The following is a 57,671-nucleotide window of genomic DNA, read 5'->3' as shown; positions in this document are numbered from 1 at the left end:
CGCTGAGGCTACGGGCGAAGCGGAGCCCGAGACGGTGACCTTCGTCGCTCAAGACCTCCATCCCACGCAGCCTACCCCTGCCTTCGTCCTCCCCGAAGCTCTACACTATGAGGAGAGCACCCAGCTACACTATGCCGTGAGCCCCCGCGCCTACCTCTTCGAGCCTCACGCTGCCCTGATGAAGACAGGGCTCTACCGCAGTATCGGCGCCGTCTACGGCCTCGAAGCCCTGCACCCCAATAGCCACCTCTACACGGCAGACACGCTGCCCGAAGCGCCCTTCCCTGGCCGCGCCTTCGCAGTCGAGGCGGTCTATCCCTTCGCCTCGTCCCAGCTCAAGGCACTCGGACGGGAAATCGGTGCAGCGCAGATCACCTGCCGCAACTTCCCCCTGCGCCCCGAAGCCCTGCGCGCTAAGCTCCGCATCAAGGACAGCGCCGAGCAGACGCTCTTCGGCACGACAGCCTCCGACGGCTCGCACGTACTCATCCGCTGCCGCCGCGTCTAAGGCGCCACGACAGCACGCAAAACGGCCTCACGCCCCACGACTACTCCGAGGAGAGTCGTGGGGCGTGAGGCCTTTTGCTTAGGGGGAGCGAGAGCCTTAGAGGCGCTCGATATCCTTGAAGTAGTTGTACGTACCGACCTTGAGCTCGATGCAGGCAGCTTCGTCACAGACGATGATGCCCTTGGGGTGGAGCTGCAGAGCAGTGATCGTCCACATCTGGTTCACACAGCCTTCGACAGCCTGCTGCAGGGCACGAGCCTTACCATGGCCGTTGACGAGGATCAGCACCTCACGGGCAGCCATGACGGTACCGACACCGACGGTGAGGGCCGTCTTAGGTACCTTGTTCACGTCGCCATCGAAGAAGCGGCTGTTGGCGATGATGGTATCGGTGGTGAGGGTCTTCATACGGGTGCGTGAGGTCAGCGAAGAGCCTGGCTCATTGAAGGCGATGTGCCCGTCGGGACCGATACCGCCGAGGAAGAGGTCGATACCACCAGCGGCGAGGATCGCTTCCTCGTAGGCAGCGCACTCGGCCTCGAGGTCGGTGGCATTACCGTTGAGGATGTGTACGTTCTCCTTCTTGATGTCGATGTGACTGAAGAAGTTCTTCCACATGAAGGTGTGGTAGCTCTCAGGATGATCCTGGGGGATACCTACGTACTCATCCATATTGAAGGTGACGACGTGCTCGAAGGATACGCGCCCGGCCTGATGAGCTGCCACCAGGGCACGATACATGCCGAGGGGTGAGGAGCCTGTGGGCAGACCAAGTACGAAGGGCTTAGCAGCCGTAGGAGCGGCAGCATTGATCTTCTGGACTACATAGTCCGCTGCCCACTGGGAGATGCCCACATAGTCGGGCTGGATGATTAGACGCATGCGATCTGTGTTTAGAAATTGATGGATTGATATGCAAATTGGAATTAGGGGGGGGACTAAGCCTTGAGGCGCTCGGCCATCTGCGTGCCGAGGTCCCAAGCTGCGCCGATGACGGAGGGAAGGTCCGCCATCTTCAGCTCAAAGCCCTCACCGACAGCCTCCCACTTCATCTCTTCAGCGAAGGGGCGGAGGCGCTTGAGGGCTGCGGGAGCCCACGCATAGGAGCCAAAGGCCGCGTAGATGCGGTCCTTGACGTCGCGGATGCGGATGAGGTTCATAAGGTTCTCTATGGGAGAGAAGAGCTCACCGCAGTAGGTGGGGCTACCGATGATGAGGCCACGGTAGCGGAAGACATCACGCAGGATGACCGAGGGGTCGCTCTTGGTGACGTTGTGACAGACGATGGACTTCACGCCTGAGGCAGCGAGGCTCTGTGCGAGGATGTCGGCCAGCTGCTCGGTATTGCCGTACATCGAGCCGTAGAGGATGACGACCCCCTCCTCGGTCTCGTTACTCGAGAGGCGGTCGTAGAGACGGCGTGCATCGGCGAAGCCCTCACGCGTCCAGACGACACCGTGCGAGGGGCATACATACTCGATGTCGAGGCCCTGCTTGTCGATATTGGCCAGCGCCTTCTTGACGAAGGGGCCGTACTTACCGACGACGCAGGCGTAGTAGCGCACCATCTCATCGAGGTAGGACTGGCGGTCGGTGAGGTGGCTATCGAAGATATGACCACTCAGCGCACCGAAGGAGCCGAAGGCATCAGCAGAGAAGAGGAGGCGGTTGGACTGCTCATAGGTGAACATCACCTCGGGCCAGTGTACCATAGGAGCCATCAGGAAGGAGAACTCATGGCTACCGATACGCAGCGCATCGCCACTCTTGACCTCGTGGAGGCCCGTCGTGATGCCATGGAAGCCACTGAGCATATCGAAGGTCTTCTTGTTCCCCACGATCTGCATGTCGGGGTAGCGCTGACGCAGGAGACCGATCGAGCCACCATGGTCAGGCTCCATGTGGTTGATGATCAGATAATCCACGGGGCGGCCCTGCAGGATGAGGTCGAGCTTGTGGAAGAAGATATCCGAGTAGCAGACGTCGACCGTATCGATGAGGGTCGTCTTTTCGTCTACGATGAGGTAGGCGTTGTAAGCCACGCCCGAGGGGATCGACCAGACGTTCTCGAAGCGCTCTTTCATGCGGTCGTTCACGCCGACGTAGTAGACGGAGTCAGTGATCTGAGGTACTTGGTACATAGTCCGTAGTGTAGTGATAGGGTGTAGTAGTATGGATAAGACAAGGAAGGGGCGCTCCCCCGCAGTCGTCAGGACTCGGGGAGCGCCTCTATGTTGTTAGCTTTTCTTTTTGTCAAGGGGCTCAGGGCTGAGCGGATGGCGGTAGGCGTAGACGATGAGTGCGATGCCTGCCACGACGAAGGGGATGCTAAGCAGTTGCCCCATATTGATACCGTAGCTGGCGACCATATTGATCTCCCAAGCCTCCTGCACGTTCTTGATGCTCTCGACGAAGAAGCGGAAGCCGAAGACGCCCGTCAGGAAGTAGCCGAGGATGAGGCCCGAGTAGCGGCGAGCAGCGTCACGCACCCAGTAGAGGTACATACACAGGGCGAAGACGAGGAGGTAAGCCAGCGCTTCGTAGATCTGTGTCGGGTGGCAGGCGGGGATCGCCATACCGCGCTCAGCGTAGCCAGCGAACTCCGAGGCGCGAGGGAAGATGAAGCCCCAAGGCACATCGGTCGGGCGGCCGAAGATCTCGCTATTCATCAGGTTCCCCATACGGATGAGTGCCGCAGCCAGCCCCGTGGGGACAGCCAGACGGTCGAGTGTCCAGAGGATGGACTTCTTCGTCACACGGCGCGAGTAGATCCATACGGCGAGGATGATCCCGATGGTCCCCCCGTGGCTCGCTAAGCCACCTTCCCATACCTTGAGGATATCCCCAGGGTGGGCGAGGTAGTAGGAGGGATTATAGAAGAGGACGTGCCCCAGTCGCGCCCCGATGACGGTGCCGAGGACGACATAGATATAGAGGGAGTTCATCCACTCCTCCGGCAGGCGCTCACGCTTCCAGATACGCTCCTCGATCATCGGGCCGAGGATCAGGAGCCCGAGGGCGAAGAGGAGGCCGTACCAGCGGATACCGCGGCCGAAGATATCTATGATGACGGGATCGACGTCCCAAGTGATGGCACTAAGCATAGGCTAAAGGGCTTACAGAGAGAGGGGAAATGAAGGATTAGCAGAGCTTGCCGATCCAGTGCTCGCGCTCACCAGGGAGCAGGTCGATGACAGGGATCTCCTGCATCGTGTAGCAGCCAGGAGCCAGACGGCGCGTAGCACGTGCTACGGCGACGAGGATCTGAGCGGTGAGAGCGGGGTTATTGATCTTCATGTTGAACTCGAGGAGCTGATTCTGCGTGGTACCCGAGACGCCCTTGCGAGTCATGTGTACGCCGTGGCCCATGTCGATGAGCTGATCAACGTCATCGACGACGGTGACGTGCGTCTCGTCATGGACGAAGTACGCATCCGACTTGATCGCCTGGATGACCTCCTCGGCCTTGTAGCCAGGCTCCAGCTCGATGTAGACCATACGGCGGTGGATACCCGTGCCCGTGGGGATCGTCATCGAGAGGGCCTTGCGGACACCTGCGATGGCCTTCACGGCGACGGTGTGGCCCATGCTCATCCCTGGGCCGAAGTTGGTATAGGTGATCCCCTTAGGGACGATAGCCTCCATCAGCGTGCGGACGACCGAGTCACTCCCGGGGTCCCAGCCCGAGGCGATGACGGAGACGGCGCCGTGGGCACGGGCGGTCTCGCCGAGGTTCTTACGCAGCTGCAGGATATCGGTGTGGATATCGAAGCTGTCGACCGTGTGGATGCCGAGTGGGAGGATCTGCTGAGCGGTGGCCTCTACCAGACGCGTAGGGGTACAGAGGATAGCTACATCGACGTCCTCCAGCTCCTCGATGCGACTGACGACGCGGTAGGGGCGGAGTTCGTAGGGGACATTCGAGGGGTCGCGACGCACGACACCTGCGATCTCAAAGTCGGGTGCTGCCTCGAGAGCCTCGATGGTGTAGCGACCGATATTCCCGTAGCCGACGACGGCGGCACGTAGCTTCTTCATCTCTGACATATTTCTGTTGTTTTTGAGGTGAGTAAAATGATTAGTACATCTATTATAATTACAAAGATACGAAAACCACCCTATGCCACTGGCCCCGCACTCCACGACGACAGACCGCCCTCCCGTAGGGGTGCGACGACAAGGCCATACAGCCCCCTTCCGAAGAGCTATACAAGGGTGCCCTCCAAGGGAGCAGAGGAAAAGGCGCAAAGCAGCACTGCACGTCTCTCGTGCACCGCGAGAAGTTCCCCCGAAGCACTACGTCTATTCCGCTGTCTACGTACGTGGATTTTAGAGCCAGGCACGTAAATCCTATCATCTCGGTACGTAGTCTTTAAGTCCTCGCACGTAGACGAAAGAATAGGCGTAGTGCGTCGTAACTTTCTTTCTACTCCTCCACAACTTTTTCTCGCTCGTTTTGAGCCCATTGCAGCACCACTTCGCTCCTCATAGCCGTATCAAAGGGAGGACTTTCTCCGCCACGCCGTAGACCCACCGAAGGGCGAGAGTCCGCACCTCCACCCTATCCCCATCGTTTGCGTGAGAAAAATTCCTATCTCCGCTCTCAGACGATACACTACTTCCCTGCCCTGAAGGCGCCATGAGGTCACCCACCAGCAGGACCGTGAGAAGCAAGCACCGCCTGCCGTTAACAAGTCATACGAACACCCCATCCCTACGGCACACACCGATGGGACTATGCACCCCTCAGGTGACCTCATCACCGACCCTAATCACACTTATATCCTATGAGAAAGCTCGTACTCCCTATGGCTAACGTCAAGAGATTAGCTGGAGTGCTCCTCGCTACGTCTGTAGTAGCTACCTCCGCAGCAGCTCAAGAGTCGCAGAAGCCTACCCTGACAACCGAGATCGGTCTCTCCACCGTGTGGAACACAGGGATGAATATCTCTCCCTTCGGCTTAAAGTATCAGTCCGAATACTTTGGCTTACGCCCCGCCCTACATGCACAGCTCCTCCTACAGTACAAGCCAGGGGAGGCCATCGGCTTAGAAGCACAGGGCTTGCAGTGGCGCAGGTCGCTCGCTGACTTATCCGCAGAGACGCGTATCCAGCAGAGCTATGTGGGGCTGGCTTGGGCGAAGGTAAGCCCCCTGCATCGACAGAGCTTCCTCCTGCGGAATAGCCTCAGCGTGGGCGTCACCTACACCCACGGCTTAGCACAAGCATGGGGGAGCCGTGCTGAGACCAAGGCGAATGCCTGGGGGATAGGGCTCACCTACCGCCTGACACTGGGCTACCGCCTATCGCCCTACCATGCTATCGGCCTGCAGGTCGGGCTGAGCACCTATAGCTCCTTCGGCTGGCGGGGAACATTTAGCCCCGATGCCTACACAGGGAGCATCCTCGGGAAGAATACGAATGTCGGGGTCTATCCCAGCGTAGGCCTTGTCTTCACCAACCCATTAGGGCGATAGGCGTACACCACACCGATCCGTCCTCCACGCGATCCCATGAGGGGGTATGCTCGGCCCGTCGGCTATAGTATACCCCCTCGCGGGCGGTTTGACCTCTGGTGAGACCCAGAGCGCTACCCGCCGCCACTCCCTTGGTTTTAGTATCTTTGTGAACTCATAAACATAGAGATAGATAACGACACATAATCATAATGGCAAAAGAACTCAAGGAACTGACTCCCCGCCGCGTGGATTACTCCCAGTGGTATCAGGATCTCGTCATCAAGGCAGACTTAGCTGAGAGCGCCGCCGTGCGCGGCTGTATGGTCATCAAGCCCTACGGCTACGCTATCTGGGAGCGCATGCAGCGCCAGCTCGATGACATGTTTAAGGAAACGGGTCACTACAACGCATACTTCCCCCTCTTCATCCCGAAGAGCTTCCTCAGCAAGGAGGCCGACCACGTCGAGGGCTTCGCTAAGGAGTGTGCCGTCGTCACCCACTACCGCCTGAAGACCAGCCCCGACGGGGGCGTCGTCGTCGACCCTGAGGCCAAGCTCGAGGAAGAGCTCATCGTGCGCCCTACCTCCGAGACCATTATCTGGAATACGTACAAGGGCTGGATCCAGTCCTACCGTGACCTCCCGATCCTCTGCAACCAGTGGGCGAACGTCGTGCGCTGGGAGATGCGCACCCGCCTCTTCCTGCGCACCGCTGAGTTCCTCTGGCAGGAAGGTCACACCGCCCACGCTACCCGTGAGGAGGCCGAAGAAGAAGCAGTACGTATGGTCAATGTCTACGCCGACTTCGCCCGCGACTTCCTCGCTATCCCCGTGCATGTCGGTGTGAAGAGCGCCAACGAGCGCTTCGCCGGTGCCGTAGAGACCTACACCATCGAGGCACTGATGCAGGATGGCAAGGCCCTGCAGAGCGGTACGTCGCACTTCCTTGGGCAGAACTTTGCCAAGGCCTTCGACGTCACCTTCACCAACAAGGACGGCCAGCAGGAGCTCGTATGGGCTACCTCATGGGGCGTATCGACCCGTCTGATGGGCGCACTCATCATGAGCCACTCCGATGACAACGGTCTTGTCCTCCCCCCAACGCTCGCCCCTCATCAGGTCGTCATCGTCCCCATCTACAAGACACTCGAGCAGCGTGACGAGATCGGCCGCCACGTCGAGCCCCTCATCGCCGAGCTGAAGAAGCGCGGCATCCGTGTGCGCTACGACGACGCAGACAACAAGAAGCCCGGGTGGAAGTTCTCCGAATACGAGCTCAAGGGTGTACCCGTACGCCTCGCTCTCGGTGGTCGTGACCTCGATAACGGCACTGTAGAGGTAGCTCGCCGTGACACGCTCACCAAGGAGACCTGTGCCTTCGACGGCATCGCCGACCACATCGCTCAGCTCCTCGACGAGATCCAGCAGAACATCTACCAGAAGGCGCTCGACTACCGCGAGAGCCACACCATCACGGTCGACACCTATGAGGAATTCAAGGAGAAGATCGAGGAAGGTGGCTTCATCCTCGCCCACTGGGACGGGACTCCCGAGACCGAAGAGAAGATCAAGGCCGAGACGAAGGCCACGATCCGCTGTATCCCCCTCGAGGGCGACAAGACTCCAGGCAAGTGCATGGTCACCGGCAAGCCTTCAGCTCAGCGTGTCCTCTTCGCCCGCGCCTACTAATTCATCACCACAGACTACCCTATGGCCAGCATACGTGACGGAGAGAACGAACTCTCCCTCCTCGGATCGAAGACCACCCAGTACAGCCAGGACTACGCTCCTGAGGTACTGGAGGCCTTCACCAACAAGCATCAGGGCAACGACTACTGGGTGCGCTTCCACTGCCCCGAGTTCACCAGCCTCTGCCCCATCACGGCACAGCCCGACTATGCGACCATCTACATCAACTACATCCCCGATGTGCGCATGGTAGAGAGCAAGAGCCTCAAGCTCTACCTCTTCAGCTTCCGCAATCACGGGGCCTTCCATGAGGACTGCGTGAACATCATCATGAAGGACCTCATCGAGCTTATGGATCCACGATACATCGAGGTCGTCGGGGACTTCACCCCACGCGGTGGTATCAGCATCCTGCCCTTCGCCAACTACGGGCGCCCCGGCACGAAGTACGAGGAGCTCGCCTTCCAGCGCTTAGCTAATCACCCCGTACGATGAAGAAAGTCCTTGCCATCATCAACCCCATCTCAGGCACGGGGTCGAAGAAGAATATCCCCGATCTCTTAGGCCAAGCCTACAACGCATCGGAGTACGAGCTCTTCCTCACCTACACCAAGGCCGCTGGGCACGCCGAAGAGCTTGCCCGACGTGCCGCCAGCGAAGGCTACGACCACGTCATAGCCGTCGGAGGTGATGGCACGGTCAATGAGGTCGCACGCGGCCTTGTCGGGAGCCAGACGGCTCTCGGCATCGTACCGAAGGGCTCGGGCAATGGTCTGGCGCGCACGCTCGGCCTCTCGATGAAGAGCGATCAGGTCATCCAGCAGCTCGTCAGCGGTCGACGTATCGCCATCGACAGCTGCGAGCTCAACGGACGTCCCTTCTTCTGCACCTGCGGGATGGGCTTCGACGCTGCCGTCAGTAGGACCTTCGCCGAGGCCTCCACACGTGGCCCCGTGACCTACCTGCGCACCATGATCGAGGAGTACCGCTCCTTCAAGCCCGAGACCTATCGCCTCGACATCAACGACGGTGAGCGCACGCTCGAGACGGAGGCCTTCGTCCTCGTCGTGGCGAACGCCACGCAGTACGGGAACAATGCCTACATCGCTCCCGAGGCAGACCTGTCGGACGGCCTGCTGGATCTGGCGATCATACGCCCCTTCCCCATCCTCGAGGCAGCTATGGTCTTAGGTGACCTCATGCTCGGCAAGCTCGCGGGCAACAAGCACTACGAGACCGAGCGCATCAAGTCGCTCCGCATCGAGCGCCCCACAGCAGGCGCTGTACATATCGACGGTGAGCCCCTCGAGCTGGGTACCACCATCGACATCCAGCTGCGCCCCCACTCGCTGCACGTCATCATCCCCCAATAGTCCGCCTCCCCTCAGCACGCCATGGCTAAGAAAAGGGTCGCAAGCCCACGCCCCCGCCTCCGACGTACGCACCGCCTCACGCTCACCCTCAACGAGCGGGAGTACAAGGCGATCATCGACCACTGTGAGAGCCGACGTATCGCGAGTCGCACGGGCTGGATGCGCGAGGTCATTATGGCCGAGGTCATCACGGAGCATGAGCGCAATGCGCCCTTCCTCTTCGACGAAGCTGAGATGCAGTGATGAGCACCGTCCTCCCCTACTCTGACGAATACTTCATGCGCCAGGCCCTCGCTGAGGCAGCCTTGGCCTACGAGGCGGGCGAAGTACCCATCGGTGCTGTCGTCGTCTGCCGTGGGCAGATCATCGCCCGAGCACACAACGAGGTCGAGCGCCTCAGTGATCCCACAGCCCATGCCGAGGTACTGGCGGTGACAGCCGCCACGGAGTATATGGGTAGTAAGTTCCTCCCCGACTGCCAGCTCTATGTGACCGTGGAGCCCTGCGTGATGTGCGCTGGAGCGCTCTTCTGGGCTCGCTTAGGGGAGATTATCTATGGTGCAGGAGAGGAGAAGTTCGGCTACCGACACTATGCGCCCGACCTCTTCCCCCGTCGTGCCAAGATACGTGGAGGGCTGCTTGCCGACGAGGCGCGCGAGCTGATGCAGCGCTTCTTCGCAGCGCGCCGATAGCCTTTGTTTATCACATCTCATACCATATTCTTGCGCCTTAGTATGAGTATTGAGGCACTTTATGTACATTTGGAGCGTTTTATGAGTGGCGGGAAAGCGCCTTACTCTGAACTCGGGGGAGGAACGCCCTCCCACTATACTGTACTGACGTAACCTGATCAATAGACCCCAATACGTGATGACGACCAAGACACCACGCGCGACTCGACTCGCGAAAAGCCTCCTGATAGCAGCTGCCTTGGGAGGGCTTTCTTACACCCAACTATCCGCACAAGTATCGACCCTCCGCACAGGCCGTCTCCCCAACGGGCTGACGTACTACATCAGCCGTGATGCGGGTGCCTCCGAGGGTACGGCACACTTCTTCCTCCTACAGAATGTCGGAGCTATCCTCGAGGACGACAAGCAGAATGGGCTTGCCCACTACCTCGAGCACATGGCCTTCGAAGCCACCGAGCACTTCCCAGGTGGCGTGATGAACTACCTGCGTACGCGTGGCCTCTACAGCTTCGACGCACGCACCGGTACGGACGACACGCGCTACAGCATCATGGATGTCCCCACGACAGAGAAGGGCCTCACCGACTCCGTGCTCCTCATCCTTAAGGACTGGTGCAGTGGCATCTCCATCACCGAGAAGGATACGGAGAAGCAGCGCGGCATCATCATCGAAGAATGGCGCCAGCGTGGCGGCATCGACAAGCGTCTCAGCGATAGCATCGCCGGCGTCATCTACAATGGCTCGCAGTACTCCAAGCGCAATGTCATCGGTAGCCTCGACGTCCTGAAGACCTTCAAGTATCCCGATATCCAGGCCTTCTACAAGACGTGGTACCGCCCCGACCTGCAGTGCGTGATGATCGTCGGGGATATCGACCCCGCCGTCTATGAGCAGAAGGTGCAGAAGCTCTTCGCTTCGCTCCCCGCACCTCGCAATGCTAAGGCACGCCCTCCCTATGCGATTGACGACAATACGCAGCCCCTCTACTATCGCTTCACGGATAAGGAGAACCGCTCACACTCCTACGGGCTCTATCAGCGTGTAGCCACCCCCACGAACCGCCCCACGGCAGAGGCTACGAAGGACTACCTCCTCGGGCAGCTCTTCAACACCCTTGCTCCACAATACTTCGCTCGCCTGCGCAACCGCGGTGAGGAAGCCTATATCGCTGCCTCAGTGAGCTACTCACCGCTGGTACGTGGCTACGGCCAGTTCGCTTGGGACTTCGTACCCTACTCGGGTCAGGACAAGACTGCTCTCCAGCAGATCCTCGCCGCTCGAGCTCAGATGCCCTATGGCTTCTTCAGCGATGACGCCTTCGAGGCTGAGAAGCAGAAGCTCTATGATGGTATGAAGGAAGTGCTGAGCGACGACAAGGGTCTCGGCACGCCACAGAACTTCATTGACATCTACCGCAACAACTACCTCTACGGTACGCCGATGCGCGAATTCCGCCAGCAGCTCGAGGACAACCTCGAGGCACTCGTCGAGCTGGAGGCTGACGACCTGCGTACTTGGCTCAAGCAGCGTGCTATGGGTGACCGCAACCTCGCCTTCGTCGCCTACACCAATAGTCCCTCCGCACAAGCGATCTCCGAGCAGGAGTTCCTCAAGGAGCTCTCAGCTTACAACACTCCCGCACAGGCCACCGAGAGCAGCGAGCCCGCACCTATCACGAAGCTCATCGACTTCAAGCTCCCCGCAGGGAAGATCACTCGTGAGAAGAAGATCCCTTCCCTCGGCGCTACCGAGTGGACGCTCTCCAATGGCATGAAGGTCATCTATAAGAATCTGGCCAAGGAGCTCAAGGGCGAAGTCCTCTTCCTCGCTTCGGCTAAGGGTGGCCAGTCCATCGTCAAGCCTGCCGACCTTCCCTCCTTCTCGGCTATGCAGAGCCTCATCATGGCCTCAGGTCTCTATAAGTACGACCGCAACCAGCTCGCCCAGTGGCTGCGCAACCGCCCCATGGAGGTCAACCTCTCCATCACCGAGTATATCGACGGGATGCAGGCACGTAGTAAGACGGACGGCGTAGACGACCTCTTCTCCTACCTCTACCTCGTACTGAATAAGCAGCGCTTCGATCAGCATATCTTCGACAAGTGGCTCCAGCGTAAGCGCTACATCTACGACTCGAAGCCCCAGCAGGGCCGCGAAGCCGTCGACCGCGAGATCAGCGAACTGCTGAACCCCATCACCGAGGCCAACCCTCGTGAGGACAATGCCTTCTACGATAAGATGAAGCTGAGCGACCTGCCCCGCCTCTATGCTGAGCACTTCGGCGATGCTTCACAGCTGGCGGGCTGTCTCGTCGGTGACATCAGCGAGGCCGAAGCTAAGCGCATCGTCACGACCTATCTGGCTGCCCTGCCTGGCAACCCCAAGGCACCACGTCGCTCCTACACGATCCGTGACCACAGCTCCCGTGAGCGTGTCATCGAGCGTACCTTCGAGGTCGACACCGAGGGGGATCTGGGCGAAGTCGAGCTCTCCTTCCTCGGAGATAAGAAGCTCACCGACCGCGAGCGCATCGCCCTCGGTCTGCTGGAGCCCCTCCTGCAGAACCGCCTCTTCGACGAGCTTCGTGAGAAGGAGCAGGGTACCTACAGCATCGCCGTCAAGACGAACTACACCGACGACCCTGTAGCCAGCACAAGCCTCTCGATCCACTTCATCACCTCACGTGCTAAGGCCGACCACCTCAAGGCCCGCACCTATGAGATCCTCCGCTCCATCGCAGCAGGTCAGATCGACCGCGACGAGTATAAGAAGGTCCACATCCCTCAGGTCCTCGACGAAGAGGCTGAGGCCAAGGAAGCCGGTGACGGCATGAGCCTCGGCGTATGGATCGCCCTCCTGAATGCCTACGCTGAGACAGGCAAGGCCCCCGACCTCTCCAAGAAGACCGCTACCGGTCAGGAGGTCAAGGTCTCTGAAGTCACAGCTCAGGACGTCTCCTCCCTGCTGAAGAAGCTCCTCGACGAAGGCAAGCGCCGTGACATCGTCGTCAAGAGCCTCGCCCCCGAAGCAAAGACCTGGGAGCACTAAGCCCCCTCGCTATACATATCAATATGCGCAAGCACAGCTGACTCCGACAGTAGACTCTCAGGGCCCTCTCTCACGGGCTCTGAGAGTCGCTGCGTCAGCACCACACACACCGCAGCGCCTCTGATATATCCCTACACCTCGATAGATAAGTCATACCTATACCTATCCTCCATGCGACAACCATTAAGAATACGCCGGCGTCTGGCCCTCGGGCTTTGCCTGTGTGCGCTGGGACTCTCCACCCCCACTGAGGGCTGGTGCCAGACCCCTGCGACGCCGACCGTCTCGGTCTCCTTCAAAGACAAGGACATCGCCTCTATCCTCGACTTCATCGCCCAGAACTCAGGCTACAAGATTGAGTATGAGCCTGAGCTTCGTACCGCAGGCTACAAAGCCACCGTCTCCTTCGACGAGGTAACTCCCGAGAAGGCGGTCGAAGGCCTGCTCAAGGGCACTCCATTTATCTTCGCTGTTGACGGCAAGACCATCCGTATCTTCCGCCCACAGCAGCAGGCTACCGCTAAGGGCCAAGTCACTGGGGTCGTCAAGGACTCTCGTGGCGAAGGTATCATCGGAGCCAGCGTCCGCATCAAGGGCACGAAGCTCGGCGCCCAGACGGGCATCGATGGCGCTTTCACCATCAATACCGACAAGGCCTCGGGCGAGCTCCAGATAAGCTACGTCGGCTACTACGACAATAGCGCCACCTTCACCGCAGGACAGCCCGTGACGGTTGTCCTGAAGGAGAACGTCAAGTCACTCGACGGTGTCACCGTCATCGCTTACGGCCGACGCAATACGCAGGAGCTCGTCGGGGCTGTCAGCTCGATCAAAGCAGACCAGCTCAAGGACGCTCCCGCACCCAGCCTCCAGTCCCTACTACAGGGGCAGATGTCGGGGCTGTCGGTGACGAACCAGTCGGGCTCGCCTGGTGGTGGCGGTACGCGCATCAACATCCGCGGTATCAGTTCGCTCAACGACCAGGGTATCAACGACGGCTCGCCTCTCTTCGTCGTCGACGGAGTGCCTCTCTCGAAGGTCTCTGCTGAGTCTACCGGTGGTATCAACGCCTTAGCTGGTCTTGACCCCTCGACCATCGAGTCGGTCGAAGTGCTGAAGGACGCTGCCTCCGCTTCGCTCTACGGCTCACGCTCGGGTAACGGTGTCGTGCTCATCACGACGAAGAAGGGTAAGTCGGGCAAGGCAGAGTTCGGCCTGAACTTCTCACAGTCCATCTCCTTCCTCCCCTCCACGCCTCTGCAGATGCGTGGTCACGGAGAGCGTCGTGTGCACAACATCCTCGCACAGCACCAGCGTATCGGTCACAACGACTATACGACCAACCGCTACATCCTCCCCCGCCGCTATGGGGAATCCTACGGCTGGGAGCCTACCCTTGACGGGGCTTACGACTACTTCTGGGGTAACGGGAATGTACTGACGAAGGACAACCAGCCCCCCGCCTCCGCACAGGACTCGCTGAATACCTTCTATAACAATGACACGAACTGGTGGAAGTACATCTTCCAGGTAGGCCGCGTGACCTCGGGTGACTTCTACGCCTCTGGGGGGAACGACAACGTGCGCTACCTCGTCAGCACGGGGCTCTATGACGAGCGCGGTATCCAGATCAACTCAGGCTTCAAGCGCCTCAGCTTCCTCTCGAACCTTGACCTGCGCCTCACGCCTAAGGTCAACGCCTTCACGCGCCTCAACCTCGCGTACAACAAGCAGCAAGCTATCAGCGGCACCAACATCCAGGGGCTCGACGTCGACCCTAAGGAAACGCCCACGGTCTACCCAGGCCGTGGCTCTATCGCTGAGCAGCTCACCCTGCAGAAGATCCGTGATGTACGTGCCCGCAACGGGATGTTCAACGCCCGTCTCTCCGTCGGTATCGACTACACCCCCATCGCTGGGCTGAAGTTCGCTACCTCCGCTTCGGGTGACGCGTACTTCTCTAACAACCACGTCTTCCGCCCCTCCTACCTCAACAGCAACAACCTCTCCTCCGTCGAAGCCTCTCGCTCGATGGTCGCCATGATCCAGTGGGAAAACATCCTCTCCTACCGCTTCAACCTGCGTGACCGTCACAACTTCGACCTCATGGCAGGGATGACCACGACCTACGACCTGATGGAGAACATCAAGGGTAAGGCTGCTGGTGGTCCTACCAACAAGATCTATGAGATCGGTGATGGCTGGCCACAAGCTCGCAACGTAGAGGGTCGTGACGAATACCTCCAGCGCGTGACGACCGACCGTCAGGAGCAGATCATGCTCAGCTACCTCGGTCGTGTCGCCTACAACTTCGACAAGCGCTACATGCTCGAGGCTTCACTCCGCTACGACGGCTCGTCGGTCTTCGGCCGTGACGTCCGCTGGGCAGCCTTCCCCTCTCTCGGTGCCGCATGGGCCTTCTCCAAGGAGCAGTTCATGAAGGACTTCTGGTTCCTCAGCTTCGGTAAGATCCGTGCCTCATGGGGTAAGAGCGGTCAGAAGTTCCAGGAAGCCTACCTCGCCCACGGTCTGATGGAAGAGTCGAACTCCTTCCTCGGTCAGCCCGGTCTCCAGCCCAGCGCTATGGCCAATAGCCACCTGACGTGGGAGAAGAGCGACCAGTATGACCTCGGTCTCGACCTCGACCTCTTCAACTACCGCTTCAAGGTCAAGGTAGACTACTACTACAAGCACTCCTATGACCTGCTGATGCAGGTGCCCACCCCAGGTAACTTCTTCATCTCGAAGACGACCTGGACGAACGCTTCGGCTATCTCCAACGAAGGTCTTGAGCTGGACCTCTCGGCTGACATCATGCGCCGCAAGGACTTCTCTTGGAACCTCCGCTTCAATATCGCTCGCAACTGGAACCGCTTCCTCGCCTCTTACGACGGCAAGGACCTCGGCGACAAGGTACTCGGCCGCCCCATCTATGGTATCTACACCTACAAGGATGAAGGCCTCGTACAGGACGAGTCTGCTATCCCCTACTACTACGACCAGACGGGTCTACGTGTACCCCTCTCCTTCGGTTCGCTCGCTTACCCACTGCGTGTCGGTGGTCGTAAGATCAAGGACCAGAACGGCGACGGCTACATCAACAGCGAAGACATCTACTACGCTGGTAGCGCACTGCCCAAGGCCTACGGGGGTATCACGAATACCTTCACCTACAAGCGTCTCGCTCTGAATGTGCTGCTGACCTATACGATCGACCAGCGCATGATGAACATGGTGAAGAACGGTGCCTTCCTCTTCAATAAGAAGTTCGGCGTCGTGATGAACGACTTCTCCCGCGCTACCTTCTGGCAGAATCCTGGCGACAAGACCGAGTATCCCTCACTCGAGTTCGCTGATGACGGCTACACGGGTCAGTTCGATGGCGACATCGATACCAACATCGAGCGTGTGAGCTACCTCCGCCTCAAGCAGCTGAGCCTCTCTTACTCTCTCCCCGAAACGTGGACGAAGCGCCTCCGCATGAAGGATGTGCGTATCTACTTCGCTGGTGAGAACCTCCTCCTCTTGACGAACTACTCTGGGCTTGATCCCGAGATCGTCGACCCTGCTACGGGTAAGGACACGGGCCGTATGTACCCCCTCAACCGCAAGCTTACGCTTGGTCTCAATCTGAAGTTCTAATGAAACGCTATATCCTTCCCGCCCTGGCGCTCACGCTCCTGGCTTCCTCCTGTAAGCTGGACCTGACGCCCGAGAATGCCATCACTTATAGCAATGCATTCTCCACAGAGGCTGAGCTCAATACGACGACGAGCACCATCCACTTCTACCTCGACAACTGCATGGACGCCTTCACGCCTCTGACGAAGGTCGGCCTCCTTGCGGACGAGACGCAGGACGATGGGCAGCTCCGCGAGGGGAATCCTCGTAGTATCATCCAGGCTTCCGCCGACTGGGAGTACGTCTATCGTATGATCTTCGAGGCGAACCTCCTGCTGGATAATATCGACAAGACCGAAGGCCTCTCCGAAGAGCGCTACGCCTACCACGCTGGTCAGGCACACTTCGCTCTCGGCTTCGGCTACTTCATGCTCTCCCGTGCCTATGGTCAGGCGGTCATCACGGAGAACGCTAAGGACCTGAAGACCTACGGCCTCTCTACGCAGCAGCAGGTCGTCGACGCAGGTATCGAGCATGCCCTCAAGGCCTTCGAGCTCCTGCCTACCTACGACAAGCTCCGCACGACTTCCGGTAACGTACCCGCCTCCAAGCAGTACGGTAGCAAGGGGAATAGCGCCACACTTCTGGCGCACCTCTATGCCTGGAAGGGGAGCATGGCCGAGCTCTACGGCGAGTCTTCAGTAGACGCTACTGAGGCCTACCGCAAGAGCGTCGAGTATGCCTCTAAGGTCATCAACGGCGAGGTCGGTACCTACAGCCTTGTATCGACTCCCGAGGAACTCTGTCAGCTCCTCTCTGACCCCAGTGCTACGAACCCCGAGGAGATCTTCTCCCTCGTCTACGATAAGAGCCGTGGCAATGAGTCGACCTCTAAGAATGAAGTCGCCAACCTCTTCGCTACGTGGCCTGTCAATAGCACACTGACCGAAGGGGACCTGGCACAGGCTTCCTTCCGCCTGAAGAAGTCCACCATCCAGAAGCTCTATCCCGATGCGAATGACGCTCGCCGTACGGCCTTCTTCTATGAGTTCAATACCGACCACACGGTATCGGGCGTGAGCTACGCTGTGCCCTACAAGTTCCGCAACGCAGTCTTCGCTATCGACCAGAGCGCTGAGTCTGGCAAGAGCTTCCTCAGCATCAATGCCAACTACGTCTACTGGCGTCTGGCAGATGTCTACCTGCTTCGCGCCGAGTGTGCGAATAAGCTGGGCGACACCTCCACGGCGATCTCGGACCTCAATAAGATCCGCTCACGTGCTGGTGCGAAGACCTATCCCGCCTCGGGTGAGAGCGACCTGAAGAAGGCCATCTTCCGTGAGCGCGAGCGTGAGTTCATCCTCGAGAATGATACCCGCTACTACGATATCCTGCGCAACGGCTACGTCAAGACTGAGCTCACGGGTAAGTTCCCCACGCTCTCCACGGCGGATATCGCTGGTGGTGCCCTCTGCCTGCCTATCCCATCGAGCGCCCAGCGCGACAAGGATGGTAAGGTCATCAACGGCCTCATCCTGCAGCGTCCCTACTGGTTCCGCTACATGTAGTACCCTCTAAGATCTATCCGTTATGCGTACGATCAAGCATCCAATATATCTGCTCGCACTACTCGTCCTCAGCCTCTTCTCCTCGTGTACGAAGTATGACTTCATCGAGACGGGCAAGGCTACGTCCTACCACGACACGACGATGTGGGAGTACTTCCAGACTGATAGCTACAACTGGAGCTACCTCGTCTATATGACCAAGCGTGCCGGCCTCGAAGACCTCTTCCAGGGGACGAACACGCAGTATGGCCCGAACATCACCTTCCTCGGGATCACGAACCACAGCATCCGCCGCTACCTCTACCGTACCTATGGTATCAATGAGGACGGCACCTCTCCCGCTGATGCCGTCGATCCCAGCACGCTCACCGACGAGGAGACGATGAAGCTCATCGACCGTATGAGCGTGGCTACGTGCCGCAGCATCATCCTCGACTGCGTCATCCCACAAGAGAAGCTCCTCCTCGAGGACTTCCCCGCAGGGCGTAAGGCTGCTGACGGGAGCACCATCGGTACGGGGGGTAAGACCTACACGATGGCCTCGGGCAAGCAGCTCTGGCTCTACACCTTCCGCGACACCTACGCAGGGGTAGCAGGCTCAGGGGCGAACCGCCTGCACATCGTCTCCCCCACGACCAGCATCTCACGTGATATCGCTTCACACGATATCCAGACACGTACGGGTGTCGTCCACTCGCTCCAGTACGACTTCACGCCTACGGACTTCTAAACCCTTTTCATCCGATGACTGCAAGATCTATATATGGCCTGCTCCTCGTGATCCTCGCCCTTGCGCTGCCCTCTTGCCGCAAGATGCCCGTGGGCTACCTCGATGCGACGCACGCCACATTCTCCGCTAAGGAACTCAACGTCTACCGCACGGTCGACGATGACGATCCCCATAGCTTGACCCAAACCTATCCCGCCCCCTGGACCTCCCAGCGTATCCAGGGTGTCTCCGGCACGAACCCCGTGAACTATGAGTTCCTCAGCGTCGATGTCGCTGATGGGGGCGATGCCGAGAAGTTCGCTGCCGCTGTCAAGGAAGGTACGATCACCGTCAATGGCGGTACCATCAACCTCTTCCCCGCCGCGGTGCAGAACCTCCCCAATGGGCGCTATACCGTCAATCTACGGGTCTACAACGAAGGCTACAGCCGTGAGCTCCGTGGCCTCTTCACCTTCATTATCCAAGACGCTGCCTAATACACGCTCCCTATGAGATACCTCAAGTATGTGACCTCTCTGGTCGTAGCTCTCCTCGCTTTCTCCTTCGTCTCCGCTCAGGAGGCGGGCATACGCTTCTTCAAAGGGACTTTCGCCGAAGCCCTCGCTGAAGCTCAGCGCCAGAACAAGCCTCTCTTCGTAGACTTCTACGCTACCTGGTGTGTACCCTGTAAGAAGATGGAGAAGACCATCTTCACGCAGCCCGAGGTCGGGAAGTTCTTCAACGAGAAGTTCGTCAACCTCCAGATGGATGCCGAGGCTCCCGAGAACGTCGAGATCGCTAAGAAGTACAAGGTCGAGGCCTTCCCCACCCTCGGGATCATCGCTCCCGACGGCAAGGCTATCCAGATCAACGTCGGCTTCATGAAGGCCGATGAGCTGCTCGAGATGGGTAAGACTGCTATCGGTGAGGTCAAGGGCTTCGAAGAGCTCTATAAGGAGCACCGCGCACAGCCCAATGACCTGAAGATCCAGCAGGAGCTGCTGACCATCGCCCCACGCTTCCTCACCACGCAGGACGGCATGGACGCTGAGAAGTGGGTCGTACGTGTCCGCAAGCTCTACAAGGACTACCTCGCGAAGAAGATGGCTGACAACAGCCTCATCAACAAGAAGGACTACCTGATCATCAGCAACCTCGGTGGTGATGACGCTGACGAAGTAGCACGTGTCGTCGAGTACATCAACTCCAACCTCGACGCATGGATCGCTGCTGTCGGTGAGCCCGCTGCCTACTACGTCATCGAGAAGAACGATGAGCGTATGCTCGACCTCGTCAAGAAGGGCGACGAGTCCTACAAGACGTACCTCGAGAAGATCCGCACGGACTACAAGAAGGCCTACGACGTGATCAAGTTCAAGACCGTCACGCCTTACCAAAAGTCCGTCGACTACTACGGTGCGCTCTTCGCTATCTACAAGAACAAGGATGTGCCCCAGTACATCAAGCTCATGTCCAGCTACCTCAATGGCCTCGGCGAAGACGCCAACGCTGCTGACTACGGTATCGCTGCTCAGTCCCTCTACAACGCTGCTGGCAAGAAGCTCACGGCCGCTGACCACAAGCAGGCTATCGCTTGGCTCCAGAAGGCTATCCCCAACGAAACGACCCTGATGAATAAGATCAACTTCCTCGTCATGGTCGGGGACTCCTACCGCGAGCTGAAGGACTACAAGCAGGCACGTGAGTACTACAACCAGGCTTATGGCGAATCACTTCAGATGGGTGCTGCTGAGCAGGCCCAGCAGATGATCCAGGCCTCTGTCGTCTACAAGCTCTCTACCCTCGAGCTCCTCGAGAAGTAAGCCGCACCTGACGACTACATCATAGGGGAAGCCCCGAGAGTCCGCTCGTGACTCTCGGGGCTTCCTCTTATCTTTGCACCCGACATCCCCACATAGCGTGCTGCTAATCAGCGTCTCACGGAGGGGACATTTTCAACCACTACTGGTCACTGCTTCGACCAGTACTGATCACTATTAGTTACCAGTACTGGTCCGATCGCCGACCTATACTGGTTACTTCACCGACCAGTACTGGTCGCATTTCCCCCCTCCATAGACGAAGCAATGTATCGCCTCCTACTCGCCCTCTTCCTCCTCACTACGACGAGCCTCTCGGCTCGCAACCTCGACTCCCTTATGCAGGCCTATGGCCTCGTCGAGGTCACCAGTCTCGCTCCCCGCATCCGCGTCGAGCTGAAGTACGCCACGCGCGACAACTTCATCGGGGCGAATATGTACGGCTCGCTACGCAAGGCTTACCTCCACCCCAATCTGGCACGCGCACTTGCCCGTGCCCAGCAGGCTCTTGAGCGTGAGAAGCCCGGCTATGCCTTCCTCATCTATGATGCCGCACGCCCACAGAGCGTACAGCGCCGTATGTATCAGGCTGTGGCAGGTACGCCGAAGAAGATCTACGTCGCCGCACCCGAGCGGGGTGGACGCCACAACTACGGCGTAGCGGTGGACCTCACCATCGTCGATGCCACAGGCAAATCGCTGGATATGGGAAGCCCCTTCGATCACTTCGGTGAGGAGGCTCACCTCGGAGATGAAGGGGCTTTAGTGAAGAAGGGCGTCTTTGCCCCAGAAGTCCCTACGAATAGGGCACTGATGAAGCGGCTCTTAGGTGCCGAGGGCCTACGTCCTTATGACAAGGAGTGGTGGCACTATCAGGAGCGTATGTCGATGCCGGAGGTGCGCAAGCGCTACCGACTCTTAGACTTCTAAGGGCACGCACCCACTCGCACAAGACTTAGAACTCACGCATCTGCCCGTCGTATGCCTGCACCAGGCGTCGGCGGGCATTGTCGTACTCGCCGGAGAAGAAGTCCTGACGTGCGTTATAGTACTTCGTCTTGACGCCCAGGAGACCGCAGATAGAGTTCGCCAAGAGGTCAGTCATAATCTTACGATCCTTCGCCGCTACGATCTGCTCGTAGATCTCGGGGTGCTCCTGACGCAAAGCAGGCGAAGTGTACACCATAAGGGGGATCATCAGCCCAGCCTGCGATACCTCATGCTCGTAGTAGTCGGGGCGCTCGGGATTCTCGAAGACAGCCTGCCCGTGGTCGGAGAGGTAGATGACGATGGCGGGCGTCTGGCTGTAGCGCTGTAAGATCTGCGCGACGATCTGGTCGTTGTAGTGGATGGAGTTCACATAGTCACAGATGATACCACGGCGCTTGGCGTCGGAGGGAGTAGGCTTCCCGTTGGGGAGCGTCTTCGGCAGGTTGTCTACGGTGAAGGGCGCCTTCTCGTGGATGTAGCGATCGGAATAGGGGGTATGTGAGCCCATCAGGTGCACGACCTCAAAGAGATCCTTCCCTGCGGGAGTCTTCGTGCGGTCAAAGAGGAGCGGGAGGATATCGCTATCGGGAGAGGCATTCCAGTCACCAGCCGTACGGATGCGCACGAAGCGCGTGCTATCGGACGTAGAGGCGAGCGTGGGGATGGGCTGGATACCCGTGCCCTGCTTCTCCTGATTGCTGACCCAGTAAGTATAGTAGCCTGCCTTCGAGAGCACGAGGGGCAGTGCGGGGTACTTGTACCACTCCTTCTCAGGGCCCTCAAGGGTGTAGAAACTCATGCTCTGCGAGATCGAGCCCGTCGTCCAGGCTGCCGAAGAGATGGCATCGGAGAAGAGGACGAGGTCGCCCGTCCTGACAAGGGAGTCCTGCTTAGGGGTATTCTCCAGTGGATAGCCGTAGCAGTGCATATAGTTGCGGCGCATGGATTCGCCGAGGACGACCACGACGGTGACGCCCTTCATATCACGTGTATGCTCGATAGCACCCACATCGAAGTTGCGTGCATTCGCGCTGTACTTGGCCAGTAGCTCCGCATCGGCGATACAGCTCGTCGTACCGATGTAGATACGCTCGACAGGCGCCATATAGAGGTAGCTCATCGTAGAGAGCTGCGCCGGACGCACGACAAAGCACGAGATAGGCAGCGTCACGAGCATCCCACAAAAGAGGAGGCCACGGCGTAGCGACGTACCCACTTCCTTCCCCCAGCGACGTGTGAGGGCGTAGGTGAGGGCAAAGAGCACGAGAAGCACAAGGAGTGGGAGGAGGAAGACCTTATAGTTGAGGTTCTCCAAGAAGGCTGAGGCTTCCCCTGGGTTCGTCGCCAGGATATTCAGCGCGATGCTGTCGGTATAGAGCGAGCTATAGGAAAAGACGAGGAAGGACTCGAAGAGGAGCAGGTAGCTATAGGCGAAGATCGTGAGGCCCTGCAGCACCTTCCTCAGCCAGCGATAGGGGAAGAGCGCGATGATGAGCGTGGGGATAGAGGCCCAGGTAGCGAGGCTCAGCGTCTGGTAAATGACCTCTCCGAAGTAAGGCCAGCGTCCATCCCCTACGTAGTAATCTCCTGCAGCCCACATCTGGAGCAGGAAGAGTAGGAGCGCAAAGAAGCGCAGGCTATAGAGGCGCTGCAGGTAGCGCCCAAGGAATGAGCCCTCGGAGGAGGAGGTATTGAATGCCATAAGTGGTGGGATTGTCAAATGCTTATCGGTAGGCAAACGTACAAAAAATGCCCTACATAGCACGACAGGCTACCCCCTCCGCTGGTGCGGAGTCGGGGTAGCCTGTGTGCGATATTAGAGGTAATGATAGGGCTGCTTAGCCGAGGATCTCCTGCTGGAGGTTCCCCACGAGACTACTTGCCCCGATGCGGAAGAGGCGGTTGTCCAGCCATTCCTCCCCGAGGAGAGCCTCGACGATGCAGTAGTACTTCACAGCTTCTTCGGCTGAGCGAATACCGCCGCTGAACTTCACGCCACGCACTTCGCCATACTTCTCACGGTACTCACGCAGCACCGAGCAGAGGATGTAGGCAGCACGCAGGTCGGCGCCAGGGAACTCCTTCCCCGTCGACGTCTTGAGGAAGTCAGCTCCGGAGAAGAGTGCGAGGATGCTGGCACGACGGATCAGCTCGGGATCACGCAGAGCGCCCGTCTCGAGGATGACCTTGAGGTGTGCACCACGAGCCGTAGCCTTCTGCTCCTCGATCTCTGTCGAGGCTTCGAGGTAGTCCCCAGCGAGGAAGGCACCGAGGTTGAGGACGATGTCGATCTCGTCAGCTCCAGCAGCGATAGCCAGTGCCGTCTCGGCGATCTTCACCTCGGGGAAGCTCTGCGACGCGGGGAAGCAGCCACTGACGCAGGCTACTTGCACGCCTTCGGCAGTGAGGACTTCGCGGACGGTCTTGACGAAGTTCGGATAGACGCAGATAGCTGCGACGGAGGGGACGTCCTCCGTGCCCTCGAAGTCATTGACAGAGGCGACGAGCTGAGCGACCTTCTCCTCGGTATCGGTACCAGAGAGCGTCGTCAGGTCGATCGTCGAGTGGAGGAACTTCTTGACCTCACGAGTATTGTTCTTCTCGAAGCGCTCTTCGAGGATCTTAGCGATACGGCTGTCGAGCTCCTCGACAGTGAGAGCAGGGGCGAAAGCACCGAATGCCTCGGTGTACTTAGTTTGATTTGTTTCTGCCATCAGTATGTGGGTATTATGGTTGAGTCTCTGGGTGGGTGTCGGGGGCAAGCTTGAGATTGGTGCGGTGGCGCTCGCTGTCCCGCTGGGTCTTCTTCTCGATATTTGCCTTGAGGGCTGCCTCGAGGTCGACGCCCGTCTGGTTGGCTATGCAGAGGACGACCCACAGCACATCGGCGAGTTCGTCGCCGAGGTTATGGCCTTCGTCGCTCTTCTTGAAGCTCTGCTCGCCGTAGAGACGAGACATCAGGCGAGCCACTTCGCCGACCTCCTCGGTGAGGATAGCCATATTCGTCAGGGGTGCGAAGTAGCGCACGCCATAGTTCTGTATCCATTCGTCGACGAGGCGCTGCGCCTCCCCGAGGGTAAGTTTGCTGTCCATTGGCTGGGTGAGAAGGGGGATAAATTCGGCTGGGGCTAAGGTCTTTTGGCCCACTCCAGCCTATACAAAGATACGCCAATACCAGTAGTCATCATAGCCTCGGTACGGCTCAGCTCAGGGGGAGTGTGCTCTACCTTCGGGGACTTAGCTCCACGCGTGTGGGGGCTTGTCGAGAAAAATACTTGTACATTTGCTTAGCCAATGGGTAGAGACCCTGGCATTGCACAGAATACGGGAGCCCCACACACTCCCTAAACCCGACAGACGCACGCTGCTGTAAGCACCAACGCCCGCCGTAATACCTCAGCTATCGTGTACCCCAAACCAACCCTCCTCACGCTGATGGTGATCTTCACCCTCACGCTGCTGGCATTCTTCATCTCGCTCTCGATGCAGATGATGAATCAGCTCTTCTTGGGCCAGAGTATGGGGGTCGCCATCGCCGCAGTGATCCTGCCACTCGTCCTCTCCCTCATCCTCTCTCTCATCGCCTGCCAGCAGTATGGTCAGTCTCGCTGGATCGTCGTCCCGACGACACTCCTTCTGACACTTGCCCTGACGCTCTTCTTAACGGCCAGCCTCTACTGCTGCTAAGGCGTACCTCCTACCCATCTGATACCACATCGGCCCCGCGAGACACACGTCTTGCGGGGCCGATGGCTTATGGGGAAGTAGCGAAGGACTACAAGCGTCCGTAGACGGGGTCGCCCGTGACCTCCTTGAGGACCTCGATGAAGGGAGGGAACTTCACCTCCTGATCCGGTGCGCACGAGATCTCGAGGACCTGGTAGTCGCGCTTGGGCTCGATGAAGTCATCCACCTCGAAGTACTGCTTTGCCCAGACGAAGTTGCGACGGAGCTTGTGCACGAGTACGTCGTCAGGCGAGGGGATGGAGTTGAGGTAAGAGATATATTCGTCGGGGCCGATCTGACGCTCGGTGATGATGGACTGCGACTCGATGGGGCTCTTGCGTGTCATGAAGTAGACGTAGTTGCCACGCAGACCGCGCTTACGGATGCGGACACTCGAGCCGTCCTCCATATCGATATAGGCTTGATAGAGGTCGGTCTCTACGCCGAAGGGGATCTCACCGCGCACCTGCACGAGGAAGCGACGGCGGATATCGGTGAAGGTAGCGGGATCGTCGCCCAGCGTCTCATGGATGGCTTGCAGGACGTGGCGGATCTTCTCCTGGAAGTCCACATTGTTCTCCACGATATGCAGATGGGGGTGTCCCGTCCAAGCCTTGAGGATGCGAGCATCGAGGTCACGCGCCTCCTCTACGGTCTCGTGGCGCGAAGCGTTGTTCTCCAGCGTGTAGAATTCCTCTGCGCCTTGTGCTGCGGTGACCATATGGATGACGGCGTCGTAGCGAGCATCACGCAGCTTGATCTCCGAGAGACCCAGCTCGTCAAGGAGAGCTTGCCACATCGTGCGCTCGATATAGTTCGAGATGTCCATCGTACCTCTATCGGAGATAATGAGCACAGGGTGCGGAGCGGTATGTGCGAGCTCAAGGAAGGTATCCTCCATCTGCAGCTGGTACTTCATCACAGCCTTCTCGATGTTGTAGAAGTACTGACGGTCGGGCGTGCCGAAGTTGATCGACGCATTGCTAAAGAGCGTAGGCGTCTCGGGGAGTGCATAGACGAGGTAACCGAGGTCACTGAAGTGCTCGATGATCTGCGCAAGGGCGGTGGTCTTGCCTGCGCAAGGGCCGCCGGTGAGGGCGATGCGAGTGATATTCTTATTCATCTGTAATCGGGGTGATAGGGCCGTCCAGCCCGCACAAAGATAAGGCTCTTAAAGCGAATAGCCCTGAGCGATCTCACAAGAGACGGCTCAGGGCTATTTGTAGTCATCGGGAAGTCTACCCTACCCCGCCGTCGTGATGGAGCGAAGGGTGACGGTGGGAAGGGCTGTCGTCGTGCGGGCAGGGGCGTTCTGACGGCGCGTAGCACGCAGACGGTAGCGACGACCTGGGAGGATGTCGAGGAAGTTATCCGAGAGCTGCCAGCCCGTCTCCCCGAGGTCGATGTAAGCGTCCTTCAGGAGCGTCTTGCTCTGGATATCGATGAAGAGCGTACCAGCACGTCGGGTCGTCTTGAGCGTGAAGTCCCCCGCCTTCGTGCGAGGTAGGCGCAGCTCCTTGGTACGGGCAGCGTAGTCGGTGAGCTCGGTGATGAGCGCCTTCGTCCGTGCATCACGCAGCTCATAGTGCACGAAGGCTCCGTTGCGCTCGGCATCACTTGTGAAGAGCTTCTCCATAGGAAGCTCGACCTTGAGGCGCCCCACTTCGCGCGCTGGGAGCGTCTCGGGGGCAAAGGTATGACGTCTTATGAGGCGACCCGAGAAGTCACGCACCTCAGCGGTGAGACGTACCTGACGCTGGCGAGGTAGCGGGTCGTAGGTGAGTAGCATCTTGCCCCGTGCGGTGTCGGGCACGAGGATGATGGGCGCAAAGGCACGCTTCGCCTCGTACTGCAAGCCCTTCCACTCGCCATAGTAGTCGATGCTTGACCAGGAGACAGCGGGCCAAGCGTCATTGAGCTGCCAGTAAAGGCTACCCATACAGAAGGGCGCTGCGGCACGCTGGACACGGATGCCGAGAGCGATACCACGCCCCTGCATCACCTGCGAGAGGTAGACGAAGTCCGCGAAGTCACGGGGCTCGGGATAGTCCTGACGGATGTAGTGGAGGATGACATCATTGCCGATACTGCTCTTCTGATGCGCCTTCATCACGTCGCTCTCGAGATCGTAGTCCGTCTCAGGGCGGGCAAAGCGACTGATGCTCGGGAGCATGGGGAAGGACTGCACTCCAAATTCGCTCATGAAGCGGGGCATACGCTCACGCAGGATCTCGAAGGGCTGACGGCCGTACCATACGCCCCAGTAGTGGCTTTCACCGAGACCCATCTCCTGTGGGCGACCCCAGTTCACCGTGTCGGGGCTACTCTCGATATAGGGACGCAGGGGGTCTTCCTCACGCAGCGTCTCGGGGATGAGCTTGCAGAAGAGGGCTTCGTAGTCGTGCCAGAACTTCTCATACACCTCCTTCGGGTAGCGCTTTGCCCAGCCCCAGTACTTCAGCGCCTCGCGGATCTCATTGTTGCCACACCACGTCGCCACCGAGGGGTGCTGACGCAGACGGCGGATGTTGTACACCAGCTCACTCTGGACATTCTTCAGGAAGGTGCTATCCCCAGGATAGGCGGTGCAGGCGAACATAAAGTCCTGCCAGATGAGGATACCGCGTGCATCGGCTTCGTCGTAGAAGGCATCTTCCTCGTACGTCCCCCCACCCCATACGCGGAGCATGTTGAAGTGTGAGCCAGCGACGTCGTCGAAGAGCTGCTTGCGATCGGCCTCCGTGCGGCTCGGGAGAATCAGGGTGCCGGGGATATAGTTCGCGCCCTTAGCGAAGAGCGGCTGACCATTGACACGGAAGAAGAAGCTCTGCCCGTCCTTATCTTTCTCACGCACGAGCTCGACTGTTCGTAGCCCGACAGCGCACTGCGTCACGTCAAGCACACGGCCACGCTCGCCTTCAAGGAGCTCAAAGCGAGCCTTATAGCGGTAGGGCTTGCCTAAGCCATTGGGCCACCACAGCTGGGGATTAGCCAGAGCGTGCAAGCCCCCACGCTCAGTCGGGGTGATGAAGTCGGCAAGAGGTGCTGTACGCTCGAAGACCAGCCGCCCCGTAGCGTCATAGAGGCGGTAGCTGAGGTGCGTCGCTTCGCTCCCACGGACAGCACCCTCGGGGAGGCGCACCTCGATGGGCAGGCTTCGCTCGGGGTGATAGGTCACGACGGGGCGCTCAGCGAAGAAGGTCGCCCCACGCAGGAGCACTCGCACAGGGCGCCAGATGCCGATGGTGATCATACGCTCGCCCCAGTCCCAGCCGTAGTGATAGGGTGCCTTGCGGGTGAAGACCGAGAGGTGCTTCTCCGCATGGTCGTTGTCCGCGGGGTAGTTGATGCCCGCAGCTTCGTAGAGCGGGAGGGCAGCGGTGAGAGGCGAACGGAAGCGCACCTCCAGGCGGTTCGATGCCTTCACATACGGGCGGATATCGACTTCGTGCGCTACGAACATATTCTCCGCCTCGAGGATCTTCTGCCCATTGAGATAGACCGAAGCGTAGGTATCCAGCCCCTCGAAGAGGAGATGAATCGACGGACGCTGGAGTTGCTCTGCGGTGAGGGCGAAGGTGCAGGCATAGTCCCAGTCACGCTCACCGACCCACTGGATAGAGTCCTCTGCGAGGCGGTAATAGGGATCGGGGAGCTTGCCGAGACGGATGAGATCCTGCTGCACGACACCAGGCACCGTCGCAGGATGCACCTCGGAGCTGCCGTGTTCGCTGAAGGTCCAGCCACGGCTAAGGGTCAGCGTATCGGAGGGGAGGGCAAGGGCAGCAGTCTGAGACATCATCAAGGTAAGGAGGACAAGGGCGCAGCTATAGAGCGCACGGTGTAGCGATCGGTTCATATATGTGGGGCACTTTGTGGGGCAACGGATTAGTAAGAAGTGAGTGTACCTCCGACAAAGGTAGTCTATACAAAGAAATCAGGCGACAACGGGGCGGGTGCCACCATTGTCGCCTGATCGGATCCTTAATGAGTGGAGATGCGGGGGTTCGAACCCCGGTCCAAACATGGAACTAATCTGCTTTCTACATGTTTATCCTCACTTTAGGTTTTCGTGCACCGCCCGCGACTGAGGCTACCATAGGCAGTGCCTTATCCCTCTAAATACACTCCCAAGCCAAGGGCAAGCATTGGGCCAGTCTCCGATTTTCCGGCACCACTATGATCAAGTCGCCTCGGTGAGAACGGCTACCTGAGTGATGTCTCGTCACAACAGTCTGTCGTCGTGATGAAGCGTCGAACCTACTCTATTCGGTTACGCAGCGAGAGCGTAGTTATTTTCGCCAGTTGAATTTTTGCTCTGTGAGATTAGAGTGCTCACAAGCCTTGCACTACATGCTTACAAACCACTTCTTCATGCTGTCAAAGCCAGGTCATCCCCGTAAGGTCTGTACTGCAAAGATAGTGAAAAGGTGGGAACACTGATGCTGAGTGCCTTGCTCTATATTTTAGATACGCCTCCCAGCCTCCTTGGGGAAGAGCTCCACGGCCCCACGTGGACACCCTCTGACCTCATCTCTTACGTGAGCTCCACGCCTCTATCCCAGCGATCTTCAAAGAAAGAGATCTCTCTCTGGGAGATCCCCAGACGGTTGGCAAGACTTTGCCAATCGTCAAGTGCTTCGCGTACCTCGTCAATGATGGATCGGGCTACCTCACGGGGAAGCATATATTCCTCGGAAGCCTCCAGCAAGATACCGAGGTTTGCCTCTGACGTGGTGCTATTGATTAGCAGGCTCTGGTGGGAGCTAAGCGTTGGGTTCATGTCGTAGGCAGGCGACAGAGTCCACCCCTTACGTGTGAGCAGGAAGCCGTGGTTGCGGAAGTGGTCATCGCTATTGCCGATACAGATGTTGAAGGCTACACGGCGATACAGATCCCTCAGGTTCTGCTCCGTGTCTCCGCTGTGCCTCAGGATGAAGTCCACGATGTCGAGGTAGCCGTAGCCACTCGAGGCATTGTCCCCATCCTGCAGTCCAAGGAGGGTCATCGCTGAGGCGAAGTGTATGCGCTTCCCCTCGCCCACTCGGTCAAAGCGCTCGGAGATGAACGTGTGGTACTCGTCGCCTGATCGGAGGACTCGAGTACGTGCAGTTTTGATCCCCGCCCTCGTGGCAAGCTGGTGGCATAAGTGCTCCCATAGCCCCGCGTCATAGTCATCTCGCCGAGAGGGGAACTTAGCGATACAGAGCGTGCCGTCCGTATCTACGACACTCGCCTTAGGCCTCGCTCCCCCGAGTGAAGAGCCAGGCTGTATGAGTTGGACGATCCAGCGTTTGTCGGGGAGCTCATTAGCGAGTTCACTGCGCTCGATCTCCTTGCTTGCAGCCTCGAGGGTGCGTATATCCGTCAGGGGAGGGATGCGGAGCGAGGAGGCGCTGTTGATGAAGTCGCCATCCGCCTCTTCCCTGAAGCGTAAGGCTCCCATACGAGCGTAGTCATCGATCCCCAGCAGATAGTCGAAGGAGGAGAGTCGTCTCAGTGGGCGCTTTTCCTCTCGTGCTAAGATCTGCTCCCGACGGAGGTGTAGGGTGCGCCCCCATCGGTCAGGGAGAGCATCAGAGAAGCAACCAAAGATATCCCGATCGCTGGCGGTGTACTGGATGCCTGGGTAGTTGTTGAGATCAGCACTCAGGTATAGCCCGCCGTGCGCTTGTAGCCACTCCTCACTGAAGCGGAAGCTGTAACTATCCGTGCCACGCAGGGATTCGTAGCCAAGTTCACCGATGAGGGTGGGAGCAGGAAGCCAATCGAAGTCGGCATAGACGAGTAGGGTACGCATAGCTTATTCCTTCTTGCTGGCACGACGCCGCTGGGTAAGGGAGAGATCTTGGAGGCGACGGCCAAGTTCGTCTTCACCCGCTATGTGAAGGAGGTCATCCTCCAGCTGAAGGGCGTAGAGGACACGAGCGTAGATACCGAAGGATACCGAGGGCGATCCCTTCTCGACACGAGCGACCGTGAGGGGCGAACAGGTAGCACGCTCAGCGATCTGAGCAATGCTGAGGTTACGACGAAGTCGGGCGAGCTTGATCTGCTCCCCCACGATCTGCATCTTCTGCTCCAGTTTGCGGGGAAGCTTTGTCCCCATCGTATTCTTTGCCATACACTCAACCTATCATATTATATGCAAATATAGACAATTTACTTATCTATTATATGTGTTGATAGTGAAGGCTTATACGGATATTCACCCCTTCAAGGAGCTAAGGGCACGGAAGGAGCCCAGCACCAAAGAATGAGAAAAAGAGCGAGTGAGCGTCTGCCCTTTTGTAGCGGTATCTGGGGGATACTTGCCGAAGTGATATCGGTATGCCTACCCGCTGAAAAGGAGAGCCCGTAGTGAAGGGTGGTAGAAACCAGTAGTGGTCCGCGAGCAAACCAGTAGTGGTCACGAAGCGAAGCAGTAGTGGTCACTATATGCAACCACTACTGGTCGGAGCACGAACCACTACTGGTCGCTCTTCCCCCTTCGTAAGAGTACAAAGAAAGCCCCCCACAAGCTCGCATGAGTGAGCTCGTGGGGGGCTTAGCGAATCGGCTGGGGAATTACTTCTTGAGAGGTAGGACGCTCGTCACGATACCAGCTGACGTGTGCGCGCTGTAGTCAGGTGCGTAGCACGAGACGATGCGGGCGACGGTGCCAGCGAAGCGGCCTGCACGTGCCACATACTGGTCGTAGCTGAGGAGGTACGTACCGCGGTTGAGATGGTCGATGTAGAAGTTCGTCTCCGTGTCCTTCGGCTCGACATAGTAGCCCGTACCTTCGCCCCACTCATAGCCGGGCTTCTGGATGATGGGCTCCGTGAAGCCTGGGCGGGGGTCGATGACTTGGACAAAGTCGAGGGACTGCTCGAGGCGGATCGTGAGACGTGTGCGGAGGCGGTCACCGACACGCAGCTCCTGCCCTTCGGCGAGTGGTAGGAGTTCATCGCCCTTGCTCCCTCGACGCAGGAGGAAGGTCTCACGTGTGATCTGGATTTGCTTGCCACGTACCTCTACCTCTGCCGTGGGCAGGGTGTAGGTCGCCGTAGCACTCCCCCAGAGGACGGCAGGCTGCGACTGCGAGAGCGTCAGGACGGTGTCGGGGTGGACGGTACTCGTGAAGGGCATCTTCACCTGCAGCCGGTCGCCCTCGAGGCGGATGGCTTCGCCCCCTACGACGGGCAGATCAATGCGTGCCTGTGCGTCCTTATCCAGCTCATGAGCGATAGGATCGCCGAGCGTGAGCCCGTAGACGGCTTCGGCCGTCGGGAGGTCACGCCCCCATGAGTTGGTGCGCTTCTGAGCGACGATCCAGCGCTTGATACCGCTGATACGCTCGATATCCATGATGGCGGGGTCGGAGAAGAGCTCCAGCGTCTCGACGGCAGCGGGCAGTGCACGGCTGATCCACGAATAGCTCCCTGACTGCAGGCGGGCGAAGAAGAGCCCCGTCTCATCCTCGACGAGGTAGTCACGGATGCTCTCGACGAGCTCCATGGCGAGCTTCTTCTCCCCTGCACGGAGGAAGATCAGCGCTGCACGAGGCTTGTCGTCCAGAGGCATATCACGGAGATTGGTGCGTAGCTCGCGGAGGAAGTAGCTCTCTGCCTTCTTGGCTTCTTCGGAGGCATCACGCAGGCCACGCGTCTTCGCTAGAGCTGCGAGGTAGAGGTAGTCGATGTCAGTGTAGATGTAGGCGCTCTTCCCCGCACGCTTAGCCTTGACGAGCTCAGCATGATCGCGTACGGCCTGCTTGTCCAGTGCCTTCATCCCTCGGCGGATCATCTCCTCAAGGCGCAGACGCAGGGCGGACTCCAGATCGGAGTAGGCGGCCATACGCAGCAGCGTACGCAGCACATACTCGGTGGTATAGAGGCTACCCTTCATACCTGGGTACCACGCCCACAGGCCGTCGGAGGTCTGCAGGTCGCCGAGACGCTTGAGGAGCTGATCGCTCGTGGTCGTATGATCCTGACTGAGGAGGAAGCGAGCCAGCTCACGCTCTTGCTCTGCTTCCTGCTTCAGGCGACGCGCCCAAGGGCTCTTCGAGAGCAGGCTGTCACGCCCGACGAGGGCGCCATAGCTGGTACCCCTCTGCGTGGACTCGGGAGCGTTCAGCACACCCTCTGCCCACTTATGTAGGGGCTCATAGCCTACGAGGAGGCGGGCTACCGACTGCCCGAAGAGGGCCGTGGCAGCAGCGAAGGCGGAGGCATCCTTATTATAGGTCATCACGGGGAGTGCCGTGAGTGCCAGACGCGAGGCGTTGGGCTGAAGGGTGACGGTGAAGAGCCCCGACTCAGGGATCTTGCCCGTAGAGGGGAAGAGCGGAGCCAGCGAGATGCGCTGTGTCCCCTCGGAGTGCGTGGAGAAGGCGATCGTCTCGGTGATGGTCTCACGGTCGGAGAGGACAGGCAGGATATGCTGCTCGCCATCGGAGGAATGGTTACCACGGGCGATGACACGCACGCCGACGGAGTCCAGACCACGATAGCCCTCCAGCGGGAGGCTAAGGGTCGTAGCTGACGAAGCGGCGATGTCGAAGGTCTGTTGTTGGGTCGAGCGCACCGCACCACTTGCGGGATCGAAAAGCTCGAGGGTCAGCGTACCATACTGTGCCTCGGGGCTCTCATTGCGCACCTCGGTGACGAGGGTGGCGGCATCGCCCTCACGGACGAAGCGAGGGAGCGTGGGGCGGATACTGAATTCGCGAGATGTCTCTACCGTGCGGCGCTCAATATGATGATCCAGCGTACGGCTGTGGGCGTTGAGGACGAGACGCCAGCGAGAGAGCTGCTCAGGGGCATTGAAGCTCCAGCTGACCTGTCCCTTGCTATCGGTCTTTAGCTCGGGGAGGAAGAACGTCGTCTCGGAGAAGTCCTTGCGGAGCTTCACGGTGGGGGCGCTCTCTTCTGCCTTTTTCGCACGAGTACGAGAAGAGCCCATATCGGAGGGGGCAGAGACGATCTTATATTCTGCTGAGAGCTGCATCGTGGATCTTGCACCATATAGCATAGGGCTACCGACCGCGAGCATCGTCTCTACATTGTCCTCTTCCTCATCATCATCTTCTTCGGCAGTAGCCGACTTCTTAATGAAGGGTGAGCGGAATTCCCCACGAGGCTTATCACCCAGCCAAGCAGTCCACCACGCTCCATCTGGATAGCGCCCTCCACTCTGCTTATAGGTAGAGGCGTAGTAACTACCGAGGAGGTGCGAATGTACAGTCTCCTTCAGACGCAGCGTAGGACGCCATGGCTCCAGTGTACCGAAGGCTTCGAGGGCGGCATCGTACATCCAGACGGCCACCGCCACACCTTCAGCAGGATGCCCCTTATCGTCACGGAGCGTGAAGCTCCACGTCTCCTTATCGCCTGCCTTCAGTCGGTCACGGAAGCTATCCCACGTGATCTGCAGCTCCTTCTTGGGTTGTGTGCGCTGAAGCTTCACCTCTTCGCGGAGGAAGCGACCGTCACGCACGGTGTAGAGCTTTACATCGATCTCTTCAGGCTCGGTGGGCTCCTTGGAGATATCTATCGGGAGCGTACACAGCGCACCAGCCTTCGGACGAAGGACGCCCGAGGCAATGGGGCCACGCTGACTATATACACTATAGTAGATGTAGGCATCGGGGAGGCTCGTCGCATAGTAGACGACGGGCTTCTTCCCTGCGCCATACTTCCCGTCGCCTGCGGAGAGGAGCAGGGGCGCACGCAGGTCGCTGACCTTGCTGTCACGCGTATCGAAGAGGTAAAGAGCCATCTGCCCAACATAGGAGAGCGAGTCGCGGTACTTGACGGTATAGTCCAGCTCATAGCGTCCCGAGGGAAGGGAAGCTAAGCGAGGAGCGAGCTCGATGATGCTATCAGTAGGCGTCGTCCCCTTCAGATGCACCTTCCCACCACTCGTGAGGCGATAATGAACGGTCGGAAGCTCGGAGCGAAGCGTATGGAGCTCGTTCGTGAAGCGAAGCGTCGTGCTCGCACTCTTACGGTCGATGAACTGGGGCAGATTCACATTCACCACTCCCACAGGCTGACCGATGGGGATATTCAGGATCTCCTGATGGCTCTCACCAGCACCGTCCGTCGAGGTGACAGTCAGCGTATAGCTGTACCACGGAGCGAAGTAATCCCCCTTACGCTGCGTGAGCTTCTGGGGATCCTCAGGAAGAGGCACCGTGAAGGAATAGCGCCCCGAGGCATCTGTGACGACCTCCGACGTGATATCCTCTATCTCGCTGCGGTCGCTATAGTCGACGCTCAGCTCTCTGAAGCTCCAGAGGGAGACGGAGCGGCGGAGCGTGTAGCTCACACGAGCATCCGCTACGGGGCTACCACTGAGCGTACGCACCGAGCCCGTGATGGGGAGCGTGCCACCATACTGATAGGGAGGCTGGGGCATATCGACGGTAAGCTCTGTCCCCTCGCGCTTATACTCGAAGACAGCGAACTCACAGCTGAACTCAGGCGAGAGCTCTTGATCTCGCTCCGATGCCGTACGAGCGCGGATACGATAGTCACCCGTGAGACCATCCTTCGGCAGGGTGATGCTGGCCGAGAAGCGCCCGAAGGCATCCGTCTGGACCTTGAGCTCCTGCACCTTTTCATACGATGCATTGATGACCTCAAGCGTGAGGGCCTTCGAAGCTGCTACACGAGCATCCTCTGCGTGCATACGTACCTCGGAGTACACCCCATAGATATGAGCCGTCTGTCCAGGGCGATAGGCGGGACGGTCGGTGGTCACATAGCCTTGGTAGGCATAGAGACGCAGGGGATCAGCTGGGCCATCAGACCTACTCCGACCTCGGGAGTGGTAGGAGTAAGCGATGAGCGGATCCTTCCCCGACGCCATGAAGTAGCGCCACTCCCCATCCTTGAGACGGTAGTAGCCGAGGGCATCAGTCTTCACATCCCCCTTATGCTCGAAGTCTCCCCTGAAAGAGGACAGGTGATAGGTGTCGAAGGACTGATCCGCCACGGGCGCACCGGTGCGAGCATTCAGCCACTGATGAGATCCGACATCCCCCGCTTCATGAGCGAGATAGACGTACTCCGTACGCATCAGACTACTCTCCGCATCCAAGTCCTTGGACGAAGCCTCCGGAGAGTAGCCGAACTTGGTCAAGAGGATATAGTTCCCAGCTGTAGGGAGATCCAGGCTAAAGGGCTCAGCTCCCCTGCCTTCGCCTAAGTCATCGAGCTGGAAGGTCACCTCCTTCGTCGCTATGGGCTTGTCTTGGCGCGTAGGCTTCCAGTCCTCACGCGTATCGGGGCGGATAATCGTAGGGACCTTGTAGAGCTGCACCGTGGCCTTCGTCACGAGATAGGGTGCCTCCAGGTGGACACCTACCCTATCGAGGTAGCTATGGTCAGCCCTCTGTAGGAGCTCAGGGCGACGGCATCGCTTGGCCTCTTCCCCAAGCTGCTTGCGCATCTCTGGAGTAAGCCCCGTCACACGCTGGATGACCGACTCAAGGAAGCGGGCACGGCGCAGACGCTGGTAGGGATAGAGCTCGAGGAGTGAGCCGAGCCACGTACTGACCTCCTGATGGGTCGCATACTTCTTGAGATAACCCTCAAGAGCCTCGATGCGCTGGGTCTCTGTCATCTTATCCTTGTCGAGGAGGATCTGATGCCTGTCGATAAGCGCACGATAGTAGATGCTCTTGCTCGCCTCAGCGGCAGGGCGGAGGGTCTTCAGCACCTCACGATGCAGGGCTTCAAGGGTATCATCTTCGGGGAAGTTGTTGAGTAGCTCCGTACCGAACGTAGGCTCTCCGATCGTCCCTTCATCAATAGAGAAGGCGGCGGAGTAAGGCTTCAGCGAAGCCGACAGCGCTGCGGGATCGCTGATGAGCTCACGGATACGGGTCGTGTAGAAGGTATTGTAGTCCTGCTGGCTCCAGCTCTCGGGATTCACAGGATCGACATGCTTCGCCACGATCTCCTCAGAGCGGTAGCGATAGCGATCCTGATGCCTGTAGTAATAGCGCAGGGTGAAGAGCTTGAGGGCCAGGCGGTCCGTCGCCGTCAGCCAAGGCAGGCTCTTCAGCTTATGAAGGGTCTGGTAGGCATTGATCTTCGCCTCGGGATCTCGATCTATCGTGCGTAGCCAGAGCTCCGAGTAGCCCTGGAGGAGGATATTGAGGTCGTGCTTCTTCATGCCGTAGTCGATGAGTTCGCGGGTGAGCGGGATATTAATACGATTACGATCATTCTGTCGGCTCGTATTGGGCTTGAGGATGCGCTGAATCTGCTGCACCCGTTGGATCTGGGGGGTAGCCTTAGCGCTCTGCTTCTTCTGCCCATAGCTGGGTAACGAGAGCGAGAGAGCCACAAGGAGGGCGTATCTGATCTTCATAAGAGGGAGGGGTATGTGGTGGGGATCAGGTGATTGACTTATACAGCAAAGATAGCAAGCTCTTCACAATACTTGTATCTCTCGGGGCAAGCCTCTTGATTTCTCCATACGAAGCCGCGCTTTTCTGGTGACCGTGCGGGTGAAGAAGATGCGCTTCCACAGGCCGTAGCAGGTGCCTCTCGGGGAGGAGCGAGTGACGCCCAGCTCTCCGATATACCTCTCCGAAGCGACCGAGCAAGCCCTTCGCCTTATCGCGAGTATTCCTCTTATCCTGCAGAGGGAAAAGCATCGTTCTCGTGAAAGAAAAAGCACCTTCACGTAGTGGCTTTTCCGCATCTATGCACGTAGTCTTAAAGACCAGGTATGCAAATCCAAATATCCACGTACGTAGATTTATCGTCCACGCACGTAGCCCAAACTTATCTGCCACTCGTCCACAACTTTTATCCCTACACGGAGCAACAACCTAATATAGGTCACATCACAAAACTATATAGGGATCAGTCCAAAGCTATATAGCTTTCTTCGCCATCCTATATAGGTCAGCCCAGCGACCAATATAGGCCCGTATCCCTACCCTCCGCTGTATAAAAAGGAAACTCCTCTGCAGGCAGGATGCAAGCATCCAGACCTACAGAGGAGCAACCCCTAACAACTAAACTAACAATATCACGTGGGACGTGCGCCCTTAGCGGAAGCGCAGCTGTCCATCTTCGACGTCAAGAGTGATGACGCTGGAGCGGTCGACAGCACCCGAGAGGATGCTCTTCGAGAGCTCATTGAGCACCACATGCTGGATGACGCGGCGTACAGGACGTGCCCCGAACTCAGGGTCGTAGCCTTCCTTGCCGATCCATTCGACAGCCTCGGGCGTATAGCGAAGCTCGATGCCATTGACCTGCAGGAGGCGGGCCGTGCTGTCGAGCTGGATGCGGACAATCTCGTCGATCTCTTTGCGACCCAGCGGGGTGAAGACGATGGTCTCATCGATACGGTTGAGGAACTCAGGACGAATCGTCTTCTTCAGAAGGCCGAGTACCAACTCACGCGTCTCATCGATAGCAGCCTGCTCACCACCAGCGGGGACGTTGGAGAGACGCTCACGGATGAGGTCGGAGCCCAGGTTGCTCGTCATGATGATGATCGTATTCTTGAAGTTCACCAGACGGCCCTTATTATCCGTCAGACGACCGTCATCGAGGACCTGCAGGAGGACGTTGAAGACGTCGGGGTGAGCCTTCTCGATCTCGTCGAAGAGGACGACGGAGTAGGGCTTGCGGCGGATAGCTTCGGTGAGCTGACCACCTTCATCATAGCCTACATATCCAGGAGGTGCACCGATAAGACGAGTGGCGGAGAACTTCTCCTGATACTCGCTCATATCGATACGGGTGAGCATCGTCTCGTCATCGAAGAGGACTTCAGCCAGCGCCTTCGCCAGCTCGGTCTTACCGACACCGGTGGTACCGAGGAAGATGAATGAGCCGATAGGACGCTTGGGGTCCTGAAGACCGGCACGGCTACGGCGTACGGCGTCAGCGACGGCACGGATAGCCTGCTCCTGACCGACGACGCGCTTGTGCAACTCTTCCTCGAGATGCAGGAGCTTCTCACGCTCGCTCTGGAGCATCTTCCCGACGGGGATCCCCGTCCAGCGAGAGACGATATCGGCGATATCCTCGGCAGTGACCTCCTCACGGATCAGAGCGCTATCGCCCTGAGCCTCGGTGAGCTCCTGCTGGATAGAGGCGATCTCGGCTTCCTTCTCCTTGAGTCGGCCGTAGCGGATCTCAGCGACGCGACCGTAGTCACCGCTGCGCTCAGCGCTGTCGGCCTCGATCTTCAGCTGCTCGACCTCGATCTTGCACTGCTGTATGCGGTTGATGAGCTCCTGCTCACGCATCCACTTAGCCTTGTCGCCAGCCTCTTCTTCGCGCAGCATAGCGATCTCCTTGTTCAGCTCTTCGAGCTTCTCCTCGTCGTCCTCACGGCGGATAGCCTCACGCTCGATCTCAAGCTGGGTGATACGACGTGCGATCTCGTCGAGGCCCTCGGGGAGGGAGTCAATCTGCATCCTCAGACGTGCGGCAGCTTCGTCCATAAGGTCGATAGCCTTGTCGGGGAGGAAGCGGTCGGTGATGTAGCGGTCGGAGAGGCGGACAGCAGCGATGATGGCATCGTCCTTGATACGCACCTTGTGGTGGTTCTCATACTTCTCCTTCAGCCCACGGAGGATGGAGATCGAGCTGGCTTCATCGGGCTCGTCGACCATGACCATCTGGAAGCGGCGCTCCAGAGCCTTGTCCTTCTCGAAGTACTTCTGGTACTCGTCGAGGGTCGTAGCACCGATAGAGCGGAGTTCGCCACGTGCCAGAGCAGGCTTGAGGATGTTAGCAGCATCCATAGCGCCCTCGCCCTTACCAGCACCTACGAGGGTGTGGATCTCGTCGATGAAGAGGATGATCTCGCCTTCGCTCTTCGTGACTTCGGTGACGACGGACTTCAGACGCTCTTCGAATTCGCCCTTATACTTCGCACCAGCGATCAGGGCACCCATATCGAGGGAGTAGACCTGCTTAGAGCGGAGGTTCTCGGGGACGTCGCCACGGACGATACGGAAGGCCAGACCTTCTGCGATAGCCGTCTTACCGACACCAGGCTCCCCGATGAGGATGGGGTTATTCTTCGTACGGCGTGAAAGGATCTGCAGGACGCGACGGATCTCATCGTCACGACCGATGACAGGGTCGAGCTTACCGCTACGAGCACGCTCGCAGAGGTTGATAGCGTACTTGCTGAGGGCGTTGTACTGCTCCTCGGCGTGCTGGCTGGTGACGCGGTTGCCCTTACGCAGCTCGTCGACAGCCTTGCGGAGCTCTGCGACCTGCAGGCCGAAGTCGCTCTTGAGGAGTCGAGCTACCGAGGTATCGACCTCTGCGAGTGCGAGGAAGAGGTGCTCGAGAGCTACATACTCATCCTTCATCTCGGTGGCGATGTCCTCAGCCTTGTCGAGTACCTTCGTGGCATCGGAGCTGAGATAGGGTTCGCCACCCGAGACCTTAGGCAGAGCCGAGAGCATACGCTGCAGGCTCTCCTCAAGGCGAGCACGCTGGATAGCGAGCTTAGAGAGGAGGAAGTCAGTAAGACTATCTCCGAGAGTCAAAATACTTGTAAGCAGGTGAACGGGCTCAATGGCCTGATTGCCGGCCTTGCGAGCAAGCTCGATAGCGCTCTGCAGGGCCTCCTGCGACTTGATGGTATACTTATTAATGTTCATTTTATGTCAGGGGGGGTGGACCTTAGTGCCCACGCTACATACCCTTCTGCAAAGCACGTACCCAGCCCCAAAAGCGCGCCATTATGACCGAAACGATGAGATAACATCGCATAAACGGCATTATTACACGCCATTATGTCGCACATATAGATAATAAAAGACCCGCGCCCATAGCTCACTCGGAGCCATGGGCGCGGGTCGTATATCTTATAGGTAGGCGGGCTACTTACGCAGCTGCTCCTCGATGCGGGCACGCACGTCGTCAGCGATCTCCTCGACGGGGATACGTGCTACGACGTCCTCGGCGAAGGCATTACTCAGCATCAGGCGGGCTTCCTCGAGGGAGATACCGCGCTGGCGCATATAGAAGAGGGCATCAGCGCTGAGCTGACCCGTGGTCATCCCGTGGGAGCACTTCACGTCGTCAGCGTAGATCTCCAGCTGGGGCTTCGACTGCATACGAGCCGTAGGCGAGAGCAGGAGGTTGCGGTTGTTCTGATAAGCCTGCGTCTTCTGCGCGTCTTGCGCCACGAGGATACGCCCCGTGAAGACACCACGGCTATCATCACGCAGCACATACTTGAAGAGCTCATCCGAGGTACAGTGCGGTACTGCATGCTCGATGTAGGAGAAGTTGTCCGCATGTGCCTTCCCTGCGGTGAGGACGAAGCCAGAGACCTTGAGGTCAGCACGCTCTTCGGCCAGAGTGACGGAGTAGTTATTGCGCGTCACACCATTGCGCAGCGTGACACCGCTGAGGTCGACGACGCTATCCTGCATCTGACGGACGTAGAGCGAGGAGATACGCACATTCGCCTCGGCCGACTCCTCACGCTCGATGAGCGAGAAGCGAGCACGGCGCCCGACGTGGACCTCGATGGTGCGCAGCGCCATAGCGCGCTCCGTCGTCTCGGGGCAGTCACGGAAGTGAAGCGTCGCCTCGGCGTCATCCTCGAGGATGATAAGCGCGCGCTCTACGGAGATATGCCCCCCGAGACGTGGCAGGATATAGCTCAGCTCGATGTGACCAGGGATCTTCGCACCACGAGGCACGTAGATGACGAGCGCCTCGGCAGCGAAGAGGGTGTTCAGAGCGACGAGCCCGTCAGTAGCGATGGGCGCGATACGGCCGTAGTACTCCTGCGCCAGCTCGGGATGCAGGCGCACGAAGTCAGAGAATGCACCGATGAAGATCTCCGGTGCGAAGGCCTGCGATGCCCAGTAAGGAGCACCGTCCAGCACGTGGAGCTTCCAGTCCTCGGCGAAGAGGCTGGGCAAGTCGGTACGCTGGTAGTCCTCGCTCTTGAAGCGGGGTACCCCCAGACGAGCGAAGGCGTCATAAGCCGCCTCGCGGTAGTGATTGAGTAGCTGTGGACGCTCCTGCAGCTCCCCACTAAGGGCAGCGTAGAGGTCAAGGTACTTCTTGGTGATCGCTTCCATGGTCAGACTACTCTCCTACCTCTTCCTTGATCCAGTCGTAGCCACGCTCTTCGAGTTCGAGAGCCAGCTCGGGGCCACCGCTACGTACGATACGCCCCTTGTAGAGGACGTGCACGAAGTCGGGGCGGATATAGTCCAGGAGACGCTGGTAGTGCGTGATGACGATGGTAGAGTTCTCGGGGCTGCGCAGCTCATTGACACCCTTAGCGACGATGCGCAGGGCATCGATATCCAGACCACTATCCGTCTCGTCGAGGATAGCGAGCTTGGGCTCGAGCATAGCCATCTGGAAGATCTCATTGCGCTTCTTTTCACCACCGGAGAAGCCTTCGTTGACCGAGCGGCTGGCGAGCTTGTTGTCCAGCTCGACGAGTTCGCGCTTCTGCTTCATCAGCTTGAGGAACTCAGCAGCGGGCAGTGGATCAAGACCAGCGGCCTTGCGACGCTCATTGAGGGCAGCACGCATAAAGTTCACCATGCTGACGCCAGGGATCTCGACAGGATACTGGAAGCTGAGGAAGAGGCCGCGGTGTGCGCGCTCCTCGGGCTCAAGCTCGAGGATATCCTCACCCTCGAAGGTCACGGAGCCCTCCGTCACCTCATAGGTGGGGTGGCCGACGAGGACCGATGAAAGGGTGCTCTTCCCCGAGCCGTTGGGGCCCATAATGGCGTGCACCTCGCCCTTGCCTACGGTGAGGTTGATTCCCTTGAGTATCTCTTTATCTCCAATGGATGCGTGGAGGTTCTCTATCTTAAGCATATCTGTATGATTCGGAAATGGGGGTGATGGGGATTAGCCTACGGAGCCTTCGAGGGAGATGCTCAGGAGCTTCTGAGCCTCGACAGCGAACTCCATCGGGAGCTTATTCATGACTTCCTTGGCGTAGCCATTGACGATGAGACCCACGGCCTCCTCGACGCCGATACCACGCTGCTGGCAGTAGAAGATCTGGTCTTCGCTGATCTTGCTCGTCGTGGCTTCGTGCTCGATGATCGCCGTGTCATTGTCGACATGGACGTAGGGGAAGGTGTGTGCACCGCAGCGGTCGGAGAGCAGGAGGCTATCGCACTGCGAGTGGTTGCGGGCATTCTCCGCATTGGGGCCGACGTAGACCAGCCCGCGGTAGCTATTCTGGCTCTTACCAGCGCTGACACCCTTCGAGACGATACGGCTACGGGTATTCTTCCCGAGGTGGATCATCTTCGTTCCGGTGTCGGCCTGCTGGAAGTTGTTCGTGACAGCGACGGAGTAGAATTCGGCTACGGAGTCATCCCCCTCGAGCACACAGCTGGGGTACTTCCACGTGATCGCTGAGCCCGTCTCGACCTGTGTCCAGGAGAGCTTGGAGCTGGCACCACGGCAGACACCGCGCTTGGTGACGAAGTTGTAGACACCGCCCTTACCCTCCTTGTCGCCAGGGTACCAGTTCTGCACGGTGGAGTACTTCACCTCAGCCTCCTTCTCGACGATGATCTCGACGATGGCGGCGTGAAGCTGGTTCTCATCACGCTGGGGAGCGGTACAGCCCTCGAGGTAGCTGACGTAGGCACCTTCGTCGGCGACGATGAGTGTACGCTCAAACTGCCCCGTGTTGATGGCATTGATACGGAAGTACGTGGAGAGCTCCATCGGACAGCGCGTACCCTTCGGGATGTAGACGAAGGAGCCATCGCTGAAGACGGCGGAGTTCAGCGCAGCGAAGTAATTATCGGTATAGGGGACGACGACGCCCAGGTACTTCTTCACCAGCTCGGGGTACTCGCGTACGGCTTCGCTGAAGGAGCAGAAGATGATGCCCTTCTCGGCGAGGGTCTCGCGGAAGGTCGTCTTCACCGATACGGAGTCCATGACCGCGTCGACGGCAATCCCTGAGAGCATCTTCTGCTCCTCGAGGGGGATACCGAGCTTCTCGAAGGTGCGCAGGAGCTCCGGATCTACCTCGTCGAGGCTCTTCGGACCCTCCTTCTTCTTCGGAGCGGCATAGTAGATAATATCCTGGTAGTCGATAGGGGGGATCTTCAGCAGCGCCCAGTCGGGTTGCTCGAGGGTCAGCCAATGGCGGTAGGCCTCGAGACGGAACTGCAGGAGCCACTCTGGCTCACCCTTCTTCTCCGAGATCAGGCGGACGGTCTCTTCGCTGAGCCCCTTGCCGATGGTCTCGGTATCGATGTCGGTGGTGAAGCCATATTTGTAATCGCTCGAGGTGACCTCGTCGATGATCTGATCGTTATCTTGCATGCAATAAATATGGATGGTTATTCCTCCTACGCTGTAAACACGCCACAGGGGAATTTGGTTGCCATACGCCACCCACTTGTGCGGGGAGGAGCCCCACACCTCGGGAGACTACTTGGCGTAGCTGACGCTGCGGGTCTCGCGGATGACGGTGATCTTGACCTGCCCAGGGTAGGTCATCTCGTCCTGGATGCGCTTAGCGATCTCAGCTGAGAGCGTAGCGATGCTGCTGTCATCGGTGTTCTCAGCACCGACGATGACACGGAGCTCACGACCCGCCTGGATAGCGTAGGTCTTCACCACTCCTGGATAAGAGAGGGCGAGCTGCTCGAGGTCATTGAGGCGCTTGATATAAGCCTCGACGATCTCACGGCGGGCACCGGGACGTGCGCCACTGATGGCGTCACAGACCTGGACGATGGGGGCGATGAGGCTCTCCATCTCGACTTCGTCGTGGTGTGCCCCGACGGCATTGCAGATGTTCGCCTTTTCCTTGTACTTCTCACAGAGCTTCATCCCCAGGAGTGCGTGTGGCAGCTCGGGCTCGTCATCAGGTACCTTACCGATGTCGTGCAGGAGGCCGGCGCGCTTAGCGTGCTTGGGATTCAGACCCAGCTCACTGGCCATGATGGCGCAGAGGTTAGCGGTCTCGCGGGAGTGCTGGAGGAGGTTCTGCCCGTAGGACGAGCGGTACTTCATCTTACCGATGAGGCGGATAAGCTCGGGGTGCATACCATGGATACCGAGGTCGATGACGGTGCGCTTCCCCGTCTCGATGATCTCTTCCTCGATCTGCTTACGCACCTTCGAGACAACCTCTTCGATGCGAGCGGGGTGGATACGGCCGTCTTGGACGAGCTGGTGCAGGGCCAGACGTGCTACCTCACGGCGCACGGGGTCAAAGCTACTGAGGACGATGGCTTCGGGGGTGTCGTCGACGATGATCTCGATACCGGTAGCGGCTTCGAGGGCGCGGATGTTACGCCCCTCACGGCCGATGATACGGCCCTTGATCTCATCGCTCTCGATGTGGAAGACGGTGACGGAGTTCTCGATAGCCGTTTCGGTAGCCAGGCGCTGGATCGACTGTACGACGATGCGCTTGGCCTCCTTGTTGGCGGTCATCTTCGCTTCCTCGATGATCTCGTTGATATAGCCCTGAGCTTGGTCCTTGGCTTCGGCGCGAAGGCTCTCGATAAGACGCTCACGCGCCTCGTCAGCAGAGAGTCCGCCGAGGGCTTCGAGGCGCTTCTGCTCGCTCTGACGGAGGAGCTCCAGCTCAGCCTTCTTCTCCTCGTACTCGGCCTTCTTGACGTCGTATTCTTCCTTCTTCAGCTCGATGCCCTCACTCTGTAGGGCGAGCTTTTCCTTGAGTATATCGATCTCTTGGTTGCGCTTCTCCACCTCATTGTGGCGCTGCGTGAGCTCCTGCTCGCGGGTCTTCAGTCGGCCCTCGATCTGCTTGAGCTTATTATTGCGCTGTGCCACCTGCTGCTCGAGGTCGCCCTTGAGCTGCAGGAACTTCTCCTTGACCTCAAGGAGCTTCTTCTGCTTGAGGACTTCAGCTTCACGCTCTGCCTCACTGAGGATTGCACGAGTCTTCTGCCCGAGGAGCTTCTCCGAGACGACCCACGAGAGAGCCGCACCGAGGATAAGCGCACCGATGCAGATGATAATGATCGTAATTGTTCCCATTCCTTTGTCTGAAATAAATGTAATGCTGAAGGAAAGGGACGCTGTGGTTATCGGGACGAGGTGGGGGGATCGTCAATGAGCTGTCGAGCCTGACGAATCAGAGTCTCAAGCTCCTCATTGATCTCCACGAGGCGTGGAGTCAAGGTCTGCTTGCGCGCTTCCAGAGCAGTATGTACCTGCTTGTAGCGCGTAGCGATATCGATAGCAGCCATCGCCAGATATCCCTCTGCGGGGACCTCGGAGCGATTGGGGTACTTATATCGGTAGATACGCAGCGTAGTGGCAATCTCCTCGCCTGCATCGCGGTAGAAGCGTTCCTCGGAGCGAGGGACGTAGAGCGAGAGGCGGGTGTGCTCGACAGCGAGTGTGATACGCTGCAGGGCCTCTGGGCTGGTATTGGTATCCATATATCGGTAGCGGGGCGGGGTGGCCCCAAGCTATTCGGTCTCTGACTATATCTCGGGCTCAGACGCTGCGGTGGCCTCGGGCTCACTGGTGAGCTGGCTGATGCAGCGGTCGAGCTGACTGATGATCCCATCAAGGAGCTCCCGGGCATCCCTACGGCTGACATCTCCCATATCAGGAGAGACAAGTGCCGAGGCAGTGGCCAAGGTCGCTTCGTGTCGTCGCACTGACTTGAGTTCTTCTTGCATCGCAAGAAGAGCTTCATCCCGTTGCTGAAGGAGCATCCTGAGCTGAGCGAGCTTCTCGTTCTGCTCTGCGACAATACCGGCGAGACGTCGGATATTGACTTGTAATCGCTGGAGCTCTTGGTCTTCGGCTTGGGTCATAGCGTCGTTATTCCTTATGTATGCAAAGGTACGCTTTTTTAGCCTCTTCCCCGCCCCCGCTCTTATATATAAGTAGAGCGCCACTCGGGAAAGCCCTCCCAAACACTCCTCTTCTCTCCCACCCGATCCCCTCAATTTAGGCTCTAAAAAAGGGAGCTTTCAGACAGCCTCTTAGCAGGAGCAAAAACCAACCAGTAGTGGTCACTCGTCCGACCAGTACTACTTCGCGCAGTGACCAGTACTGCTTCCTATTGGAGACCAGTACTGGTTCGCTCACTGACCAGTACTGGTCGCCCCCCCTCTCTCCCACGGCATCTGTAGCTGACACCCGTGGGAGGTGCTACCGACCTATATTGGTCATCGGGCTGACCTATATAGGTCCGCGTCGTGACCTATATTGGTCGGAAGAGCGATCTATATAGGTCAGCCCGATGACCAATATAGGTTCATACCACCCCCTTCTATTGGGAAGCCACATATAGGCGTGCAAGGTGATGATATAAAGCAGCTTGCCCTCGGGCTCCACAGTGGGAGCTCGAGGGCAAGCCTTCTATAGGGATCGCCCGTGTGGGGCGAGGCCGTCGGAGGGAGCGAAGTGCGCCCTACGCTGGATTAGTAACCCGTGTTCTGCTTGAGCTGCTCGGGGTTCGCCTGGATATCATCTGCAGGGATCGGATAGAGCGTGCGGTAGGCCTGCGAAGCAGCACCAGCCTTCACGCCAGCCTTCCAAGGCCATACGTAGTCAGCGGAGACGAACTTACCGAAGCGGATGAGGTCCGTACGGCGGTGACCCTCCCAGAAGAGCTCACGGCCACGCTCAGCGAGCATCTCGTCGAGCGAAGGCAGGGCGGAGTAGTTCCCCGTCGTAGCGCCGTAGGCACGAGCGCGCACGAGATTGAGGTACTGCAGACCCGTAGCCGTATTAGCCTTACCGCGGACAGCTGCCTCAGCATAGTTGAGGTAGAGCTCGGCCAGACGGAAGAGGGGGAAGTCAGCATCGCACTGGTCGCCATCGCTACCGTTGGCACCGGTGCTGGTGACGTTACGGAACTTATGGACATAGACCCCTTGGTCGAAGTTCGTGACCGAGGCGATGTCTGCCGTAGCAGCTGCCGTCATGAGGCAGCGCTTGTCGGTCGCCTTATTCGCACCGAAGAGGTCGAGAAGACCCTTCGTAGCGCGATTACCCTGCCAGCCACCATTGACGCCCATAGCGACACCCGTGACAGCCTTCGCCGTACCGCCCGTAGAGGAGTTGATGAGGAAGGTCATACCACCCCAGTTCTGCGACTTCTTACCATCATAGTTGACGGAGAGGATGACCTCAGGGTTGCTGAGGTTGTTGTCCGCCAGGAAGAGGTTTGCGTAGGTGGAGTGCAGGCTATACTTACCCGAGCTGATGACCTTCTCGGCGTAGGTAGCGGCATCGGCGTAGCGCTCCGTACCCGTGTAGACCTCTGCATTGAGGTAGAGACGAGAGAGCAGTGCCCAGGCAGCAGCCTGGTCGGCACGACCGTAGTCACCCGCCTTAGGCGTCTTGAGGTCGCTCTCGATAGCCTTCAGCTCGCTCTCGATATAGTTGAAGAGCTCGCTACGGCTGATCTGACGAGGATAGACCTTACCCGTAGGCGTGGACTCGTCGACGAAGGGAGGATTGCCAAAGAGGTCGATGAGCACCCAGTACTGATAGGCACGCAGGAAGCGAGCTTCGGCGCGGTAGGTGCGGACCGTAGCATCGGAGGCCTGCGACTCGGTGTTCTTGAGGAACTCTGAGGCGAGCTTGATCTGATAGATCGAGCGATAGTAGAGGCCGCGGACGATGGGGTTCGACGACGACCAGCTCATCGTATGGAGGTCGGGCACACCACCGTCACCCCAGGCGCAGATAGCTGTCTCTGTAGGCAGCTCCTGGAGGTTGAAGAGGCCACGGACAAAGTCACTCGCCCCTTCGTCGATACCCGCGATATCCCCACCGTTGCCGTCTTCATTTTTACCACCATTGCCCGAGAGGGCGAATGCGCCGTAGACCTTAGCGAACGCTTGGAAGGTCTTTGCAGGGGAGTTATAGATCGTCTGGGAAGTCTCCCCGTTGGTGGGGAAGCGGTCCAGATCCTTGGTGCAGGAGGAGAGGCCGAGAGCCGTGACAAGGCTAAGCGCCGTGAGGCCTCGGCGAAGAATCTTCTTATCTGTAGTCATGATCGGCTGTGAAGATTAGAGCGTGAGGGAGAGATTGAGCGAGTACGTACGTGGGATGGGATAGAGGCTGAAGTCGATAGCACGCTCAGGATCGAGACCCTTGTAGGAAGAGAGCGTGAAGACATTCTGCACAGTAGCCGAAGCACGGAGGTTAGCTCGCCCGAGGATACGACCGAAGTCATAGGCGAGCGTGAGGTTGTCCATCTTCAGGTACGAAGCTCTGTGGAGGTAGTAGTCCGAGATGAACTGCTTATCGCTATTCGTCTGGAAGTCTGAGACGTTGATCTCAGGCGTCGTGTTGCGGAAGTACTGACCCGAGTTGAGCACAGCGGAGTGCGTAGCCATATAGGCCGAGATGTTGTCGTAGATATAGTTCCCGAGACCCGAGCGGAGTGAGGTCGAGAGCGTCCAGCGGTCGAAGGCAAGGCTCGTAGAGAAGCCCATCGTGACCTTAGGCTCGGGGTTGTGCGTGCGGTACTTATCCAGCTCGTTGATGACGCCATCCTCGTGGCGGTCTACGAACTGACCTTCCAGAGGCTTGCCGTTAGCATCGTACTTCTGCTCGTAGACGAAGAAGGTACCAGGGGCATAGCCGACGGAGTGGATCTGTACGTTCGTACCCGTCAGACCCGTGACGCCCCCCGTGGGGACACCCTGATAGCCGGGGACTTCTACAGCGTTGAGCTTGGTGATGCGCGTGCTGTTGGAGCTGATGTTGTAGCTCACATCCCACGTCAGGCGCTTGGTCTGGATGGGGGTAGCATTGATGCTGAACTCAAAGCCCTTGCTGGAGATGTTACCGACATTCGTGAGGATACGGTTAGAGAAGTTCGCCCCTGCAGGCGTGGGGATCTCGTTCAGCAGGTCGCTGGTCTTCTTCTGGTAGAAGTCGAGCGTACCAGAGAGACGACCCTTGATGAAGCTGTAGTCAAGACCTACGTTGTAGGTAGCCGTCTGCTCCCAGTGGATGTTCGCATCGTAGGCAGCTGGGCGGAGCATGTTGTAATACTGGTCGCCGAACTGATACGTAGCCGTATTCGTGCTGAGCGAGTAGAAGGGGAGGTAGGTGTAGTTCCCGATACCATCCTGCTGACCCGTGACACCGTAGCCGAGACGGAGCTTGAGGTCATCGATCCAAGAGACATTCTTGAGGAAATTCTCCTGATTCATACGCCAAGCCAGTGCCAGAGCGGGGAAGATACCCCAGCGGTTCTCCTTGCTGAAGCGCGAAGAGCCGTCGGCACGCACCGTAGCGGTGAAGAGGTAGCGGTCCATGAGGCTGTAGTTCAGACGGCCGTAGAAGGACACCAGCGTATTCTGTGGGTAGTCGTACTCGTAGACGGGAGTCGATACGAGCGTCTTGTCGTAGGTGTAGTCAGGCGTGTTGTGGACGAAGGTCTTCCAGTCCTGATAGGAGTACCCTGCCATGACGTCGACACGGCTCTTCAGCGAGCGAAGCTCCTTGACGTAGTTCGCATAGAAGTCGAAGAGGAGGCTGCGCTTGCGCTGGTCGTAAGCATTGTTCGTACCGCTCTTATAGACGTCGGGCTGACCGGCCTGCTTGAGGGTGTAGCGCTGCCAGCCGAGGGAGGAGTTCTCGGGGATGACGACCGTACCCTTACCCGAAGCGTAGTCGTAGCCGAGGTTCACGTTGAGCTTCAGCTCGGGGAGGAAGTGGAGCTTATAGTCGATCTTCAGATTGCTGATCGTGCGGAAGACATCACTGATATCCTCCTTCTGATTGAGGAGAGCGACAGGGTTCTTAGGAGCGAGCTTCTGGAGGTCTGTCCCGTCTAGCTGTGTCCAGTAGCCACCGAAGGGCGCGTAGGCAGCGTCAGCATCACGGACGGGACGCGTGGGGTCAAACTGTACAGCAGCACCGATAGCTTCCTTGTTAGCGAAGCGATTGTGCGTAGCGCTGAGCTTCACGCTCGCATCGATAGAGAGGTGATTGTCGAAGAGACGGGGATTGAGGCTGATGTCACCGCTGAAGCGATTCATCTTGTCGGTCTTCAGTACACCCTCCTGGTGGTAGAAGCCCGTAGATACGCGGTAGGGGAGCTTGCCAGCAGCGCCGCTGACGCTGACGTTGTAGTCACCACCGTAGGCAAGCTGATAGATCTCGTCCTGCCAGTCGGTATTCGCCGTGCCGAGCTTCGAGGCCGTAGCGGGGGAGATACGCTGGATGAGCGTGCGGTATTCATCAGCCGAGAGCACGCGCACACGGCGAGCAGCTTCGGAGAGGGAGCTCTGTACGGAGACAGCAATCTGGGTCTTCTGCCCGACCTTACCACGCTTGGTGGTGATCATGATGACCCCGTTGGAGGCGCGTGAACCGTAGATAGCGGTAGCAGAAGCATCCTTGAGGACGTTCATCGAAGCGATGTCCTGAGGGTTGAGTGAGCTGAGGATGCTGGGTGCACCAGATACAGCGGTGTTCTCGATGGGCACACCATCGATTACGATGAGCGGGTCGTTGCTGGCATTGAGCGAAGCACCACCGCGGATACGGATACGGCCACCAGCCCCAGGAGAGCCCTCGGGCGTGATCTGTACCCCTGCGATCTTACCGACAAGGAGGTCGCTGGCTGTGGAGATAGCGCCCTTCTGGAAGTTCTTCGCATTGAGGGTGCTGACGGATCCGGTGAGGTCCTTCTTCTGCATGGAGCCGTAGCCGACGACGACGACTTCCTTGAGGTTCTCAGCACTCTCGGAGAGGACGATCTTCAGCGGGAGCGTAGCGCCACTGAGAGCTACGGTCTTCGTGGCATAGCCGACGCTGGAGACGATGAGGTGCCCATTCTTGGGGGCACGGACGGAGAAATTCCCGTTGATATCGGTGATGACGCCCTGAGGGGTCTCCTTGACCTTGACGGAAGCCCCGATGACGGCTTCGCCCTTGTCGTCTACTACCTGACCCTTGACCTGCACGTCCTGTGCGGAGGCTGTGAGGGAGAGGAAGAGTAGGGATAGACAGAGGTAGGTAAGGCGCAGAATCGCTTTCATATGAAGTGCTCTGTGTAAGTGAAAAAGGAGAGGTCCCCACCCGCACTCCACGACTCTCTGTGAGTAGAGCTGTGGAGAGCGGTCGGAGACCTCGGTGTTTACTTCTTATTAGGTAGGATGGAGATCGCGAAGCCACCACCAGGAGCAGAGGTGAGCGAGAGCTTGCTGCCCTTCTTCACCTGTACCTTGCGGATGGTGTAGACCTCGGGATTGGTCTTGTAGTTTGCGCCCTTGCCATCGGCGTAGATCGTAGCGGTGTAGGTCTTACCCGCATCGAGGAAGTCGAGCGTGAGGGTCGTCTTGTGGCCGTCGTAGCCAGCGACATTACCCACGAACCACTTGTCGGAGTCCTTTGCCTTACGAGCGATGGTGATGTATTCACCTGGCTCAGCTTCGATGATCTTCGTGTCATCCCAGTCGACAGCTACGTCCTTGATGAACTGGAAGGCGTCCATGTGCTTCGCATACACCTCGGGCAGGTCAGCTGCCATCTGCAGGGGGCTATACATCGTGACGTAGCAAGCCAGCTGATTACAGATCGTCGTGTTGACGTGGGAGTTGTTGTCGGGGTTGTACTTGTTGATATCCATCTGGAAGATACCAGGCGTGTAGTCCATCGGACCACCGATGAGGCGGGTGAAGGGCAGTACGGTGAGGTGGTTAGGCTTGTTACCACCGAAGGCCTGATACTCCTGACCACGTGCCGACTCCTGCGCGATGAGGTTGGGATAGGTACGGCTGAGACCCGTCATATGGACGGACTCGTGGGCATTGACGGAGATCTTATGCTTAGCAGCCTCCTTGACAGCGTGGAGGTAGTGGTTCACCATGCTCTGACCGTAGTGGTACTCACCGCGGGGGATGATGTTGCCTACATAGCCGCTCTTGACAGCGGAGTAGCCGTTGTCAACCATGAACTTGTACGCCTTCTCCATGTGGCGCTCGTAGTTCGTGACCGAGCTGGAGGTCTCGTGGTGCATGATGAGCTTCACGCCCTTGCTCTTAGCATAGTCATGGAGCTCAGCGACGTTGAAGTCGGGGTAAGGGGTGACGAAGTCAAAGACACGGTCCTTGCTATTGCCGAACCAGTCTTCCCAACCGATATTCCAGCCTTCGACCAGGACTGCATCGAAGCCGTGCTTAGCGGCGAAGTCGATATACTCCTTGACGTGCTTCGTATTGGCAGCGTGCTTGCCATTAGGCTTCACCTTCGAGTAGTCGGTCTCACCGATCTTCACGTAAGGCAGGTCGTCGGTGTACGCCCAAGTGCTCTTACCCGTGATCATCTCCCACCAGACACCTACGTACTTGATAGGCTTGATCCAGTCGGTCGTCTCATAGGTACAAGGCTCGTTGAGGTTGTACGTCAGCTTCGAGGCGAGGATATCGCGTGCATCACGGCTGACGATAGCCGTACGCCAAGGGGTGTTGAAGGGTGCTTCGATGTGCCCACGGTTGCCCTGTGCATCAGGCGTCAGCTCCACACGGAAGGTCATCGTCTTGTCGTCCAGATCGAGGTTGATAGCTGGGAAGTCGATGAGCGCTGCTTCGTGGAGGTTGATGTAGACACCCTTATCGCTCTTGAGCATCAGCGGCGTCTGTACACCCGTCTTGGAGAAGGCGGTCTGGGAGCAGTTCTCCGTGAAGGCCTTGTCGAAGAGCCCACGGATCTCGGAGAGACGGCTGTGCTGGTAGTCGTACTCCTCGGTGTCGTAGTCACCGGGGATCCAGTGCGCCTTGTGGTCGCCCGTCATAGCGAACTCGGTGAGCTCGCGCTTGACGACGTAGAAGTTACGATCCTTGCCGCCGGGGAACTCATAGCGGAAGCCGAGCCCGTCATCGAAGAGACGGAAGCGGATAGCTATGGGATCGCCATTGCTCTTCTTCTTGAGCGTGACGAGCAGTTCGTTGTAGTTGTTGCGGATCGACTTGACCTCGCCCCAGACAGGCTTCCAGGTCTCATCGAAGGTCGACTCCTTCGTGTCCGTGACCTCGAGGCCCTTGTCGAAGGACTTCTTCGCATCGGTCATCTCCAGACCGAGATGACTGGGACGGATGATCTCCTGCCCATCGGCGAAGGAGAGGCGATACATAGGTGCCCCGTCCTGACTCAGAGAGAAGTGCAGCTGAAGACCCTTATTGGGCGAGCTGATCGTCTGAGCCAAGGCGCTCCATCCAGAGGCCAGGACCAGCGCGAGGGCCGCAGCCCAATGCTTTGCTTGCTTCATGCGGTAGTTAATTAAGCGATATATATTATTTGAGTAGTAATGCTTGTGAATCCCTTCACAGGACGCCAATTCGTAGCCCCCTCAGCATCTCTGCCAAAGGGAGTGCAAATATAGAAATATTTTCATGCCGTAGAGGGTGGACTTTATCAATAATTTAAGAAAGGCACCTGATTTCCTCGTGACACTTACAAAATCCACCCATTTCACACCTCCGTTCTCTACCCGTAGACACCTCAAAAAAGGCGTCTTCATGGCATCAAGAAAGGCAGCGCGTCCTCAGCAAGGGCGCTGATCCTTATACGCTCATCCCCATACAAATAGTATATACTCGTGGAGCAACCTCCGCAAAGCCCGTATCCAGGGACTCTTGCGACCAGTACTGGTCACTCGTCCGACCAGTACTACTTCGCGCGGTGACCAGTACTGCTTCCTATTGGTGACCAGTACTGGTTCGATCGCTGACCAGTACTGGTCGCAATCACCCTCCTCCGCAGCTTCTCACAACTACCTATATATAAGAGCGATACCCCGCTCTGATTTAGGCACATCACTCGCACCAAAAGAGATTTAAAGATAGCAAGAGAACAGCCATACACATTTAAAAAACAGGAGCATTCCAAACACAGAAAGATCAAATATCGCTATATTTGTCAAGCCTTGATTTAGGAAGGGGGAAGATCTATTTCCCTGCCCACTTAGGCAGAGCTACTACAGGTGCATCCGGTCACATCCTCGCGAAGAGGACTTATTTATATCATATCACATGAGACAGTTCAAACACTCAGTGGCGCTACTTTTGCTACTCGCGGTCGCGCCCTCCCTCTTTGCTCAGAAGCAGAGAAGTCAAGAATTCAAGGACAAGTACACGCTCTCTGAGGCGGTCATCCTGAGCCGTCACAACATCCGCGCCCCACTCTCCACCAAGGGAAGCCTTCTCGAGAAGGTCACCACGCACCCCTGGTTCGCATGGACCGCTGGCGCAAGCGAACTCACCTCACGAGGTGGCGCACTGGAAAATCAGTTCGGCCTCTACTTCCGTAAATGGGCCGTCGACGCAGGCCTCTTCAAGGAAAACGCAAACCCCACGAAAGACGAAGTAAACATCTACGCTAATAGCATGCAGCGCTGTATCGCCACTGCACGCTACTTCACCACCGCCTTCCTCCCCGTAGCAGACATCCAGGTCAACCACCGCTACGTCCCCAGCAAGATGGACCCCGTCTTCTTCCCCCGCCTGACGAAGATCAGTGAGTCCTTCAAGAAGGAAGCACTCAAGCAGATCGCTGCTATGGGCGGTAAGCGCGGCATCCGCGGTATCAACGAGGACCTTAAGAAGGCCTACGAGATCACGGCCTCTACCCTCGACCTCAAGGACTCCCCCGCCTGCAAGGAAGGTAAGCTCTGCGCCTTCGACAACTACAACACCGAGATCCTCCTCGAGCGTGGCGAAGAGCCCCGCATGAAGGGCTCACTCAAGGACGCTAACACCTGCTCCGACGCCTTCATCCTCCAGTACTATGAAGAGCCCGATGAGAAGAAGGCGGCCTTCGGTCACGACCTTACTCTCGAGGACTGGACACAGATCGCACGTATCAAGGACGTCTACGGTGACGTGCTCTTCGCTGCACCCATCGTCGCTGTCAACGTCGCCCACCCTCTCCTTACCTATATGTATGATGAGCTGAACGCCAAGGGCCGTAAGTTCTCCTTCCTCTGCGGGCACGACTCTAACATCGCTTCCGTCACGGCAGCCCTCGACGTAGAGCCCTACGAGCTCCCCAACTCCATCGAGAAGAAGACCCCTATCGGTAGCAAGGTCGTCATCGAGAAGTACGAAGGCAAGGACGGCAAGCTCTACTGCGACATCAACATCGTCTACCAGACGACCAAGCAGCTACGTGGCATCGAGCAGCTCAACCTGCAGAATCCCCCGATGGTCTACCCACTCCAGCTCAAGGGGCTCAAGCGCAACGCTGACGGTCTCTACCTGATGAGCGATGTCAATGCCCGCTTCCTCCAGGCTATCCGCGCCTACGACAAGATCGAGGACACTCTCTAAGACCTACTCTATTCATCCTAAGCAAGAAGTTACTAACACATGAATATCAAGCATAGTCTTCTCATCGCAGTCACTTCGCTCTCTGCCCTGACTGCGGCAAATGCACAGGAAAAAGTTGAGGTCAAGGTCACGGGTCGTGCCCTCTTCGACGCTGCGACCTACTCGCAGAATGAAGCTGCCAAGACGCAGGACGGTACGATGAATGATGGGATCGGTATCCGCGATATGCGTATCGGCTTCAAGGCTTACTATGGCGACAACTGGTACTTCCGTGGAGATGCTTCCTTCACGAACAACAAGGTCTCCCTCAAGGACGTCTACCTGCAGTACAGCTTCAACAAGAATAACTTCATCCGCGCCGGCCACTACACCGTGCCCTTCGGTCTCTCCTCGGCCTACAGCTCTGCCAGCAAGGAGTACCTCGATGAGCCCGAGGCAAACGTCTACCAGCCAGGTCGTCGTATCGGTATCATGCATACCATCTCCAACGACCACATCTGGTGGCAGTATGGTGCCTTCGCTGACAACTCCGCTCTCACCACCAGCACCGACAAGGGTGCACAGGGCTACACCGTAGCGGGGCGTCTTGTCTGGCGCCCCGTGCTGACCGAGGGGGCTGGCTTCCACATCGGCTTCAGCGGTATGCACGTGAAGTCCGAGTCCGACCTCAAGGGTGGCTCGCACATCGCCTACTCGAAGAAGTACCTCACCGCCGTCGACAAGCGCAACGCGATGTCGCTCGACCTGACGGATGCCCGATGGGAGAATAAGTTCACAGCCGAGTTCCAGGGGATCTTCCACAACGTCCAGGTCAGCAGCCAGTACTACTGGTCGCACGTGAACCGCGTCGGAGGCAATGCCTACGACACCAAGGGCTTCTACGTCTCTGCCCGTGGGATGATCATCAACCCCGTAGACTATAAGTACAACTACGTCACCTCGGGGGTCGACTCTCCTAACTCTGGCAACCTCGAGCTGATGCTCGGCTACGGCTTCCTCGACCTCACCGACAACAATGCGCTGACGAACTCAAACATCGCAGGTATGGCAGGTGCAGGTAAGATGACCGACTACAGCGCTGGGCTCTCCTACTACTGGAATAAGTACGTCGCACTGCGTCTGAACTACCACCACATGCAGGTCAAGCAGTGGGGGCAGGCTGACACGAAGA

General features: G+C 58.2%; 39 protein-coding genes and 1 other RNA gene (2 of these 40 running past the window's edge). 17 read left to right on the top strand and 23 right to left on the bottom strand.

Annotated elements, in window-relative coordinates:
* A protein-coding gene (locus tag KO088_RS03730; protein WP_215493627.1) for a THUMP-like domain-containing protein crosses the window boundary here: on the top strand, positions 1–508 show its end. The gene continues 752 nt to the left of window position 1, outside the view; the window shows 508 of its 1,260 coding nt (coding positions 753–1,260); its start codon lies off the left edge, out of view; its stop codon occupies positions 506–508.
* A 96-nt stretch (positions 509–604) separates the two neighbouring features.
* On the opposite strand, the gene nagB is transcribed toward KO088_RS03730, so the two are convergent.
* The 4 genes from nagB to KO088_RS03710 all read right to left on the bottom strand — a co-directional run bounded on the left by nagB (position 605) and on the right by KO088_RS03710 (position 4,546).
* A complete protein-coding gene (nagB, locus tag KO088_RS03725; RefSeq protein ID WP_215493626.1) occupies positions 605–1,390 on the bottom strand; it encodes a glucosamine-6-phosphate deaminase in 786 nt (261 codons plus the stop codon).
* A gap of 56 nt (positions 1,391–1,446) precedes the next feature.
* A complete protein-coding gene (locus KO088_RS03720) occupies positions 1,447–2,649 on the bottom strand; it encodes an FprA family A-type flavoprotein (protein WP_188807778.1) in 1,203 nt (400 codons plus the stop codon).
* Between the two features lie 96 nt (positions 2,650–2,745).
* Positions 2,746–3,612, bottom strand: coding sequence for a prolipoprotein diacylglyceryl transferase (lgt, locus tag KO088_RS03715; protein ID WP_215493625.1), 867 nt, complete (start codon positions 3,610–3,612; stop codon positions 2,746–2,748).
* Between the two features lie 37 nt (positions 3,613–3,649).
* Positions 3,650–4,546, bottom strand: coding sequence for a diaminopimelate dehydrogenase (locus tag KO088_RS03710; protein ID WP_215493656.1), 897 nt, complete (start codon positions 4,544–4,546; stop codon positions 3,650–3,652).
* A 749-nt stretch (positions 4,547–5,295) separates the two neighbouring features.
* On the opposite strand from KO088_RS03710, the gene KO088_RS03705 reads away from it, so the two are divergent.
* The 13 genes from KO088_RS03705 to KO088_RS03645 all read left to right on the top strand — a co-directional run bounded on the left by KO088_RS03705 (position 5,296) and on the right by KO088_RS03645 (position 21,417).
* Complete coding sequence (locus KO088_RS03705; RefSeq protein WP_215493624.1) at positions 5,296–5,985, top strand: hypothetical protein; 690 nt, start codon at positions 5,296–5,298, stop codon at positions 5,983–5,985.
* Positions 5,986–6,176: 191 nt separating this feature from the next.
* Positions 6,177–7,655, top strand: coding sequence for a proline--tRNA ligase (proS, locus tag KO088_RS03700; RefSeq protein WP_215493623.1), 1,479 nt, complete (start codon positions 6,177–6,179; stop codon positions 7,653–7,655).
* A gap of 21 nt (positions 7,656–7,676) precedes the next feature.
* Complete coding sequence (gene queF, locus KO088_RS03695) at positions 7,677–8,150, top strand: preQ(1) synthase (RefSeq protein ID WP_009432540.1); 474 nt, start codon at positions 7,677–7,679, stop codon at positions 8,148–8,150.
* Positions 8,147–9,028: a diacylglycerol/lipid kinase family protein gene (locus KO088_RS03690; RefSeq protein ID WP_215493622.1), complete on the top strand. Its 882-nt coding sequence runs from the start codon at positions 8,147–8,149 to the stop codon at positions 9,026–9,028. The genes queF and KO088_RS03690 overlap by 4 nt, the downstream gene beginning before the upstream one ends.
* A 21-nt stretch (positions 9,029–9,049) precedes the next feature.
* Positions 9,050–9,271, top strand: a complete 222-nt coding sequence (locus tag KO088_RS03685; protein WP_060935485.1) for a hypothetical protein — start codon at positions 9,050–9,052, stop codon at positions 9,269–9,271.
* A complete protein-coding gene (locus tag KO088_RS03680; RefSeq protein ID WP_215493621.1) occupies positions 9,271–9,720 on the top strand; it encodes a nucleoside deaminase in 450 nt (149 codons plus the stop codon). The genes KO088_RS03685 and KO088_RS03680 overlap by 1 nt, the downstream gene beginning before the upstream one ends.
* A gap of 178 nt (positions 9,721–9,898) precedes the next feature.
* Complete coding sequence (locus KO088_RS03675) at positions 9,899–12,769, top strand: M16 family metallopeptidase (protein ID WP_251419774.1); 2,871 nt, start codon at positions 9,899–9,901, stop codon at positions 12,767–12,769.
* 171 nt (positions 12,770–12,940) lie between these two features.
* Positions 12,941–16,411, top strand: coding sequence for a SusC/RagA family TonB-linked outer membrane protein (locus KO088_RS03670; protein ID WP_215493620.1), 3,471 nt, complete (start codon positions 12,941–12,943; stop codon positions 16,409–16,411).
* Positions 16,411–17,958 carry a RagB/SusD family nutrient uptake outer membrane protein gene (locus KO088_RS03665; RefSeq protein ID WP_215493619.1) on the top strand — a complete coding sequence of 516 codons (1,548 nt, stop codon included), beginning with the start codon at positions 16,411–16,413 and terminating at the stop codon, positions 17,956–17,958. The genes KO088_RS03670 and KO088_RS03665 overlap by 1 nt, the downstream gene beginning before the upstream one ends.
* Before the next feature lie 22 nt (positions 17,959–17,980).
* The gene (locus KO088_RS03660) at positions 17,981–18,688 is read left to right on the top strand and encodes a fasciclin (protein WP_215493618.1); all 708 of its coding nucleotides are present in this window, start codon (positions 17,981–17,983) and stop codon (positions 18,686–18,688) included.
* Positions 18,689–18,702: 14 nt separating this feature from the next.
* Positions 18,703–19,164: a hypothetical protein gene (locus KO088_RS03655; RefSeq protein ID WP_215493617.1), complete on the top strand. Its 462-nt coding sequence runs from the start codon at positions 18,703–18,705 to the stop codon at positions 19,162–19,164.
* Between the two features lie 12 nt (positions 19,165–19,176).
* Positions 19,177–20,490 (top strand): thioredoxin fold domain-containing protein, encoded by a 1,314-nt coding sequence (locus KO088_RS03650; protein ID WP_215493616.1) that lies wholly within the window; start codon positions 19,177–19,179, stop codon positions 20,488–20,490.
* Positions 20,491–20,754: 264 nt separating this feature from the next.
* Positions 20,755–21,417: a M15 family metallopeptidase gene (locus tag KO088_RS03645; RefSeq protein ID WP_215493615.1), complete on the top strand. Its 663-nt coding sequence runs from the start codon at positions 20,755–20,757 to the stop codon at positions 21,415–21,417.
* Positions 21,418–21,442: 25 nt separating this feature from the next.
* Here the strand turns inward: KO088_RS03645 and KO088_RS03640 are convergent, their stop codons facing one another.
* The 3 genes from KO088_RS03640 to KO088_RS03630 all read right to left on the bottom strand — a co-directional run bounded on the left by KO088_RS03640 (position 21,443) and on the right by KO088_RS03630 (position 24,570).
* A complete protein-coding gene (locus tag KO088_RS03640; protein WP_215493614.1) occupies positions 21,443–23,179 on the bottom strand; it encodes a phosphoethanolamine transferase in 1,737 nt (578 codons plus the stop codon).
* Between the two features lie 136 nt (positions 23,180–23,315).
* Positions 23,316–24,191 carry a deoxyribose-phosphate aldolase gene (gene deoC, locus KO088_RS03635; RefSeq protein WP_215493613.1) on the bottom strand — a complete coding sequence of 292 codons (876 nt, stop codon included), beginning with the start codon at positions 24,189–24,191 and terminating at the stop codon, positions 23,316–23,318.
* 13 nt (positions 24,192–24,204) lie between these two features.
* Positions 24,205–24,570 carry a nucleotide pyrophosphohydrolase gene (locus KO088_RS03630; RefSeq protein ID WP_215493612.1) on the bottom strand — a complete coding sequence of 122 codons (366 nt, stop codon included), beginning with the start codon at positions 24,568–24,570 and terminating at the stop codon, positions 24,205–24,207.
* Between the two features lie 312 nt (positions 24,571–24,882).
* Between KO088_RS03630 and KO088_RS03625 the strand changes: the two genes are divergently transcribed.
* Positions 24,883–25,164, top strand: coding sequence for a hypothetical protein (locus KO088_RS03625; RefSeq protein WP_215493611.1), 282 nt, complete (start codon positions 24,883–24,885; stop codon positions 25,162–25,164).
* Between the two features lie 88 nt (positions 25,165–25,252).
* Here the strand turns inward: KO088_RS03625 and KO088_RS03620 are convergent, their stop codons facing one another.
* From KO088_RS03620 to KO088_RS03545, 16 genes are all read right to left on the bottom strand, one after another.
* Positions 25,253–26,326 carry an AAA family ATPase gene (locus KO088_RS03620; protein WP_215493610.1) on the bottom strand — a complete coding sequence of 358 codons (1,074 nt, stop codon included), beginning with the start codon at positions 26,324–26,326 and terminating at the stop codon, positions 25,253–25,255.
* Positions 26,327–26,446: 120 nt separating this feature from the next.
* Positions 26,447–29,062, bottom strand: a complete 2,616-nt coding sequence (locus tag KO088_RS03615) for a glycoside hydrolase family 2 protein (RefSeq protein WP_215493609.1) — start codon at positions 29,060–29,062, stop codon at positions 26,447–26,449.
* 130 nt (positions 29,063–29,192) lie between these two features.
* Positions 29,193–29,602: a transfer-messenger RNA gene (gene ssrA, locus KO088_RS03610) on the bottom strand.
* Between the two features lie 138 nt (positions 29,603–29,740).
* Positions 29,741–31,003, bottom strand: coding sequence for a type II toxin-antitoxin system HipA family toxin (locus KO088_RS03605; RefSeq protein ID WP_215493608.1), 1,263 nt, complete (start codon positions 31,001–31,003; stop codon positions 29,741–29,743).
* A 3-nt stretch (positions 31,004–31,006) separates the two neighbouring features.
* Positions 31,007–31,327, bottom strand: coding sequence for a helix-turn-helix domain-containing protein (locus KO088_RS03600; RefSeq protein ID WP_044123921.1), 321 nt, complete (start codon positions 31,325–31,327; stop codon positions 31,007–31,009).
* Between the two features lie 443 nt (positions 31,328–31,770).
* Positions 31,771–37,572, bottom strand: coding sequence for an MG2 domain-containing protein (locus KO088_RS03595; protein ID WP_215493607.1), 5,802 nt, complete (start codon positions 37,570–37,572; stop codon positions 31,771–31,773).
* 688 nt (positions 37,573–38,260) lie between these two features.
* Positions 38,261–40,849 carry an ATP-dependent chaperone ClpB gene (gene clpB, locus KO088_RS03590; protein ID WP_215493606.1) on the bottom strand — a complete coding sequence of 863 codons (2,589 nt, stop codon included), beginning with the start codon at positions 40,847–40,849 and terminating at the stop codon, positions 38,261–38,263.
* 222 nt (positions 40,850–41,071) lie between these two features.
* Positions 41,072–42,289, bottom strand: coding sequence for a Fe-S cluster assembly protein SufD (gene sufD / locus KO088_RS03585; RefSeq protein WP_215493605.1), 1,218 nt, complete (start codon positions 42,287–42,289; stop codon positions 41,072–41,074).
* Between the two features lie 7 nt (positions 42,290–42,296).
* A complete protein-coding gene (sufC, locus tag KO088_RS03580; protein WP_060935468.1) occupies positions 42,297–43,049 on the bottom strand; it encodes a Fe-S cluster assembly ATPase SufC in 753 nt (250 codons plus the stop codon).
* Positions 43,050–43,082: 33 nt separating this feature from the next.
* A complete protein-coding gene (sufB, locus tag KO088_RS03575) occupies positions 43,083–44,528 on the bottom strand; it encodes a Fe-S cluster assembly protein SufB (RefSeq protein WP_215493604.1) in 1,446 nt (481 codons plus the stop codon).
* 108 nt (positions 44,529–44,636) lie between these two features.
* The gene (rny, locus tag KO088_RS03570) at positions 44,637–46,220 is read right to left on the bottom strand and encodes a ribonuclease Y (protein ID WP_060935466.1); all 1,584 of its coding nucleotides are present in this window, start codon (positions 46,218–46,220) and stop codon (positions 44,637–44,639) included.
* Positions 46,221–46,267: 47 nt separating this feature from the next.
* Positions 46,268–46,627, bottom strand: a complete 360-nt coding sequence (locus KO088_RS03565; RefSeq protein WP_215493603.1) for a cell division protein ZapA — start codon at positions 46,625–46,627, stop codon at positions 46,268–46,270.
* 45 nt (positions 46,628–46,672) lie between these two features.
* Positions 46,673–47,011: a hypothetical protein gene (locus tag KO088_RS03560; RefSeq protein WP_215493602.1), complete on the bottom strand. Its 339-nt coding sequence runs from the start codon at positions 47,009–47,011 to the stop codon at positions 46,673–46,675.
* 612 nt (positions 47,012–47,623) lie between these two features.
* Positions 47,624–49,207 (bottom strand): RagB/SusD family nutrient uptake outer membrane protein, encoded by a 1,584-nt coding sequence (locus KO088_RS03555; protein ID WP_215493601.1) that lies wholly within the window; start codon positions 49,205–49,207, stop codon positions 47,624–47,626.
* A 15-nt stretch (positions 49,208–49,222) separates the two neighbouring features.
* Entirely contained in the window at positions 49,223–52,213 is a 2,991-nt protein-coding gene (locus KO088_RS03550) for a SusC/RagA family TonB-linked outer membrane protein (RefSeq protein WP_215493600.1), read from the bottom strand.
* Between the two features lie 98 nt (positions 52,214–52,311).
* The gene (locus KO088_RS03545; RefSeq protein ID WP_215493599.1) at positions 52,312–54,441 is read right to left on the bottom strand and encodes a glycoside hydrolase family 97 protein; all 2,130 of its coding nucleotides are present in this window, start codon (positions 54,439–54,441) and stop codon (positions 52,312–52,314) included.
* Between the two features lie 763 nt (positions 54,442–55,204).
* On the opposite strand from KO088_RS03545, the gene KO088_RS03540 reads away from it, so the two are divergent.
* Together KO088_RS03540 and KO088_RS03535 are read left to right on the top strand one after the other, a co-directional pair.
* A complete protein-coding gene (locus KO088_RS03540; RefSeq protein ID WP_215493598.1) occupies positions 55,205–56,500 on the top strand; it encodes a histidine-type phosphatase in 1,296 nt (431 codons plus the stop codon).
* A gap of 39 nt (positions 56,501–56,539) precedes the next feature.
* A protein-coding gene (locus tag KO088_RS03535) for a porin (protein WP_215493597.1) crosses the window boundary here: on the top strand, positions 56,540–57,671 show its 5' portion. Its footprint extends 41 nt past the window's final position; only the first 1,132 of its 1,173 coding nucleotides appear in the window; its start codon is at positions 56,540–56,542; its stop codon lies off the right edge, out of view.

It is taken from the genome of Porphyromonas bobii (genome assembly GCF_943169685.1).
GTDB lineage: Bacteria > Bacteroidota > Bacteroidia > Bacteroidales > Porphyromonadaceae > Porphyromonas > Porphyromonas pasteri.
This window is presented reverse-complemented; position numbering and strand designations above follow the sequence as displayed.

Coding starts and splice junctions, on each gene's coding strand:
- deoC (WP_215493613.1), bottom strand. CDS start 24,191: ATGGCAGAAACAAATCAAACTAAGTACACCGAGGCATTCGGTGCTTTC.
- KO088_RS03710 (WP_215493656.1), bottom strand. CDS start 4,546: ATGAAGAAGCTACGTGCCGCCGTCGTCGGCTACGGGAATATCGGTCGC.
- sufC (WP_060935468.1), bottom strand. CDS start 43,049: ATGCTTAAGATAGAGAACCTCCACGCATCCATTGGAGATAAAGAGATA.
- KO088_RS03645 (WP_215493615.1), top strand. CDS start 20,755: ATGTATCGCCTCCTACTCGCCCTCTTCCTCCTCACTACGACGAGCCTC.
- KO088_RS03670 (WP_215493620.1), top strand. CDS start 12,941: ATGCGACAACCATTAAGAATACGCCGGCGTCTGGCCCTCGGGCTTTGC.
- KO088_RS03720 (WP_188807778.1), bottom strand. CDS start 2,649: ATGTACCAAGTACCTCAGATCACTGACTCCGTCTACTACGTCGGCGTG.
- KO088_RS03595 (WP_215493607.1), bottom strand. CDS start 37,572: ATGAAGATCAGATACGCCCTCCTTGTGGCTCTCTCGCTCTCGTTACCC.
- KO088_RS03690 (WP_215493622.1), top strand. CDS start 8,147: ATGAAGAAAGTCCTTGCCATCATCAACCCCATCTCAGGCACGGGGTCG.
- sufD (WP_215493605.1), bottom strand. CDS start 42,289: ATGGAAGCGATCACCAAGAAGTACCTTGACCTCTACGCTGCCCTTAGT.
- KO088_RS03705 (WP_215493624.1), top strand. CDS start 5,296: ATGAGAAAGCTCGTACTCCCTATGGCTAACGTCAAGAGATTAGCTGGA.
- KO088_RS03650 (WP_215493616.1), top strand. CDS start 19,177: ATGAGATACCTCAAGTATGTGACCTCTCTGGTCGTAGCTCTCCTCGCT.
- KO088_RS03660 (WP_215493618.1), top strand. CDS start 17,981: ATGCGTACGATCAAGCATCCAATATATCTGCTCGCACTACTCGTCCTC.
- KO088_RS03665 (WP_215493619.1), top strand. CDS start 16,411: ATGAAACGCTATATCCTTCCCGCCCTGGCGCTCACGCTCCTGGCTTCC.
- clpB (WP_215493606.1), bottom strand. CDS start 40,849: ATGAACATTAATAAGTATACCATCAAGTCGCAGGAGGCCCTGCAGAGC.
- KO088_RS03550 (WP_215493600.1), bottom strand. CDS start 52,213: ATGAAAGCGATTCTGCGCCTTACCTACCTCTGTCTATCCCTACTCTTC.
- KO088_RS03675 (WP_251419774.1), top strand. CDS start 9,899: ATGACGACCAAGACACCACGCGCGACTCGACTCGCGAAAAGCCTCCTG.
- KO088_RS03630 (WP_215493612.1), bottom strand. CDS start 24,570: ATGGACAGCAAACTTACCCTCGGGGAGGCGCAGCGCCTCGTCGACGAA.
- KO088_RS03540 (WP_215493598.1), top strand. CDS start 55,205: ATGAGACAGTTCAAACACTCAGTGGCGCTACTTTTGCTACTCGCGGTC.
- queF (WP_009432540.1), top strand. CDS start 7,677: ATGGCCAGCATACGTGACGGAGAGAACGAACTCTCCCTCCTCGGATCG.
- KO088_RS03555 (WP_215493601.1), bottom strand. CDS start 49,207: ATGACTACAGATAAGAAGATTCTTCGCCGAGGCCTCACGGCGCTTAGC.
- KO088_RS03615 (WP_215493609.1), bottom strand. CDS start 29,062: ATGAACCGATCGCTACACCGTGCGCTCTATAGCTGCGCCCTTGTCCTC.
- lgt (WP_215493625.1), bottom strand. CDS start 3,612: ATGCTTAGTGCCATCACTTGGGACGTCGATCCCGTCATCATAGATATC.
- KO088_RS03600 (WP_044123921.1), bottom strand. CDS start 31,327: ATGGCAAAGAATACGATGGGGACAAAGCTTCCCCGCAAACTGGAGCAG.
- proS (WP_215493623.1), top strand. CDS start 6,177: ATGGCAAAAGAACTCAAGGAACTGACTCCCCGCCGCGTGGATTACTCC.
- KO088_RS03620 (WP_215493610.1), bottom strand. CDS start 26,326: ATGAATAAGAATATCACTCGCATCGCCCTCACCGGCGGCCCTTGCGCA.
- sufB (WP_215493604.1), bottom strand. CDS start 44,528: ATGCAAGATAACGATCAGATCATCGACGAGGTCACCTCGAGCGATTAC.
- KO088_RS03605 (WP_215493608.1), bottom strand. CDS start 31,003: ATGCGTACCCTACTCGTCTATGCCGACTTCGATTGGCTTCCTGCTCCC.
- KO088_RS03640 (WP_215493614.1), bottom strand. CDS start 23,179: ATGGCATTCAATACCTCCTCCTCCGAGGGCTCATTCCTTGGGCGCTAC.
- KO088_RS03685 (WP_060935485.1), top strand. CDS start 9,050: ATGGCTAAGAAAAGGGTCGCAAGCCCACGCCCCCGCCTCCGACGTACG.
- KO088_RS03545 (WP_215493599.1), bottom strand. CDS start 54,441: ATGAAGCAAGCAAAGCATTGGGCTGCGGCCCTCGCGCTGGTCCTGGCC.
- KO088_RS03680 (WP_215493621.1), top strand. CDS start 9,271: ATGAGCACCGTCCTCCCCTACTCTGACGAATACTTCATGCGCCAGGCC.
- KO088_RS03565 (WP_215493603.1), bottom strand. CDS start 46,627: ATGGATACCAATACCAGCCCAGAGGCCCTGCAGCGTATCACACTCGCT.
- rny (WP_060935466.1), bottom strand. CDS start 46,220: ATGGGAACAATTACGATCATTATCATCTGCATCGGTGCGCTTATCCTC.
- KO088_RS03655 (WP_215493617.1), top strand. CDS start 18,703: ATGACTGCAAGATCTATATATGGCCTGCTCCTCGTGATCCTCGCCCTT.
- nagB (WP_215493626.1), bottom strand. CDS start 1,390: ATGCGTCTAATCATCCAGCCCGACTATGTGGGCATCTCCCAGTGGGCA.
- KO088_RS03560 (WP_215493602.1), bottom strand. CDS start 47,011: ATGACCCAAGCCGAAGACCAAGAGCTCCAGCGATTACAAGTCAATATC.